The sequence below is a fragment of the Dyella sp. genome (assembly GCF_036384435.1).
GTDB lineage: Bacteria > Pseudomonadota > Gammaproteobacteria > Xanthomonadales > Rhodanobacteraceae > GSA-30.
On sequence record NZ_DASVMI010000090.1, the window covers coordinates 1 to 42531 of the forward strand.

The 42531-nt window shown below is 62.2% G+C and carries 32 protein-coding genes and 1 pseudogene; 15 read left to right on the forward strand and 18 right to left on the reverse strand.

All coding sequences use genetic code 11. From position 1 onward, the window contains the following. On the forward strand, window positions 1-2551 hold a 2551-nt coding region (locus VF436_RS08740; protein WP_330903624.1), incomplete at its 5' end, for a TonB-dependent receptor domain-containing protein. Window positions 2552-2686: 135 nt separating this feature from the next. Here the strand turns inward: VF436_RS08740 and VF436_RS08745 are convergent. Continuing rightward, on the reverse strand, window positions 2687-5002 hold the full coding sequence (locus VF436_RS08745; RefSeq protein WP_330903625.1) for an FdhF/YdeP family oxidoreductase: 2316 nt from the start codon (window positions 5000-5002) through the stop codon (window positions 2687-2689). A 238-nt stretch (window positions 5003-5240) separates the two neighbouring features. Between VF436_RS08745 and VF436_RS08750 the strand changes: the two genes are divergently transcribed. After that, window positions 5241-6989, forward strand: a complete 1749-nt coding sequence (locus tag VF436_RS08750; RefSeq protein ID WP_330903626.1) for an alpha-glucosidase — start codon at window positions 5241-5243, stop codon at window positions 6987-6989. Window positions 6990-7105: 116 nt separating this feature from the next. Here the strand turns inward: VF436_RS08750 and VF436_RS08755 are convergent, their stop codons facing one another. Further along, window positions 7106-7801 carry an HAD family hydrolase gene (locus VF436_RS08755; protein ID WP_330903627.1) on the reverse strand — a complete coding sequence of 232 codons (696 nt, stop codon included), beginning with the start codon at window positions 7799-7801 and terminating at the stop codon, window positions 7106-7108. 114 nt (window positions 7802-7915) lie between these two features. Here VF436_RS08755 and VF436_RS08760 point away from each other — a divergent pair, with 114 nt between their 5' ends. Further along, the gene (locus VF436_RS08760) at window positions 7916-9250 is read left to right on the forward strand and encodes a GGDEF domain-containing protein (protein ID WP_330903628.1); all 1335 of its coding nucleotides are present in this window, start codon (window positions 7916-7918) and stop codon (window positions 9248-9250) included. A 30-nt stretch (window positions 9251-9280) separates the two neighbouring features. Here the strand turns inward: VF436_RS08760 and VF436_RS08765 are convergent, their stop codons facing one another. The 5 genes from VF436_RS08765 to VF436_RS08785 form a co-directional block, all read right to left on the reverse strand. Continuing rightward, window positions 9281-9913, reverse strand: coding sequence for a hypothetical protein (locus tag VF436_RS08765; RefSeq protein WP_330903629.1), 633 nt, complete (start codon window positions 9911-9913; stop codon window positions 9281-9283). Between the two features lie 221 nt (window positions 9914-10134). Then, on the reverse strand, window positions 10135-10689 hold the full coding sequence (locus tag VF436_RS08770; protein WP_330903630.1) for a GTP-binding protein: 555 nt from the start codon (window positions 10687-10689) through the stop codon (window positions 10135-10137). Continuing rightward, entirely contained in the window at window positions 10682-11653 is a 972-nt protein-coding gene (locus VF436_RS08775) for a hypothetical protein (protein ID WP_330903631.1), read from the reverse strand. The genes VF436_RS08770 and VF436_RS08775 overlap by 8 nt, the downstream gene beginning before the upstream one ends. Before the next feature lie 97 nt (window positions 11654-11750). Continuing rightward, window positions 11751-12110 (reverse strand): roadblock/LC7 domain-containing protein, encoded by a 360-nt coding sequence (locus tag VF436_RS08780; protein ID WP_330903632.1) that lies wholly within the window; start codon window positions 12108-12110, stop codon window positions 11751-11753. Between the two features lie 79 nt (window positions 12111-12189). Further along, entirely contained in the window at window positions 12190-12642 is a 453-nt protein-coding gene (locus tag VF436_RS08785) for a roadblock/LC7 domain-containing protein (protein WP_330903633.1), read from the reverse strand. Window positions 12643-13087: 445 nt separating this feature from the next. On the opposite strand from VF436_RS08785, the gene VF436_RS08790 reads away from it, so the two are divergent. The 3 genes from VF436_RS08790 (at window position 13088) to tadA (ending at window position 15335) form a co-directional block, all read left to right on the forward strand. Continuing rightward, window positions 13088-13738, forward strand: a complete 651-nt coding sequence (locus VF436_RS08790) for a plastocyanin/azurin family copper-binding protein (protein ID WP_330903634.1) — start codon at window positions 13088-13090, stop codon at window positions 13736-13738. After that, entirely contained in the window at window positions 13735-14781 is a 1047-nt protein-coding gene (locus tag VF436_RS08795) for a hypothetical protein (RefSeq protein ID WP_330903635.1), read from the forward strand. Before VF436_RS08790 ends, VF436_RS08795 begins: the two co-directional genes overlap by 4 nt. Before the next feature lie 65 nt (window positions 14782-14846). Beyond that, on the forward strand, window positions 14847-15335 hold the full coding sequence (tadA, locus tag VF436_RS08800; RefSeq protein ID WP_330903636.1) for a tRNA adenosine(34) deaminase TadA: 489 nt from the start codon (window positions 14847-14849) through the stop codon (window positions 15333-15335). Window positions 15336-15481: 146 nt separating this feature from the next. On the opposite strand, the gene VF436_RS08805 is transcribed toward tadA, so the two are convergent. From VF436_RS08805 to VF436_RS08830, 6 genes are all read right to left on the reverse strand, one after another. Further along, a complete protein-coding gene (locus VF436_RS08805) occupies window positions 15482-16513 on the reverse strand; it encodes an aldo/keto reductase (protein ID WP_330903637.1) in 1032 nt (343 codons plus the stop codon). A 160-nt stretch (window positions 16514-16673) separates the two neighbouring features. Continuing rightward, window positions 16674-19094 carry a membrane-bound PQQ-dependent dehydrogenase, glucose/quinate/shikimate family gene (locus VF436_RS08810; protein ID WP_330903638.1) on the reverse strand — a complete coding sequence of 807 codons (2421 nt, stop codon included), beginning with the start codon at window positions 19092-19094 and terminating at the stop codon, window positions 16674-16676. A gap of 247 nt (window positions 19095-19341) precedes the next feature. Further along, window positions 19342-20202: an NAD-dependent protein deacetylase gene (locus tag VF436_RS08815; RefSeq protein WP_330903639.1), complete on the reverse strand. Its 861-nt coding sequence runs from the start codon at window positions 20200-20202 to the stop codon at window positions 19342-19344. Then, a complete protein-coding gene (locus tag VF436_RS08820; protein ID WP_330903640.1) occupies window positions 20199-20915 on the reverse strand; it encodes an HAD family hydrolase in 717 nt (238 codons plus the stop codon). Before VF436_RS08820 ends, VF436_RS08815 begins: the two co-directional genes overlap by 4 nt. A gap of 117 nt (window positions 20916-21032) precedes the next feature. Beyond that, window positions 21033-21752, reverse strand: a complete 720-nt coding sequence (locus VF436_RS08825) for a pirin family protein (protein WP_330903641.1) — start codon at window positions 21750-21752, stop codon at window positions 21033-21035. Window positions 21753-21781: 29 nt separating this feature from the next. Then, entirely contained in the window at window positions 21782-22192 is a 411-nt protein-coding gene (locus VF436_RS08830; RefSeq protein ID WP_330903642.1) for a DoxX family protein, read from the reverse strand. A 120-nt stretch (window positions 22193-22312) separates the two neighbouring features. On the opposite strand from VF436_RS08830, the gene VF436_RS08835 reads away from it, so the two are divergent. Next, window positions 22313-23206 carry a LysR family transcriptional regulator gene (locus tag VF436_RS08835; RefSeq protein WP_330903643.1) on the forward strand — a complete coding sequence of 298 codons (894 nt, stop codon included), beginning with the start codon at window positions 22313-22315 and terminating at the stop codon, window positions 23204-23206. A 203-nt stretch (window positions 23207-23409) separates the two neighbouring features. Here the strand turns inward: VF436_RS08835 and VF436_RS08840 are convergent, their stop codons facing one another. After that, the gene (locus tag VF436_RS08840; RefSeq protein WP_330903644.1) at window positions 23410-23580 is read right to left on the reverse strand and encodes a hypothetical protein; all 171 of its coding nucleotides are present in this window, start codon (window positions 23578-23580) and stop codon (window positions 23410-23412) included. Window positions 23581-23632: 52 nt separating this feature from the next. Here VF436_RS08840 and VF436_RS08845 point away from each other — a divergent pair, with 52 nt between their 5' ends. The 3 genes from VF436_RS08845 (at window position 23633) to VF436_RS08855 (ending at window position 32536) form a co-directional block, all read left to right on the forward strand. Beyond that, entirely contained in the window at window positions 23633-26029 is a 2397-nt protein-coding gene (locus tag VF436_RS08845; RefSeq protein WP_330903645.1) for a GH92 family glycosyl hydrolase, read from the forward strand. An 89-nt stretch (window positions 26030-26118) separates the two neighbouring features. Then, window positions 26119-29529 carry a GH92 family glycosyl hydrolase gene (locus tag VF436_RS08850; RefSeq protein ID WP_330903646.1) on the forward strand — a complete coding sequence of 1137 codons (3411 nt, stop codon included), beginning with the start codon at window positions 26119-26121 and terminating at the stop codon, window positions 29527-29529. A 178-nt stretch (window positions 29530-29707) separates the two neighbouring features. Then, entirely contained in the window at window positions 29708-32536 is a 2829-nt protein-coding gene (locus VF436_RS08855) for a TonB-dependent receptor plug domain-containing protein (RefSeq protein WP_330903647.1), read from the forward strand. Window positions 32537-32589: 53 nt separating this feature from the next. Here VF436_RS08855 and VF436_RS08860 read toward each other — a convergent pair whose 3' ends face one another. Next, on the reverse strand, window positions 32590-33384 hold the full coding sequence (locus VF436_RS08860) for a hypothetical protein (protein ID WP_330903648.1): 795 nt from the start codon (window positions 33382-33384) through the stop codon (window positions 32590-32592). Window positions 33385-33540: 156 nt separating this feature from the next. Between VF436_RS08860 and VF436_RS08865 the strand changes: the two genes are divergently transcribed. Next, window positions 33541-35142 carry a choline dehydrogenase gene (locus VF436_RS08865; RefSeq protein ID WP_330903649.1) on the forward strand — a complete coding sequence of 534 codons (1602 nt, stop codon included), beginning with the start codon at window positions 33541-33543 and terminating at the stop codon, window positions 35140-35142. A 179-nt stretch (window positions 35143-35321) separates the two neighbouring features. On the opposite strand, the gene VF436_RS08870 is transcribed toward VF436_RS08865, so the two are convergent. Then, complete coding sequence (locus tag VF436_RS08870; RefSeq protein ID WP_330903650.1) at window positions 35322-35747, reverse strand: organic hydroperoxide resistance protein; 426 nt, start codon at window positions 35745-35747, stop codon at window positions 35322-35324. 62 nt (window positions 35748-35809) lie between these two features. Further along, window positions 35810-36274, reverse strand: coding sequence for a MarR family transcriptional regulator (locus VF436_RS08875; RefSeq protein ID WP_330903651.1), 465 nt, complete (start codon window positions 36272-36274; stop codon window positions 35810-35812). Between the two features lie 260 nt (window positions 36275-36534). Here VF436_RS08875 and VF436_RS08880 point away from each other — a divergent pair, with 260 nt between their 5' ends. Beyond that, entirely contained in the window at window positions 36535-36930 is a 396-nt protein-coding gene (locus VF436_RS08880) for a hypothetical protein (RefSeq protein WP_330903652.1), read from the forward strand. On the opposite strand, the gene VF436_RS08885 is transcribed toward VF436_RS08880, so the two are convergent. After that, window positions 36927-38105 carry a citrate/2-methylcitrate synthase gene (locus tag VF436_RS08885; RefSeq protein ID WP_330903653.1) on the reverse strand — a complete coding sequence of 393 codons (1179 nt, stop codon included), beginning with the start codon at window positions 38103-38105 and terminating at the stop codon, window positions 36927-36929. The genes VF436_RS08880 and VF436_RS08885 overlap by 4 nt on opposite strands. A gap of 46 nt (window positions 38106-38151) precedes the next feature. Here VF436_RS08885 and VF436_RS08890 point away from each other — a divergent pair, with 46 nt between their 5' ends. The 3 genes and pseudogenes from VF436_RS08890 to VF436_RS08900 all read left to right on the forward strand — a co-directional run. After that, on the forward strand, window positions 38152-39546 hold the full coding sequence (locus VF436_RS08890; protein WP_330903654.1) for a CoA transferase: 1395 nt from the start codon (window positions 38152-38154) through the stop codon (window positions 39544-39546). 71 nt (window positions 39547-39617) lie between these two features. Then, on the forward strand, window positions 39618-41759 hold the full coding sequence (fusA, locus tag VF436_RS08895) for an elongation factor G (protein WP_330903655.1): 2142 nt from the start codon (window positions 39618-39620) through the stop codon (window positions 41757-41759). Window positions 41760-41892: 133 nt separating this feature from the next. Then, window positions 41893-42531: pseudogene (locus VF436_RS08900) on the forward strand (glucose-6-phosphate dehydrogenase); the annotation flags it as partial.

The window sequence follows — 42531 nt, forward strand, 5'->3', positions numbered from 1 at the left end:
CCCGATCAACCTGCGCAACCTCGGGCCCGATCACAGCCTGCTGCTGATCGACGGTCATCGCGTCGCTGATTACCCGCAGCCCAGTGCCGGCCAGAGCACGTTCCAGAACTACAACAATATCCCTGTCGGCATGGTCGACCACATCGAGGTGCTGGCTACAGGTGCTTCGTCGATCTACGGCTCCGACGCGGTTGCCGGCGTGGTCAACGTGATCCTCAAGAAGGAATACCAGGGCGACCACCTGCAAGTGACTGGCGGCGGTGCCACGCGCGGCGGACGTCGCTATGGTGATTTCAACTTCACTGGTGGCCGCTCGGGCGACAACTGGCATCTGTTGTATACCTACGAGCACACCAATCGCTCGCCGCTGTGGGGACGCAACCGCCCGTATAGCGATTCGGAGGCCGATGCCGGCTACGGCGCCTGGAATGCCAGCGATCGCATGTTCGGATACCCGACATCCGACGGCCTGGCGCTGAAGAACGCCGATGGCAATTACGTGGCGCCGCCTGCGGGCGCGTGCGGCCAGTTCGGCAATAATTTCCAATCCTACGATCACAAGACCGTGGGCACCAACGGGCATGCGGTCGATCCGACCAATATCACCGATACGGGCACCTCGTGCACGCAGCGTGCGCTGTTCAGCAACTGGGTCCTGTCGCCTGGCCTGCAAAGCGACAACGCATACGTGGCCGGCGAGTATTCCTTCAGCAACAAACTGCAAGCGTACGGTTCGGTGGGTCTGTGGACCAGCACGGGTACCACCAATACGCAGTTGCCGTTCTTGTACACGATGGGTGGCCTGCCCACGCATTTCTACGATCGCACCACCGGCCAGGTGATCGACTCGTACATGCGCCAGTTGACGCCGGCGGAAATGGGTACCTACGGCAACACGCATGACTATGAAAAGAACTGGGATGTGCATGTCGGCCTGAAGGGCACGATCTTCGACGATCGCTTCAACTGGGACCTCAATCTCGGTACCAACAAGTACATCGTGCACGAACATTTCACCGGCTTGAACGAGCAGGGCATGTTCGATTACTTCTTCGGGCCGCAGCAGGGCACGACGACGGTTGGCGGTGAAACGCTGCCGGTGTATGCGCTCAACAGCAATCGCTTCTGGAACCCGATCTCGCCGGCCGATTATCAGTCGTTCGCGGTGGGCGGCACCAACAGCGCCTATACCTGGATGGATCAGGCCGAGTTCAACCTCAACGGCGACCTGTTCAATACCTGGGCCGGTCCGGTCGGCTTTGCCGGTGTGATCGAGGCCAATCACCAGGGCTTCCGCCTCGCGCCCGATCCGCGTGGCAACACCACCACGTTCGGCGATCCCTTCCAGAATTACCTGACCGGTGGCGGTACGCGTAATCGTGTGTCGGCCGCGACAGAGTTCCGGGTTCCCCTGGCCAGCACGCTGACCTGGACCATCTCCGGCCGCATCGACAAATACCGTGACGCCAGCATCGCCGATATCGCGCGTACGTGGGGCACGGGCATCGAGTGGCGCCCGGTCGATGGCTTGTTGGTGCGCGGTACATACGGCACCAACTTCCATGCTCCGGACATGCAGGCGATCTACCTGGCTGCCTCGCAGCAGCAGGTGGGCGATTACAACGATCCGTTCAACTGCATCAAGATCGGTGATCGTGCCTGTACGCCTTACCAGCACAGCACCTATTTCACGCAGTTCTCCGGCGGCAGCCCGAACCTGCTGCCCGAGCGTGGTCACTCGTGGACCTATGGTTTCGTGTGGGACATCCCTGGTGTGGATGGCCTGGCGGTCTCGGCTGACTACTGGCACATGGGTATCAGCAACTCGATCAAGTGGATCGATTCGGCCACGTTGCTGACCGATGAAGCCGGTTGCCGTACGGGACTGCTGGTGACCGGCGCGCCGTACATCGCGCATGCGCTGGGTTCGGAGTATTGCCAGGAAGCGATCGCTAACGTACATCGCGATGCCAGCGGCAACATCACCAGCATCAACGTGGGCCCCATCAACGAGACTTCGCTGTACGTCAGCGGTATTGATGCCAATGCCACGTACAAGTTCACCACGGCGCGCTACGGAAGCTTTAACTTCGACCTGAGCTACACCAACAACCTGTCGTTCAAGGAGCGAGACCTGCCGACCGATCCGCTGCTCAACACGCGTTACCAGTATCCGGCCACCAAGGTGGTGGGTAACGCGCGCTGGCATTACGGTAACCTCGATCTGACCTTGCATGGCGAGCGTACTGGCGAGATCCGCGCCAACAACTACGGCGGTTGCGAAGTGTTGTCCAACGGCATCCAGCCTGGTCTGGGCGACGCCGATTGCACGGTCTACAAGGCCCATGTCTCGCCGTGGATCATCTGGAGCACGTCGGCGTCCTACAACCTGACGAAAGATCTCAAGCTGGGCGTGAATGTCTCCAACATTTTCGACAAGGTCGGGCCGATCCCGTACTACGCAGGCGGCTTCGAGTTCATTCCCACCCAACAAGGCGACGACTACACGGGACGCGAAGTGTTCGTGTCGCTGGACTGGAAGATCGACTAAGCGAAAAAGGGCCCGCAAGGGCCCTTTTTTGAACTCGGCGCTGGACGCGTCTGTGAGGTCGCTCGCTTTGCCGCTGCAATGGGTAAAGAGCAAAGCCTGGCGCTGCTCCCGTAGGGCTGCTTGCGCGCGACATGGTCAACCGCGTCGAGCATCTCCGGAGGCGCGCAAGGCCACCGGAACCGACTTGTACGAAGGCGTACCTGATGCCGGATCGTGGCTATCCAGACCAACCAGGCAGTTGCCTTCCGGGTAGTACATGGCCACCGTGCCCTGGGCGATGGGATAGGACACCGCGACGAAACCGCGTACGGCGCGCAGGTTGCCCTCGCTGTCGTTGGCGTGCGCACCCTGGACTTCCACGTCGATGCGATCGCCATGGCCCAGGCCTGCGGCGGCCAGATCGTCGGGATGGACGAAAATCACGTCGCGGCGGCCGTTGATGCCGCGGTAGCGGTCGTTGAGGCTGTAGATGGTGGTGTTGTACTGGTCGTGCGAGCGCACGGTGGTGAGCTTGAGGTGCGGCACTTCGGTCAGGGGGTCTTCGTCCAGGCCGCGTGCCACCAGGAACTGCGCCTTGCCGTCCGGGGTATTCCATTTACGCTGGGACGCCGCCACGGGAAGCCTGAAACCACCCGGTTCGCTCACGCGCTTGTTGTAATCGCGAAACGCCGGATAGACCTCTTCGATCTTGTCGCGAATGCGGTTGTAGTCGGCCACTAGCCAGTCCCAGGCCACTTTGGTCTGTGGCAGGGTGGCCTTGGCGATGCCGGCGATGATCCAGGGCTCGGAGCGCAAATGTTCGGATGCCGGCTGCAAACTGCCTTGCGAGGCATGCACCATCGACATGGAGTCTTCGACGGTGATGGATTGCACGCCTTCGGCCTGTTCGTCGAGCTCGGTGCGGCCCAGGCAGGGCAGGATGATCGAATCCTTGCCGATCAGCAGGTGCGAGCGATTGAGCTTGGTCGTGATGTGCACGGCCATATCCAGCTTGCGCATGGCGTCGAACGTAGCCACCGGATCGGGCATGGCGACTGCCAGATTGCCACCCAGGCTGATCATCACCCGCGACTGGCCATCGCGAATGGCGCGGATGGCACCCACTGCGTCGTGGCCGTGTTCCTTGGAAAAACGAAAGCCAAATGCGCGTTCGATGCCAGCAACCAGGGCATCGTCGGGTTTCTCGGTGATGCCCACCGTACGATTGCCCTGCACGTTCGAATGACCGCGCAGCGGGCAGATGCCGGCGCCTTCGCGACCGATGTTTCCGCGCAGCATGAGCAGGTTGGCGATCTGCTGCACGTTCTCCGTGCCGTGGGCATGCTGGGTGACACCCATGCCATAGCACACGATGACTTTCCTGGCGCGGGCGTAGATCTGCGCGGCGTTCTCGATGTCTTCACGCGACAGGCCCGAGCGCAGCTCGATGTCATCCCACGAGGTGTTTGCGATATCCTGCCGCAGCGCCTCGATGCCTGCGGTGTGTTCGGCGATGAAGGCGTGATCGATGATTGCCGGGTCGCCCTGGGCCTGTGCCCTGGTATCGGCATCGAACAGCCATTTCATCATGCCCTTGAGCATGGCCAAGTCACCGCCGCACTTGACCTGGTAGTACGTGGTAGCCAACTGCGTGGAGGCGTTGGTGATCATCTCGGCGGCATGCTGCGGCGAGGTGAATCGCTCCAGCCCGCGCTCGGGCAGCGGATTGATCGCCACGATCGGCACGTTGCGCTTAGCTACCTCGCGCAATGTGGCTAGCATGCGCGGATGATTGGTGCCAGGATTGTGACCGATACAGAACACCGCATCGCAGTGGTCGAAATCTTCCAACAGCACCGTTCCCTTGCCGACGCCGATGGATTGCGGCAACCCGACGCTGGTCGCCTCATGGCACATGTTCGAGCAATCGGGGAAGTTGTTCGCCCCGAACTCGCGCACGAATACCTGGTAGAGGAACGCCACTTCGTTGGACGCGCGCCCGGAGGTATAGAACTCGGCCATCTGCGGGCGGGGCAGGGCGCGCAGGCTCTCGCCGATGCGGCGGAATGCTTCTTCCCACGCCACGACGCGATACGTATCGGTAGCCGCATCGTAGGCCATCGGATGGGTGATGCGCCCGAGGTTTTCCAATGCGTAGTCGCTCAGGTTCCACAGCGACTTGACCGGGTTGGCCGCGAAGAACTCCGGCGTGACGCGCTTGGCGGTAGCCTCCCACGACACGGCCTTGGCGCCATTTTCGCAAAATTCGAAAGAGCTGGTGTCCTTCGGATCGGGCCAGGCGCAGCCGGGGCAGTCGAACCCGTGTGGCTGGTTCACCCGGCGCAGCGCCGAGGTTTCCCGACCGATCGCCATCTGGCCGGCCAGTGCCTTGGCGACGGCGCGCAACGCGCCCCAGCCGCCGGCCGCGCCGTCGTACGGGGCGATACCCTGGATTTTCGTCTCGTTGCTCATGGGAGGGAATATGAGGATGGATGGCACCATCTTAAGCCAAGGCGGAGACCATGTGCCCGGCCCGGACATGAACTGGTGTCGCAGGTGCCTTCGCGGCGGGGCTCAGGGGCGGTGGCGTGAATCGGGGATCATTCTTGTGTCTTTGCATCACAGCTTGCGCACCCCGGGGTGTCTCATGCGTCCACGTAGCGGCTACGCCGAGCTAACATCACCCGATCCCTGTGCCGGAGAATGTCCGATGCCCTTGCTGCGCCGCCTGGCTTCGCGCCTGGCCCTGGCTTGCCTGCTGCTCACGCCCATGGCCCTCAATGCCGCCCAGACTCCCACCGATCCGTGGTGGAAGCACGCCCTGATCTATGAAATCTATCCACGCAGCTTCGGCGACAGCAACGGCGATGGCATCGGTGACCTCAACGGCATCACTGCACACCTGGATCATTTGCAGGAGCTCGGCGTGGATGCGATCTGGATTGCGCCGATGTATCCCTCGCCGCAGATCGATTTCGGCTACGACATTGCTGACTACGAGTCGGTCGATCCCAAGTACGGCAACCTCGCCGATTTCGACCGGTTGCTGAAAAGCGCCAGGCAGCGTCACATTCGGGTGATTCTGGACATGGTGCTCAACCATACGTCGGACAAGCATGCCTGGTTTGTCGAATCGGCCAGTTCGCGCAGCAATCCCAAGGCCGACTGGTATGTCTGGAATGATGGCATCGATGCCAGCACACCGGGCATCACCCCGTTGCAGAAGCGCTTCGCGCATGACGGCAAGGTGCCCCCGAATAATTGGGAGTCGGTGTTTGGAGGTTCGGCGTGGGAATGGGTGCCTGCACGCAAGCAATTCTATTACCACCGTTTCTATGTTCAGCAGCCGGATCTCAACTGGCGCAATCCGGCGGTGGAAAAGGCCATGTTCGACACCATGCGTTTCTGGCTCGATCGTGGCGTAGCCGGTTTCCGGCTGGATGCCATTTCCACGTTGTTCGAAGACCCGCAATTGCGCAACGACCCCGAGCGTCCGGGCACCAACGACCAGGGCGATCCCAACCTGCACTCGCTTTACAGCGACAACCTGCCGGAAGTCCATGATGTGATTCGCCGCCTGCGCGCGATGGTCGATACCTATCCGGACGATCGTGTGCTGATCGGTGAAACCTACACGCCTGATGTGGCCGAACTGGACAAGTGGTATGGCGGGGAGCGTCGCGACGAACTGCAGTTGCCGATGAACATGCTGGTGGGATTTGGTTGGCAGGCCAGGTTCGATGCCAACTGGTTCCGCACCACGCTGGAGTCATCGCAGCAGGTACACGGCCAGCCGCTGTTGGTGTTCGACAATCATGACAATCCGCGTTCCATCGACCGTTTCGGCGATGGCAGTCATGACGTACAGCGGGCCAAGGTGATCGCCACGGTGCTGCTGACTTCGCGCGCCGCCGCGCTGACGTATTACGGAGCGCCTATTGGCATGGCCACCGCCACACCCAAGCGCCGCGAGGATGTACAGGATCCGATCGGTATCACGGGCTGGCCTCGTGAGAAGGGACGTGACGGCGAGCGCACACCCATGCAATGGACACCCGGGCCACAAGCGGGCTTTTCCAGCAACACGCATACCTGGCTGCCGGTGACGCCTGATTACACGACGGTGAACGTGCAGACCGAGGATGCCGATCCCGAATCGCTGCTGCACTGGTATCGCCAACTGGTGGCGTTGCGGCGGGACAATCCAGCGCTACGTGACGGTGCGATGCAGTTCCTGGCCAGGGACAACGCCCAGGTGCTGGTCTATCGCCGTGAGGGCGCCAAGCCTGTCCTGGTCATGATGAATTTCAGCGGCTCGGCGCAAGCGATCGATGGAAAGTGGCAGGAAGGGGCGGTCACCACGCTGGCGGCCAGCGATGCCTCGCTGCGCAAGCTGACATCGCTGCAAGGTGTGCAGCTTCCCCCCTATGCCGCCTGGGTGGTGACACCCGCGCACTGAATTTTCGCGACACCATCCCGTCGGAGCGATTTCAGTCGCGATGCAAGTGGCGACTTGTATCGCGGCTTGGAGGTTTAGAGCCCCAATCTGCGACTGAAGTCGCTCCTACGTCGTTCCTACAGGGTACCGTGCGAGCCTTGAGGGTTCCGGGCCACCACCCGCATGCCCTGCGCGTCATGGTCCACGATGATCTCCTCGTAGCTGGCGATGCATGCGTGCGATGTCGCCATCGGGTGTTCATGGGTGGCGGTAATCACCACCACGGCGCGGCCGGCACGCTCCCCGGCTTCGATGCCGGCGGGCGCATCCTCGAAGATCAGGCAGTCGGCCGCATTCACGCCCAGCCGCGAGGCGGCAACGTGGTAACAGGTGGGATCGGGTTTGCCGCGCTGCACGTCTTCAGCGGTGACCAGCACTGCGGGCATCGGGATGCCCGCAGCCTCCATGCGTCGGCGCGCGAGGGCGATGGGGGCCGAGGTGACGATCGCCCAGCGGTCGGGTGGCAGCGATTGCAGGAAATCCAGGGCGCCCGGAATGGCGACGACGCCCTCGACGTCCTCGATTTCATCCTGGGTGATCCCGGCTGCCTCGGCTTGCGGGTCGATACCGGGAAGGCCCAGTTGCGCGACCGTGTCCACGGCCCGCTTGCCATGGATCGTGGGCAGCAGCGCCTGTGGGTCGAGCCCGTGGCGCCGTGCCCAGCGCGACCAGATACGCTCGGCGGCAGGGATGGAGTTGAGCAAGGTGCCGTCCATGTCGAATAACAGGGCGGCATAGCCAGGCGCGACGTCATGGTGAGGTTTTAAAGGCAAGGCAAATCCATGGATGTTCCAGCGTTCTCTTTCAGGTGGGGGGACGGCGGGACTTCCTCAAGCTCGCGCGTTAAGCTCCGATAACAGAACAATGACGTGGTCGGAGCAGGGCGCGTGGACCAGGAGCACTGGGGGCAGCGGTACCAGCAGGCATTGCAGAGCCTGGATGAGCAGGAGCGCGTATCGGCCGAGCGCGAGGCCGCCCTGCGCCGGCTTGTCGCTCGCGTAGCCATGTTCGGCGTGGGGCGCCACGGAGTGAGCGACGCCCTGCTTGGCCGCATCCGGCTGGCCATGCGTGCCACCGTGTCGCATGAAGAAATCGAGGCCTTCCTGGGCGACAGCGTCGATGCCATCGCGCATATCGACGAGGTGCAACCATCGGTTGTCGTCGAGGCTGCATCTGCCGTGCCTGCGTCCAGCCCCAATGGACACGAAGCACTGGCCGGAGCCTTGCAGGATATCGAGCTTTCTCCCGCGCTGGGCGATATGGCGCGGCTGCTGCGTGAGAGCCTTGCCGACTGGCAATCGGATGTGATGCAAAACGCCCGCGAGTTGGCGGGGCTGGTCAATCGGCAGGGGCGTTTGCTGCGAGATGACATCGAGGGACTGCAAGGCGTGCTGCAATCGGTGGGCAGTCGCCTAGAGGATATTCGCAGCTATATCGATACCGAGGTGACCGAGCAGCAGGCCTGCGCGAACGAAAGTCACGTCTGGGACAAGCTGGTGCGCGATGAGATGCGCGACCTTGGCGAGCGCAGCGCGCAAGCCGTGGACCTGGCCGGATTGCGCGCCCTGGTGACCACGCGGGTGGAAAGCATCGACAAGCACCTGCGCAGTTATCGCGAACGCGAGGTGCAGCGTTATGCCGGCTACATGCAGCGCGCCGACGAAATGCGCCGACGCGTGGAGGAACTGGAATTCCAGGCCAGTTCGCTGAAGGATTCCCTGGAACGCGAACACGAGCGTGCCTCGACCGATCCGCTCACGGGCATTCCCAATCGCCTGGCTTATGAGATGCGCGTCGAGGAAGCCTGGCGGCAATGGGTGCTCGATGGTCGTCCGCTGTGCGTGGCGGCCCTGGACATCGACCATTTCAAGCGCATCAACGACACGCTCGGCCATGCCGCGGGTGATGCGGTGCTGAAGGTGGTGGGACAGACCTTGCAGCAGCAGGCCGACGAACGCCTGTTCGTGTGCCGCTATGGCGGTGAGGAATTCGTGCTGGTGTTTATCGACACATCGCTGGACGAAGCCATGCGGCGCGGTGAAGCGTTGCGCGTCATGATCGAAAAGCTTTCGTTTCGGGCGAGTGGCAAACCGGTACCTGTGACGCTGTCGGGTGGATTTGCATCATTCACGCCGGGCGACACGCCCGCGCAAGCGTTGGCGCGGGCCGACCGTGCCCTTTATGCGGCCAAGGATGCCGGGCGAAACCGCCTGATGGCTTGAAGTGGTTTGCGTGGACGTGCAGCTAGACGTCTAGAACGCCAGGTTGAGTCCCACGGTCATCCAGTGATCGGCACCGGACAACCCGGCGATCAGATCGAAACTATCGTTGCCGAACACGTAGCGGCATCCCAACTGTTCCTCGTCCTTGCCGGCAAGTGGACGCAGGTGCTCGCCGATCAGCGTGATGTGCGTATTGACGGTGAATTCTGCTTCCTCGCCGGTCAGCAGTCGCATGGCATGCCCGGGAGTGCGTGTCAGGCCGACGTTGAAATTGACGGTCCAGCGCTGGTCGCGTGGCAGGACGCGCGAAAAAGCTGCATACGCGGTCGCGTTGTCCCAGTGTCCCTGCTGGCGTGTGGCGCCGGTAGCCAGCGCGATGCCCCAGCGATCACCGGCATCGCCATTGCGAAGTTGCCACTTGATGCCGGGGCTGGCTGCGTTCACGTGGGGCACGCGCTGGATGGCCAGCGTCGCTGACCACTCTACTGGGCCGGTACTGCATGCCGGTGCGGTGTCCAGCACGCTGCGTCCCGAGGAGAAAGCTTGCAGCCAGCTTTCGAGCTGGCAACGTCCCGGCGTGGTGATGGAGGCATCGTCAACCAGATAGCTGCCGCCGGCCGCGAACGCCTGACCATGACAGGCGGCTAGCCCCATGATGGCCATGGGCGCGAGGCGCCGCGATGTTCGATATGGCCAATCCCGCACGCCGTCTCCATGGAAAAGCCGTTTCCGGGAGAGACTTTGCTGGATTTACATGACAAACGATGTGGGGACGAGAAGCGGGCAGCCAGTGACGAGGGTGCCAGTGTGTCGGCGCGCGATCAGGCGTGGCGACGCGAGACGCGCTTGCCGGTCGACGATTGCCGGCACGCTCACGTGTGTTTTCAGGAGGCAGCCTGGGTGGCGGTGTAGCTGTAGGAGAGCAGGGTCTTGATCAGGAATTCCACCTGCGCGGGTACGCGCGCATCGAGCTTCATGATGGGCAGCTTGTGGCCGCGTGCGAGAAGATCCGAGCGGAAATCGATCAGGTGGAAATCCTGCGCCAGGTCGCTGCGCGTGATACCTATGGCGAAGCTGGCCTCCGGCGCCATGCGCGAGAAGGCGGTGAGCAGGTGTTCGGTGGTGGCCAGCTTGTCGGGGTTGGCGGCATCGACCAGCACGATGATACCCAGCGCGCCATCGCAGACCATGGGCCACATGAAGTCGAGATATTTCTGCCCGGGCACGCCGTAGATGTGCAGCAGTTCGCCATCGCCCAGCTCCACGGTGCTGTAATCCAGTGCCACGGTGGTGGTCGACTTATCGCCCGAGCGTTCATGGGCGGCCAGCGGCATTTCCGTGCTGACAGGCTCGCCATCGGAGATGGCGCGGATAGCCGTGGTCTTGCCGGCACCCATGTCGCCCACGAAAACGAGTTTGTTCTGGTAATGCTCAGGCATGACGCAATCCGCGCAGTTGAAGTCCGAATCGCTTGGCGATCTTGAGGATGGCGCCCTTGATGCCGGGAGAGGCACCCGAAGCGGGTTTGACAGTCTGGATCATCGTGACCTGATCGGCCAGGCCGCTGGCTTGTGCGATCGCGAGTATGCGGCCAGCGCGTGCGCCGTCGATACCGGTCGCTTCAACCAGTGCCTGAGCCTGCCAGGAGCCATGCATGAGATGCGTGAGCGCCTGTATGGTCGAGGGGTCCACGGCCAGCGTATCGAGGTCGGGCCAGGCATTGAGTTGCACGGCGTTGCCGAGCCACTCGATCGGCAACTGGATATGGGGCATTGCCAGCAATTGCCACCATACCGATTCGATGGAGAAGCTGGCATGCACGTCCATGCGGTGTTGCGCCAGCCAGTGGGCGTCCAGCGGGGTGCTGTGCCAGTAAGCGTTGTCGAGGTCGCGCAGCAGATGATCGAAGGCAACCCGGCGCAGCATGTGCAGGTAGCGGCGCTCGTAGTCCACGACCATGCGGATCAGGCCGAGCTCGTAGAGGTACAGGCCGCCGTCGTTGGGCCGATCCAGCCGCAGCGCTTCCAGCAAGGGAGGCAGATTTACTTCCGGCATCGCACTGGTATCGGCACCTAGGCGCTGGATCAACTGCTTGAGTGCCTCGGCGATATCCTTGACGGTGGCCGATGGCGAGAGCGTCATCAGGGAAGCGACGCGTGTGCGCCCCAGGGCCAGCGTGGGCAGCTTGAGGCGGTGAGCGCTTTCGATCGCCTGATTGCCTTCGGCCGAATGATGGTCGGCCACCAGGATATGAGCCTGGGCGGCACCCCAGTTGACCACGTCCACGCGCATGCGCTCGGCCATCAGCAACGAGCAGGCTACTCGCAGGCGGGTTTCGGACAGCATGCCGAGGCCGGCAATGGCCACGGTAATGAGCGAATGCTGGGGCAGTCGTGAGGACACGGAGGCTGGGGACTCTTCGAAGCGTGCCGAGGCGGAAGCGTGACGGGGCAACCCACGTGCCCGGACCGTCGTCCAGGCACGTGGGTGCGGCAAGGCATCAGGAGAAATCGAGCGTGCTTTCGAACGCCTTCAGTTCATGGCGCGCCATGGCCAGGTTCGACTTCGCGCGATCGAGCATGACGTAAAGAAACAGTGCCGCGTTGCTTTGCAGCGGACGAATCAGGTGGTACTGCTTGCCCAGCGTGATCAGGATGTCTTCGATGGTGTCATTGAGGTTCAGGCGCTCGGCGACCAGGCGCTTGGCGCGCACCACTTCGGTATTGCCTGCGGCAGCGACTTCCAGATCGATGGTGCCACCACCGACCGTGGCGAGCGCCATGCCGCTGTCGGTATCGACAAGGGCGGCCCCGATGAAACCGGCGAGGTTGTTGAGTGCTTCAAGCTGTAGCTTGGCCATGGCCTTGGATTCCCTGTATGGCGTTATTTATGACGGGTGATGTGCTGCTGCGTGTTGTGCTGCTGCTTTGTGTTGCGTGCTATTGCGGTACTGCCGGAATCAATGCGCGAATGCGATTGGCGCACTCGCGCGTTGCAAAAAGAAGCGTGGCCAGCGTGGTGTCCGGGCGCGCGACGGCGGCCAGGGTGAGTGGGCGCTGGCCTTCGATGCGAACCAGTACCACGTTGCCGTCGTTGGTGCGCACGGTGGCGTGGTCGGCGCAGGCCATGCCCAGTTCCTTGGCCATGGTTTCACCCAAGGTCAGGAATGAATTGCTCATCGCGGCAAGCCGGCGCGGATCGACCGCGAGGGCGGCGCTGTAGCTGGCCAGGGCGCGACCGTCGGAGGTGGAAAGCAGGAATACCGTAATGCCGGGAGTCGTTCCCAGCGTGCGGTCGAATTCCAGCTTTACCGCTGCCTCGTCAGGCAGTGAGGGGTCGCCATGGGCTTTGCCCATCGAGTCGACCACCATGGCCATGGTGTTGGCTTGCATGCGGATTCTCAGTTGGGTTGGCGGACCGCTTGTTGCTTAAGGCCCGTGAATAAGGTTGCAGTTTTTATGCCAGCAGGTCAGGCGGCCCCGGAGTTCGCCATGGCAATGACTAGCTGCTCAAGCGTGATACCGCTCAAGCATAAAATGTGCTGGTTCTCACAAATTTGTCAGGAAGTGACACGTTTTGCAACAGAAATGTCCGCGGTTGGGGGTTGTCTGATAGGCGCGGTACAGCTTGGAATGGCTGGTGATGTCGAGCCCGTCCACTCCTCGATTGAGTTCATGAGTGAATGACTACGTATGCAACCTCGCGTAACGGATTTGCCATAGGCCAAACGGATTGAATTGATCCTTTCAATCAATTAGATGCATGTGCGTCGCCCCGTTAATCTCCCGCGCTGTCATGCGCTGTCGTTGTGAATGGCGCGAACACCAAGGGGGCTTCATGCAATGGATCCAACGTCTGTGCCTGGTCGCGGCACTTGGCGTCTTCGCCGTTGCCGCGCATGCGGGTGGCGTGGACATCGCAGGTCACGTTGAACTGGTGGCCAATCCCGGCCAAACCATCGAATCGGGTGAACTGGTCGATACGCTGGTGTACTTCGTGCCCAAGGCGGGAGTGCCCAAAGCGCATCCGGGAACCTATACCGTGTATTCGGTAAGCATGGATTTTCGCCCCGGTGCCATGGCGGTGCCGGCCGGAAGCACGGTGAAGTTCGCCAACCTCGACCAGGTGCTGCATAACGTGTATTCGTCCACGCCGGGTGCGGTGTTCAATCACCAGTTCCAGAAAGTCGGCGACGTGGTCGAGCATCGCTTCACCGAGCCGGGTACGGTGCTGGTCAGTTGCAACGTGCATCACTTCATGGAGTTCGATCTGCTGGTGGTGCCCACACCCTATATGGCCGCGGTGGCCGCCGATGGCAGCTTCGTGCTGCACGGCGTGCCGGCAGGCCCGGGCACGCTGTATGCGTGGAACGCACGGGCAGCGCTCAAGAGCCAGCCTGTGATGGCACCCGGCAAGGGCATCGAGCAGCGGCTGGTGGCGATCAAGGCACGCGTCAAGACCGAGCTCAATCAGGGAGGTCACTCGTGAAGCCGGCGATTGCGGCGCTGTTGAAGGGATGGGCCATCGTCATGGCCTGCATGGCGCTGGCCGGCGCCGGGGTGCTTTGGAATGCAGAGCTGGCGGCGCAGAAACGCGCGGTCGAACACTTGAAGGACTCCAGCGACGTCGTGCGCGAGCTCCAGGCGCAGGCGCTTGAAGTGCTGCAATTGCGCGCGCAGGCGATGGCCGATGATCCGGCCTTTGTCGACTACGTGACGCAATCCCAGGTGCCTGATCCGAAGCTTGGTGGTGCCGTCGATACGCTTTCGATCAGCAACCTGTTGAAGGAGCGCAGGCATGGCGACGATATCGTCGTGTTGCTCGATGCCGAGGGCATGCCGATCACCTCGATCGGTACGGTGGGTCGCGACCATGCGGCCATCCAGCACGATGCACTGGTGGTGCAGTCGATCAGCCAGTTCAAGCCTGTGCAAGGTGTGTGGCTGGATGATGGGGACCTGCTATGGGTGGCGATCAGTCCGCTGATGCGCGGTCGCACGCCGCAGGGTTACCTGGTGGTCGCCGCGCGTGTCAAGGATGCCTTCTTTGCGCGGACAGGGCGTCTGGCCCGCAGCCAGGTGGCCCTGGTCGTCGATCCGTCGCCGCACACCCCGGTGGTGCACACCGGCGATATGGACGTGCGCTTCATCGACCAGTTCGCGGCTCGGCGTACCGAGGCATTCGGTTTGTCCGATCCGCAAGGCGCCGCCCTGATGCTGCATGGTGGCACGCCAGCCTGGATAACGCCGATTGCGACCAGTGCCGGGCATGCGGCGGTCGCGGCCGTGGATCAGCAGGCGGGGCAGGATCGACTGGGTCAGGCAACACTGCGCCTGTTGCTGGGCGTGGCGGTGTTGGGCGTGTTCGGCCTGGCCTGTGTCTGGTTCCAATGGCGATGCACATGGCGGCCGCTGGGCGAGTTGGCGTATGCGTTCGATCATGACCGCAGCGCGGTGGTGCGGGTGCGCGGAGGCGCCATGGTCCGGGACGTTCGCGATCGTTTGCAGTTGTTGCTGAAGGCGTCGCGCTAGGCCGAGACGCGACGGCGGCGGGCTTATCGAGTATGCTCGCCGCCGTTTCCTGGTTCCCTTGGCAGATGACCGACGAAAGCATCGGACAGCCGTCGCTTTTCTCCAGCGATGATGAGCAATACATGCGGCGCGCGCTGCAATTGGCTGCGCACGCACGTGATGCCGAAAACGAAGTGCCGGTCGGTGCGGTGCTGGTGCTCGATGGCCAGATCATCGGCCTGGGCTGGAACCGTAACATCACCTTGCACGATCCGACGGCGCATGCCGAGATCCAGGCCTTGCGCGCGGCGGGCGAGCGACTGGCCAATTACCGCATGATCGGTGCGACGCTCTATGTGACCTTGGAGCCGTGCGCGATGTGCTCGATGGCGTTGGTACATGCGCGTATTGCGCGCGTGGTTTATGCGGCAACTGATCCGAAGACCGGCGCGGCGGGCAGTGTGTTCGATACCCTCATCTCCGAACGCCACAACCATCGCGTGCAAGTGCATGGCGGCCTGCTGGCTGACGAGGCATCGACCATGCTACGCGAATTCTTCCGCTCCCGCCGGTAGGATCGACCTCAGTCGCGATGCAATTGTGCGATTCAGTCGCAGATTGGGGTTTCAAAACCTCCAAGCCGCGACCCAAGTCGCGACTTACATCGCGAATGAATTGGCTCCTACGCGACTTGTGATTCGGTCGCGGCTGGGGGCTTTCGTTACAGTTTCACCGGGAACGGGTTGCGCTCGGCGAAACCTTTCTGGTGCCAGTACGGGTAGGCCGGCACCACGGCGCTGGCTTCATCGAGCTTGGCAACCTGTTCGGTCGTCAGGCTCCAGCCCACCGCGCCGAGGTTCTGTCGCAACTGTTCTTCATTGCGTGCACCGATGACGACGGTGGAGACGGTCGGACGCTGCAACAGCCAGTTGAGCGCGACCTGCGGAATCGTCTTGCCGGTTTCCTTGGCCACGTCATCGAGCGCATCGACGACACGATACAGGTACTCGTTGTCGACCTGCGGACCCATGTCGGCGGTCTTGTGCAGGCGGCTGACCTCGGGCAGCGGCTGACCACGGCGGATCTTGCCGGTGAGTCGGCCCCAGCCCAAGGGACTCCATACGACGGCGCCCAGGCCCTGGTCGATACCCAGGGGCATCTGCTCCCATTCGTAGTCTCGGCCCACCAGCGAGTAATAAGCCTGGTTGGCGACGTAGCGCGTGAAGCCGTAGCGATCGGCGGTGGCGAGCGACTTCATCAGGTGCCAGCCGGAGAAGTTGGAAACACCCAGGTAGCGGATCTTGCCTTGGCGTACCAGGTTATCCAGCGTGGACAACGTCTCTTCGACCGGTGTCTGCGCATCGAAGCCGTGCAACTGGAACAGGTCGATATAGTCGGTCCCCAGGCGCTTGAGCGCCGACTCCACCGCCTTGATGAGGTGGTAGCGCGAGGAACCGACGTCATTGGGTTCGTCGCTGTAGCGGAACGTGGCCTTGGTCGAGATCAATACCTTGTCGCGGCGTCCCTTGATGGCTTCGCCGAGCACCGATTCGGCGGCGCCACCGGAATAGATGTCCGCGCTGTCGAACATGTTCAGGCCAGCATCCAGGCAGATATCCACCAGGCGGCGCGCTTCGTCGACGTCGGTCTGTCCCCAGGCCTGGAAGAATTCGCCCTTGCCGCCGAACGTGCCGGTGCCGAAGCTCAGGACGGGCACCTTGAAGCCCGATGCGCCTAGCCGTCTGAATTCCATGGAAGTCTCCTCGCGAGTGGAAAGTTGTTTTCTGTGGAGTTGTTCGAGGCGATTGCAAGGCCAGTTTGCGCGCGCCCAGATGACAAAATATTTAAAAAGGAAAATGCCCGGGCCGCGTCGCGGCACCGGGCATGCAGATGTCCCATGTCTGATAAAGGGCTTAGGGTTTGCTGTCCTTGCCGGCCGTGTCGCCATCGGGCAAGGCATAAGCCATCACATAGTCGCCCGAGCGGGTACCAAGACCGGCATGGCCACCTGCGGCAATCACGACGTACTGCTTGCCGTTGATGGCGTAGGACATCGGGTTGGCCTGGCCACCCGCAGGCAGACGGGCCTGCCACACCACCGTGCCATCGCGCTCGTCGATGGCACGCAGGTAGTCATCGGCCGTGGCGCCGATGAACACCAGTCCGCCCTTGGTGACCATGTTGCCGCCGATGTTGAAGATGCCGGTCGGGAAGGGCAGGTTCGTGTGGGTACCGAATGGACCGGTGTCACGCGTGGTGCCGATGGGGTGCTGCCAGACGATCTTGCGCGTGGTCAGGTCGATCGCGGTCAGCGTGCCCCACGGCGGCGGATTGCACGGTACGCCCAGCGGGTTGAGCCACGGATGCACCTTGCCCACATAGGGCGTGCCGTATTGGGGCGACAGGCCGCCTCCCACTTTCGGCTCGTTGCCGTCGCCACTCCACGGTTGCACGTCGCCATTCTTCACATAGGGCTCGCGTGGCGCGAGGCTGATCATGAAGGGGATGTAGTTGGCGTTGGCGATCAGGATCTTGTGCGTTGGATCGATCGATGCGCCATGCCAGTCGATCACGCCGTCGAACGCCGGATACACGATGGTGTTCTTCAATTGCGGCGGCGTGAACTGGCCCTTGTAATAGGCCCGGCGGAATTGAATGCGGCACACCATCTGGTCGATCGGCGTGGCGCCCCACATGGCCGCTTCGGTCAGGTCCTTGGGCGCCAGCGACGGCATGCCGGTGGAGAATGGCTGGGTTGGTGACGTGTGATCGCCAGGCACGGCACCTTGCGGCACGGGCTTCTCTTCCACGTTCGCCACGGGCTGGCCGGTTTCCCGGTTGAGCAGGAAAAGCTCGCCGCGTTTGGTGGTCTGCACCAGGGCGGGAATTGTGCCGCCCTTGGGGTCGGGCAGGTCTACAAGCGACGGGCCGGTGGGTACGTCGAAGTCCCACAAGTCGTGATGCACGTTCTGGAACACCCAGCGTGGCGCGCCGGTTTCGATATCCAGTGCCACCGTGGAACTGGAATATTTTTCGTCGAAGGGACGGCGGTGACCACCGAAGTAATCCGGCGTGGCGTTGCCCTCCGGCAGGTAAACCATGCCGCGATCCACATCGGCCGTATAAACCCCCCAGGCGTTGGGTGTGCCGCGCGTGAGCGTGTCATGGGGGCCGGGCGTCCAGTTCTGCGGATCGTGTCCGACGTCCCAGGCCCAGACGAGTTTGCCATCCAACGGATCGAACGCGCGCACCGCGCCGGAAGGCTCGAACGTCGCCTGGTTATCGAAGATCCAGCCGCCCAGGATGACGCGATCCTTGACCACCAGCGGTGGCGACGTGATGAAATGGAAACCAGCCGGTACGTGGCCGAGGTATTCCTTCATGGATACGAAGCCGTGATCGCCAAAATCCTGGCATAGCTGACCGGTCTTGGCATTGAGCGCCATGATGCGTGCATCGAGCACTGGGGCGATGATGCGTTCCGGACAGTCGGTCTGCGTGCCTTCCGGTGCCTTGTAGTAAGCCACGCCACGGCAAGCAAGGTAGACATCTGCCGATGTATCGGCCTTGGGATCAAAGCTCCATTTTTTCTGGCCGGTGGCGGCATCGAAGGCCACTACCCAACTGTGGCCGGTGCAAACATAGAGCGTATCGCCGACCTTGATCGGCGTGTCCTCGAAATTGAATTCGTGGCCGGCATCGGTGCCGCCGACATCTTCACCGGGGCGCATGGTGTCGCCTGTGCGCGCAGTCCATGCGAGCTTCAGCGACTTCACGTTGCCGGTGTTGATCTGGTCCAGCGGCGAGTAGCGATCGCCTTTGGGCGTGCGTCCGTAGAACAGCCAGTCGTCGTTGGGTACGGATGTGTCCTGGTCAGGCTGCGCGTTGGCGTCCAGCGTGACGCTGCCATGGATGCCGCGTGGCTGCATGGCCGCGACTGCACCCACCACGATCACCGCCAGGGCGATCAATCCCAGTGCCGGCCCGGCGGCGCGTGCACCGGTCAGCGGTACGCGTAATTTACGGCTCACCAGCAGCAACCAGATGGCCAGCACCAGTGGCATGACCAGTCGAACTTCCAGTTGCCAGATGTCCAGACCAACCTCGGCCACTGACCACATCAGGGTGCCTAGCAACGTCAGGGCATAAAGCCACAGCGCGGCCCGGCGCCCAGTGAATGCAAGGCCGCCCGTCAGCAAGGTCAGCACGCCGGCAGCCAGGTAGTACCAGGTGCCGCCAAGAGCCAGCAGCCAGGCGCCGCCCACGATCAGGGCGAGCCCGATAAGGATGAATACCCCGCCAGTCAGGCGTGGTGGACGAGGATAGGGGGCCACGTCGAGTGCTCCGAAAGGTTGCCGCGGGAAGCCGTGAGCGTAGGCTCGATAAGAACAAGCCGACGTGAAGCTTGTTCATAAATGAAGCGATTCGCCGCTCCTTGCGAGGGCGGGTAGCACCGATTTCAGTCGCGATGCAATCTGCGATCCAGTCGCAGACAGATTGGGGCTCTGAGTCTCCACGCTGCGGCCAGGTTGCCACTTGCATCGCGACCCATGTCGCCCATGCGGAAACAAATTCGTACCGTCAGCGCAACAGAAATCGCAACGCAGCTGCGCAGGGTTGATCGATCTTCATGCTGAGCAGGGGATCGGCCCGTGTGCGGCCAAGGTTGAGCGCGGCGATCGGTTTACCCGCACGTGATGCCGCGTACGCGAAGCGGTAGCCGGAATACACCATCAGCGACGAGCCGACGACCAGCATGGCATCGGCTTCCTGCACGGCCTGCATGCCGGCATCGACGCGTTCGCGCGGCACGTTTTCGCCGAAGAACACGACGTCCGGCTTCAGCACGCCACCGCAATGCGGACAAGGCGGTATCTGGAAGGTGGAAAAATCCAGGCCGTCCAGGTCCGCATCGCCATCGGGCGCATCCGTGGCATCGACCTCGATCCATGCGGGATTGTCGCGTTCCAGGGCCTCCTGGAAAAGTGTGCGTGTGCTACGTGTTTCGCACTGCATGCAGCGCACCAGATCCAGGCGCCCGTGCAAGTCCACGACGTGTTCGCTGCCGGCGGCTTGATGAAGGCGATCCACGTTCTGCGTCACCAGCAGTTGCAAGCGGCCTTGTTGCTCCAGGACGGCAAGCGCGCGATGGGTATCGTTGGGCGCGGCGCGACCGAAGCGCCGCCAGCCGACCAGGCTGCGCGCCCAATAACGCTGGCGTGTGGCTGCTTCGCCCATGAAGGCTTGATAGGTGACTGGGGGCGGTCGTTTCCAGCCGCCGTCGGTGTCGCGGTAATCGGGGATGCCCGAATCGGTGCTGCACCCGGCGCCCGTGAGTACGAACAGCCGCCGATGTCGGTCGATGAATTCGGCCAGTCGCGCGCGATCCCGTTCCAGGTCGCCTGCCAGGATGCCGCTGGCGGTAGCCAGTGCATCGGTCATGCGATGGTCCGGCGATCGAGTTCGTCCAGTGCCGCACGGATGCCGTCGGCGCCGTCCACGCGCATCATGCGCGGCGATTCACCGGAAAAATCGGTGTCGACCTCGTGTGCCCAGGTGACGTGGTAAGGCATGTAGATGCCCCAGCCGCCCAGCGTGACCACCGGTGCGATATCCGAGCGCAGCGAATTGCCCACCATGGCGAAGCGCTCCATCGGCACGCCACACTCGTCGAGCACGCGGCGATAGGCGCGCTCGTCTTTCTCTGAAACGATCTCGATGCGCTGGAACAGGTCAGCCAGTCCGCAACTGGACACCTTCTGTTCCTGATGGAACAGGTCGCCCTTGGTGATCAGTACCACCCGGTATTTTTCCGCCACCGACATGACCGCCTCGCGGATACCTGGCAGCAGGTCGACCGGATGGGCCAGTACGTCCTTGCCGATGGCAATGATGCGATGCAGGTCGGTGGCGCTGATGCGTGAGTCGGTGGCATCGATGGCCGCTTCGAGCATCGACAAGGTCATGCCCTTGGCGCCGTAGCCGAACAACCTGATGTTGCGCCGTTCGGTTTCCAGCAGCCGTTCGTGCAGGCGCAGATTATCCAGATCGATGTATTGCCCGACGATGCGTTCGAATTGGGCGTGTGCATCCTGGTAATAGCCTTCGCTATGCCAGAGCGTATCGTCGCCATCGAAACCGACCAGTTCGATCATGGGAGAAGTCTTTGGGAGGGATGGGGGCCCAGTATAAAAGGGGATGGCGCCGGGAGTTTTCAAGCTCCACGGCGCCAGGGCGCGTCTCGGGTCAGGCACGGGACGGTTGGCCGGATGTCACAGCTGCGGCCATTCATTAGGTCGCAGGTCGAACACCAGCACTTCGGCGTGATCGCCATCGCTCAGGCGTAGCGTGTCCGCCTGGCGAATGCGCGCACCATCGCCCTCATGCAGCCGTTCACCGTTGACGCTCACGCTGCCGCGGGCCACTTGCACGTAGGCATGCCGTTGCTTGGGCAGGGCCAGTTCGGCTGTTTCACCCTGGTCGAACAATCCCGCATACACGCGGGCATCCTGGCGAATTTCCAGCGAATCATCCGCGCCATCCGGCGATATGATCAGGCGAAGGCGTCCGCGCTTCTCCGCGTCGCTGAAATGGCGCTGCTGGTAGCGTGGCTTGGCGTTCTGTTCGGCTGGCAACAACCAGATTTGCAGGAAGTGCACGCTCTCGTTCGGTGAATGGTTGAACTCGCTGTGCGTGACGCCGCTGCCAGCGCTCATCAACTGCACATCACCGGGGCGGATGACCGAGCCTGTGCCCATGCTGTCCTTGTGCTCAAGTGCGCCTTCGAGCACGTAGGAGAAGATTTCCATGTCGCGATGCGGATGTTGACCAAAACCCTGTCCAGCAGCGACACGGTCGTCATTGATGACGCGCAGGTCCGAGAAGCCGATTTGTTCGGGGTTGTAGTAATGGCCGAACGAAAAGCTGTGATGGGAATGGAGCCAGCCATGATTGGCCAGGCCGCGAGCGTTTGCCTTGAGGATGTCGAGCATGATGTTCTCCGGATCTGAAAGGGTTTGAATCAGGCAATGGCGGAGCGGCGGCTGCGCAACGCATCCAGGCTCCAGGCGCCGGCACCCCATGCGGTGATTTCCAGCAGGCCGCCGGTGATGGCGAAGTTCTTCAGAAAGTGCACCTGCTGGTTGGCGTCGCCCAGATGGGCGTGGAAGGCAAAGGCCGTAGCAAGCGTGAACAGGGCCATCAAGCCGGCTACCAGCCGGGTGCGATAGCCGACCAGGAGTAGCGCGCCCAATCCCACCTCGACGGCAACCGCCACCAGGTAGGCAAGATCGGGCAACGGCAGCCCGGCAGACACGATGTATGCCTTGGTGGCGGCCGGGGCGGCGAGCTTGCTCAGGCCACTGATCAGGAACAGGGCGGAAAGCAGAGCGCGGCCAAGAATGGGGAGGGCGGGGTGGCGTTCGATATTCATGGTCATTCCTTCAGTAGCGCACCGGCTTGGTCGGCGTATCGTTGAAGTGAATGCTAATGTCGCCAATGTGGCAGATAAATCGCTTAGTATGCGCCTTACTGTCGCTTTGAGGTTGACAATGTGAGCCAACTGGAAGACATGCGCTTGTTCGTGGATGTGATCGATGCAGGCAGTTTCACCGGGGCAGCGGAGAAGGTCGGACTCTCCAAGCAATACCTGAGTAAACGCATCATGGCGTTGGAGAGCCGCTTGGGTGTACGCCTATTGACGCGCAGCACGCGTCACCTGCGCTTGACCGACCTGGGACGGGCCTATGAAGAGCAGGCGCGCGGCATTTTGCAGGATGTCGACGGGCTGGAGCAGCGGATTTCCGGAAGCAATCGCACGCCACGTGGGCGCCTGCGTGTCACCGCGCCGATGTCATTCGGCACGATGCACCTCAGTCCGGTGTTGCCCAAGTTCCTGCTCGCTTATCCGCAAGTGTCGCTGGAACTGGATCTCAACGACCGCACCGTAGACCTGATCGGCGAAGGCTATGACCTGGCGATACGTATCGGCAGCCTGCCTGATTCATCCCTGGTTGCCCGGGTGATCGCGCCATCGGAGATCGTGACGTGTTGCAGTCCAGATTATCTGGCGCGGCGGGGCGCTCCGCAGACACCCGCGCAGCTTGGCGATCATGCCTGCCTGCTGTATGGCCATGGCCGCCACGTGGAGTGGCAATTCGGTGGCGTGGCACCTTGCCGTGTCCCGGTCATTGGATGCCTGCGCGCCAACAATGGCGAACTGGTGCGGGATGCGGCGATCGGTGGCCTGGGTATCGCCTACCTGCCGATGTTCATTGCTGGCGAGGCGATCGAGGCGGGGAAGCTCGTGACCATCCTGGATGACTACCGCCCGGTGGGAGCGGCCATCCATGCGGTTTACCCGCAACATCGGCAGGCGTCGCTGCTGTTGCAGATCTTCGTGGACTTCCTGCGCGGCGTCTTCGCGGCACCGAACCGGGCGCTTTGAAACGAACGCTTGCCATGCCGCATTGCAGCAGCGTTTGGGGGCATAGCAGTCTAAATTAAATCGATGTAGAGTCGGCGTTACAAACCCGCTGACAATCTTGGGTCAGCCGGCTTTTCCAGCTCCACCACACGCTCCCCGGGGAATCCAACGCTCGAAAAATTGCCTTGCCCTATCAGTCTGTATGAAATTTAGATCGATCTAAATCACTTGCGGGATGATGTCGTCCAGTCGATAGCGGCTCCGGCGATCATCAGGCAAGTGAAGGCTCCTTGGAGCTGGTTGGTGATTTCCACGTCCACCTTGTCGAGGACATGCGGATGGCAGCAGAGATGGTTTGCAGTTTCGAGACGCTCCCGATGGCGGCGCTTTGCCATGCCAGCGGCCTGTCATGTCTTCACTCCCCCTTGTGTTGAGCGACCTACACCTATGTCCGGTTCTACTTCGTTGAAGTCCCTGTTCCTGTTTGCAAGCGTTTCGTTAGCGATGGCTGGCAGTGCCTGGGCGCAAGACGCCGCCTCGCCGGCCGATGCGGTCAATCCGCTCATCGGCAGTACCAATGGCGGCGATACGTTCCCCGGTGCGGTCCTGCCGTTGGGCATGCTGCAATGGAGCCCGGAGAACACGCGCGGCAAGCACACCCATGCCGCCTCGCCGAGCGGCTATGAATACAAGTTCACGCGCATTCGCGGCTTCAGCCTGACTCATCTTTCAGGCGCCGGTTGCGCGGGTGCGAGTGGTGATGTGCCCTTCATGCCGGTCACGCAGGCCGTGACGTCGTCACCGTCGATCGATGCCAAGGACGCCACGTACGCCACCGATTTCACGCATCAGAACGAGACGGCCAAGGCCGGTGACTATCGCGTCACGCTTGCCGACGGCGTACAGGTGGAACTGGGCGCGGCCTTGCGCAGCGGCATGGCCCGCTTCACGTATCCGGCCGGCAAACCGGCCAACCTGCTGATTCGCAATTCCGATTCGGAAGTGGGATCGAGCGATGCGGATGTGCAGGTGGACAAGGCCAGCCATACCATCACCGGCTCGGTGACCAGCGGCAATTTCTGCGGTTACCTTGCCAAGGCCGACCAGCGCAGCTATTACACGCTGTACTACGTGGCGCAGTTCGACCAGCCCTTCACCGAGACCGGTGCCTGGGAAAACGATCAGGTGAAAAAGGGTGCCAGCACGGCCAAGGGCGGTACCGGCTACGGCGACAAGGGTTTTCCGGAACCGGGGAAGGGGTCGGGCGTGTGGGTCGGCTTCGATCCGACGAAGGGACCGGTTACGGTCCGCGTTGGCATTTCCTACGTGAGCCTGGATAACGCCAAGGCCAATCTTGCTGCGGAAATTCCGCAGGGTACGACCTTGGCGCAGGTGCACGAGTCGGCGCGCAAGGCCTGGAACGATGCGCTGGGACGCATCTCCATCGATGGCGGCACCGCCGACCAGCGCAGCACCTTCTATACCGCGCTCTATCACGTGCTGATGCATCCGAACGTCTACAGCGACGTCAATGGCCAGTATCGCGGTTTCGACCAGCAGACCCACCAGGTGGATGGCTCGCAGAAGATCCAGTACGCGAACTTCTCCGGCTGGGACATCTATCGTTCGCACCTGCAACTGTTGACCTGGTTGTTTCCCAAGGAGGGCAGTGACATTGCCCAGTCGCTGTACAACCAGGCCAAACAGAATGATGGCGAGTGGGATCGCTGGACGCATAACAGCGGTGGCACGCATGTCATGAGCGGCGATCCGGCCGTGCCCGCGCTGGCTGATATCTGGGCATTTGGCGGACGCGATTTTGACCTGAAGGGTTCATACGCCTCGTTGGTGAAGGCGGCCACGGTACCCACGGCACATGACAGCTCCGACGATGGCTGCAATGTCGAGTGCGTGGGCCAGCGTCCCTCCCTGGATCAGTGGTTGAAGCTGCACTACATCGCCACGCAGTCGCATGCCTGGGGTGGTGCCGCCGAGACACTCGAAGACGTCACGGCCGATTTCGCGCTGTCCCAACTGGCGGTCTACAGCGGCGACAAGGCCGGTGAAAAGCAGTTCCTGGCGCGTGCCGGTTACTGGCGCAACATCTTCAATCCCAAGGCTGCGCCCGAAGGCGGCTATATCCAGAATCGCAACGCCGATGGCAGTTGGCCGGCCTTCAAGCCGGAAACCGACGATGGTTTCGTCGAAGCCAGCGCGGCGGTGTATCTGTGGATGATTCCGTTCGACGTCCACGGCTTGTTCCAGCAGTTGGGCGGTTATCCCAAGGCCTCGGCACGCCTGGATCGCTTCTTCCATGACGACAACGGCAAATGGGCCTTGACCAAGGCCGGTCCACTGCATTCGGAGCTCGATAACGAGCCGTCGGTTGCCGCGCCGTGGCTCTACGATTTTGCCGGCCAGCCGTACAAGACGCAGGAGTCGGTGCGCATCGTGGTGAACACGCTGTGGAAGAACACGCCCGATGGCATTCCCGGCAATGACGACCTGGGCGAAATGTCTTCCTGGTACGTGTGGTCGGCCCTGGGCTTCTATCCGGAAATTCCCGGGCGCGCGGAGCTGGTGCTGGGCAGTCCCTTGTTTACGCGCGCGGTGGTGCACCACCCGGGCGGTGACCTGACCATCGATGCGCCCAAGGCCGGTGCCGATACGCCGTTCGTGCATACGCTCACGCTTGATGGCAAGCCGCACCACAAGCCCTGGCTGCCGACCAGCGTAGTCGATCACGGTGGTCATCTGGAATTCGGTTTGCAGGACAAGGCCGATACGGCCTGGGGCAGCAGCCTGAAGGATGTGCCGCCGTCGTTCTCGCCGCCGCATGCCTGATGCGGCGACGAGACATTATTTTGCGAAAAATTTGAATCGATTGAAGACCCGCCGCCCATAGCGGCGGGGTATCTGGAGAGTAAAGACGCATGGGCAAGCATGGTTCGTTTCGCCGCGCAGTAACGGCAAGGATGCAGGTACGCGGAAAGGCACTTTGCGCGGGTATCGCGCTGGCGTTATCGGCAGCCATGCCGGTGCTTGCGCACGAGGCCAATCATGCAGGTGTGGCGTTCTTCAGTTCCCTGGAGGCGCATCAGCCGAGCCTTGCCGGTGAAGCGGCCGAAGGTCTTCGCGTATCGGTTGTCGATGGCCCGTCAAAGGAGGAAGTCCTCACCTCCAAGCCCGGCGCCGGATTCACCGGCACGCATGCGTTGCGCTATGACGGTGATGCCGTGACCACGCAGGGTGCAAGACGCGTGGTCGTGTTCAAGCCTTCCTCGGTGAAGATCGATGCGGGCATGCATCTTTCCTACATGCTGCTGCCGGTCATGCAGAAGGACGACAGCACCGCTCCCGCCCAGCATGTGGCCATCGATCTGCTGTTCAACGATGGCTCGCGACTGTCGTCGCTGGCGGCTACCGACCAGTACCGCACGGCGGCGACGGCAACGGCGCAGGGTGAGGCGCGCCTGTGGCATGGCAATCAATGGAACCGGGTCGATATCGATGTCGGTCGCGTCGCCAATGGCCGGAAACTGGCCGCGATTGAACTTGTGACCGATGCGCCTGCCGGTAGCGAGGCTTTCCATGGTTATATCGATGACATCCGCCTGGGCGCATCGATAGCGCCGGGCGATGCGCTTGCACCGCACGAATACGTCGATACGCGACGTGGCTCGTTCGCGAACGGGCATTTTTCGCGCGGCAACAATTTTCCAGCCGTGACCGTACCGCACGGCTTCAATTTCTGGACCGTCACCACGGCCGCCGGATCGGACTGGATCTACCAGTATCAGGAACGCAACGACCAGGATAATCGCCCGCGTATTCAGGCGTTCTCGCTCAGCCACGAGCCGAGCCCTTGGATGGGCGATCGCCAGACCTTTCAGGTGATGCCCGCGATGGCTGGCAGCGGGGCGCCCGAACTGGATCGCGCCAAGCGCGCCATGAGCTTCTCGCACGATAACGAAATTGCCCGTGCCGATCTCTACCAGGTGAAATTCGACAATGGCCTGGTAGCCCGCATGACGCCGACCGATCACGCGGCGATGATGCAGTTCACCTTCACGGGCAAGCGTTCGCAACTGGTTTTCGACAACCGCAACGACAAGGGCGGCATCGAGCTTGATCCGCAGCGTGGCGTGATCAGCGGCTACTCGGACGTGGCCAGCCAGTTGTCCACCGGTGCGACGCGGCTGTTCTTCTATGCGGTGTTCGATCAGCCGGTGACCGAGAGCGGGCGTATCACCGGACAGGGGCGCGACCATGTCGCCGCGTGGTATGGCTTCGATACGCACAAGTCACGCACGGTGACTATGCGCATGGCTACCTCGCTGATCAGCGTCGATCAGGCGCGGCATAACCTTGAGCTGGAATTGCCGCAAGGCGTGACGTTCGAGAGCGTGCAGACTGCCGCCGCCGCCAACTGGGATGGCCTGCTGCGCACGGTGGAGATTCCGGGCGCCGATGGTCGCGACAAGACCGTGCTGTATTCCAATCTCTATCGCCTGTTCATGTATCCAAACGAGGCGTTTGAGAATGTCGGTAGTCCGGCGACGCCCGACTATCGTTACGCCAGCCCGTTCTCCTCGCATGAGGGCGATGACACGCCCACGCACACCGGTGCTCGCGTGCTTTCGGGCAAGCCCTATGTCAACAACGGCCTGTGGGACACCTATCGCACGGCGTGGCCGGCCTATACCTTGCTCACGCCGCACGACGCCGGCGAGATGATCGATGGCTTCGTGCAGCAGTATCGCGACGGCGGCTGGATCGCGCGCTGGTCTTCGCCCGGTTACGCGGACCTGATGGTGGGTACCAGCGCGGACGTGGCGTTCGCCGATGCCTGGAGCAAGGGCATCAGCAACTTCGATGTCCTGTCGTTCTACAAGGCCGCGCTCAAGGACGCGACGGTGGTGAGCGACGTTCGTGGCGCCGGACGCAAGGGCGTGGAACGTTCGATCTTCAACGGCTATACCGACAACGGTACCGACGAGGGCCTGTCGTGGTCGATGGCCGGCTATCTCAACGATTTTGGTATTGCCGAACTGGCGCAGAACCTGGCCGATCATCCGGTTCCGGGCGATACCTATGCCTCCTACGCCGACGATGCGCGCTACCTGCGCAATCGCGCACGCAACTATGTGCGCCTGTTCAACAAGGAAGCCGGATTCTTCATCGGCCGCAAGCCGGATGGGCAGTGGCGTATCGATGCGAAGGACTTCGATCCCTATGCCTGGGGCGGTGACTACACCGAGACCAACGCCTGGAACATGGCCTTCGATGGCGGCGTGCAGGATGGCCAGGGCTTGGCCAACCTCTATGGCGGCCTGGATGGCCTGGCCAGCAAGCTCGATGCCTTCTTCGGTGCGCCAACGTATTTCCATGTAGGCGAATACGGTGGTGTGATCCACGAGATGCTTGAGGCGCGCGATGTGCGCATGGGTCAATACGGCCATAGCAACCAGCCTTCGCACCATATCCTGTACATGTACGACGTGGCGGGCCAGCCATGGAAGACCCAGGACAAGGTACGTGATGCGCTGACCCGGCTTTATATCGGCAGCGACATCGGCCAGGGCTATCCCGGTGATGAAGACAATGGCGAGATGTCGGGCTGGTGGCTGTTCAGCGCGGCGGGCTTCTATCCGTTGCGCGCCGGCACGTCTACCTACGCGATTGGCGCGCCTTATTTTCCGCATATGGTGATTCGCTCCACGTCCGGCAGCATCATTACCATCGATGCGCCCGCCGTGTCGGACAAGAACCGTTACATCCAGGGTGTCACGCTCAACGGCAAGCCGTACGACAAGACCTGGATCGCCCAGCAGGATCTGGACAACGCGCACCTGGTGTTCGACATGGGGCCGTCGCCATCGCATTGGGGGACAGGTCCGGATGCGCGCCTGCCATCGCTGACGCAAGGTAACGACACGCCGTCGCCCATGAGCGACCTGGCTGACCAGGCGGGCGCGCAGGTTTCCATCGATGGGGATGCAACAGCCGCCAAGGCTATCAGCGACAACACCTCCGACACCGAGGCAACGCTGGGCGAGATTCCGGTGCGGCTACGCCTGCCTTCGGCGCAGGCGGTGCAGATGTACACCCTCACGTCATCGGCCAAGTCGGGCAACGATCCGGCGAGCTGGGAGGTGCTTGGTTCCAATGATGGCAAGCGCTGGACACTGCTCGATCGACGTCACGACGAACAGTTTGCCTGGCGTCGCCAGACGCGTGCGTTCGGCATCGCGCATCCGGGCAAATATCGCTACTACCGTTGGCGCGCCCTGGGGACGGGCGACGTGACGGTGGCGGAAATGGAATGGCTGGGTAACCCGTAAAGGGGCCGGCAAGGGGAACTTCAAGGAGCAATAGGCCGCAGGGGAGCGCGGGATGGCAAGGCCGCAGGGGCTTGATGTTGCCATCCCGGCTTGTGGCCGCAGAGGGAGGTAGGTGGTTCGTGACAGAGCCGTCGCTATGACGGCCATTTAGACACGTTATTGGGGAGCACCGCGCTTTATGAAACCGAAGATCGCTTACGCGTTTGCAACGACGCTGCTGGCCATGTCCATTGGCCAAGCGTTGGCGGCCGATACACCGCCGACACAACCAGGCAGCAATCCGTCACAAGCTACCACACAGGACAGCACGCAGGACGCTGCGCAGGACAAGGCTGCCAAGACCGATGAAAAGGACGTCAAGAAACTCGATGCCGTTCAGGTGACCGGCTCACTGATTCCGCGAGCTCAGATCGAAGGCCCTTCGCCGCAGACCACCATCACGGCCAAGGACATCGATCGCCAGGGTTTTGCCGACACGTTCGAAGCCCTGCGTGCCTTGCCCGTGGCCAATGGCTCGGTGCAGGACCCGCAGTTCACCGGAGGCTTCACCCCCGGCGCCAAGACCATCAGCCTGTTCGGCCTGAGTCCGAACTTCACGCTGACCTTGCTGAACGGGCGCCCGATGGCCAGCTACCCGCTGGCGTACAACGGCAACAACAACATTACCGATATCGCCAACATTCCTGTCGGCCTGATCGATCACATCGACGTGCTGACCGGCGGCCAATCGTCGATCTATGGCTCCTCGGCGATCGCCGGCGTGGTCAATATCGTGATGAAGGATCACGTCGATGGCACGCATGTCGCATTGCGCGTAGGCGACTACACCAGCGGTGGCGGCCTGAGCAAGCGATTGCAGGTGAGCTCCGGGCATACCTGGGGTGATTTCGACATCAGCGGCGGTATCCAGGTCTCCAAGGAAGATCCGGTCTGGGCCTACCAGCGCAGCTATATCGATTCGTACAACGATGACCCGACCAAGCCGGGCGTGCCGTCACGTACCTTCCTGCGCATGGCTGCCGGCGACAACGCCCATTACATCGATCCGGGCGCCGCAACCTGTGCCCCGTTGAGCTATTTGTATCGCGACAGCACGGCGTATTCCTATCGTGCCGGCTCCACCCTGGGTTACTACTGCGGTAGCCCCAACAACGTCGCGCAGGCCAGCCTCAGCAACCAGAGCACGGAAGTCAACGGCCTGCTCAACATGCACTACCACGTCAATGACAGCATGGAGCTGTATTCGGAATTGCTGTACAGCTTCAGCAATCCGACGTATTCCGGTGGCAGCCCGTTCTGGAACAATACGTTCTACAACCAGACCAGTGGCCAGTACGAAGAATGGCAGCGCATCTATGCTCCGGAAGAAGTGGGGACCGATGCGACCTTCCAGCACGTCTACACGCGTACGTACAACGCAACCTTTGGCGTGAAGGGACAGATCGGTTCATCGAGCTGGAATTACGACGGTTACTACAACCGCTCGCAATCCAACGTGATCCGCAACTCCAAGGACTTCCTGGCCAACAACGGCATCGACCAGTATTACCTCGGTCCGCAGCTGGGCACCGATGCGAATGGTTATGCCATCTACGCGCCGAATCTTGATCGCCTGTATCAACCGATCACGCGTGGCCTGTATGACCAGTTCACCGCGACCGATCGTGCCACGTCGGTATCATGGACCCAGAACGAGACCATTACCGCCAACACGCCCAGCCTGTTCACGCTGCCGGCTGGCGACGTGGGCTTCGCCGTGATCGCGCAGACGGGTAACGAGCGCATCGACAATCACTCGGCCAGTCCGCTGGCTGCGGAGGGTTATTTCCGTGGTGTCGGTGGTTCCACGGTGGCAGCGGGCAAGCGCAGTTCCTATGCGGTCGGCGCGGAAATGCGCGTGCCGGTGCTGGACAAGCTGACGGTGGATCTGTCCAGTCGTTTCGATCGCTACAAGTACGGCGGCCAGACGCCGGGCAAGGGCACGTACAAGCTGGGTATCGAATATCGTCCCTTCGACACGCTGCTGTTGCGTGGCAGCTATGCGACGGCGTTCCGTGCTCCGGACATGTTCTACCTGTTCTCCTCGCATTCGAGCGGTTACACCACCAACACCGACTACTACCTTTGCCGCAAGGCGGGTTACAACTCGTCCACGTACGACAACTGTCCGCAGTCCGGCCTGAGCACGCTGGGCGTGTCCGAGGGCAACACGGGCCTGAAGGACATCACGGCCAAGTCGCTGACCTATGGTTTTGTCTGGTCCACGCCGGACAACTCACTGAGCTGGTCGGTGGACTACAACGCCATTCGTATCTCCAACGAAGTGGTGACTCTGGGTTCGGATGAAATCCTCAACCAGGAAGCCAACTGCCGCCTGGGTACGTCCGAGAACGGCCAGACGCCGTACGACATCAATTCACCGACCTGTCAGCAGGTCATCGGTGAGGTCAAGCGCAATTCCGAGACGGCGCCGATCAACCCGGGTGCGATCAACGAGGTCGATACCTATCCGATCAACGTCGCCAACGAATACCAGTCTGGTATCCAGTCGTCACTGAACTACCACTTCAAGGCAGGTGCGGCTGGCGACTTCCTGTTTGGCCTGGACTACTACGACGAGCTCAAGCACACCTACACCGAGAAGGCAGGCGATCAGTCGATCAACTACCTGTGCTGCGCGAACTCCGATGAGTTCAAGAGCCGCGTGACCGGGACGGTGACCTGGAACGTCGCGGACTGGAGCACGACCATCTTCGGTATTCGCAATGGCCGGTCCTGGAACTCGATCGGCACGGCCAAGAACATCGGGCCGTGGATCACCTTCAACGGCAGCGTGAACTACAAGATCACGCCGAAGGCATCGATCTCGCTGGTGATCAACAACATTGCCAACAAGAAGCCGCCGCGCGACAACACCAACGGCAACTGGCCCTACTTCGACGAGGGCGATTACAGCGCGCTGGGTCGTGCTGTGTACCTGGAGGTGGGTTACAACTTCGGCAACTGATCGCCAAAGGTTCGCGACAAACCAGACGTGCCGCCCTTGAGCGGCACGTTTTTTTATGGGTGTGAAGGTTCGAAGCGCAAACTCATCAGGCTTTGTTGGGCGTCTTCATCCAGGTCGCCCACGCCTGGTGTATCGGCGACTACGGCGTGGGTGCCATCGCCGATCACGGCCCAGTAGCACTCGCCGCCAGCGTGATAACCGGCCTCATCGGAAACGCCGCAGGTGACGGTTGCATCCATGCCCTTCCAGGCCGGTCCGTCGAACTGCCGCACAGGCTGTGGTACGCCAGGGCCATAGGAAGTCACCCACTGGCCTTCGTCGTTTCGTTGGAATCCGGCCTGCTTTTCGGCGACATTTTCGAGCGTGCCTCGCTGGATCTCGAAGGCGATGAAATAGCTGTCGCCCCGCATGCCATGGCCGACGATCTTGACGCACCGCTCCCGGCCTTCGCCGCAAGGCCGTACCTGACGATTGGCCAGGTACTGAAAGCGAATACCCAGTGCCGGATCGCGATAGGTTTTCCAACCAGCCTTGGGAACCTGCGCCAGTGTCTGCATGCGCGCGTCATAGCTCGCCGCCAGGCAGGGACTGTTCTGGCACAAGTTGCGTTGCTTGAGCCAGGTTCGCTGGGAACGGATCAGCCCGGCCTGGTCGGCCGTCCTATTCATGGCCTGCGCATAGGAAGCCGCCATCTGGGCATCCAGCGCCGTGAGCTGGTGGTCGTTGCAGACAAGATGCTCGACCGGGCTTGCGGCTTTTTCGCAATCGATGCTGCCAGCGTGGGCAGCCAGGGGGGCGCAGGCCAATGCCAGCGCAGCCCACCCATGGAGATAACGCGCGCGCTTCATGAAGGGTTTCCTGTCCTTGAGTTCGTAAGAGTCAAGGTAGCGGCAGGACATGGCCCTGATATGGCGCCGGAAGGGCATTTCGTTGCGCTGCAAATTTCCAAGGGAGGTCGTCGCGCGCATCATCGGTGTCGAGGGCGTTGATGTTAAGGAAGGGGCATGGTCTACGACTACGTGATCGTGGGAGGCGGCTCGGCGGGCTGTGTACTGGCCGCCCGTCTGAGCGAATCGGGTACTCGTCGGGTGTTGTTGCTGGAGGCCGGTCCACGCGACTGGCACCCGCTGATCCATATGCCGATCGGGCTGGCCAAGCTGGTCGGTCATCCCAGTGGCTTGCGCAAGCTGTATGGCGGCCAATGGTTTGGCTGGAACTATTTTACCGAGCCGCAGGCTCAGTTGGGAGGTCGGCGCCTGTGGTGGCCGCGTGGACGGACCTTGGGCGGTTCGAGCGCCATCAACGCCATGTGCTACATCCGTGGCGTGCCGACCGACTATGACGGCTGGGCCGATGCGACCGGTGACGCGCGCTGGTCGTGGGACCAGGTGCTGCCATGGTTTCGCCATTCGGAAAGCAATACCCGTGGCGCCTGTCCATGGCACGGTGCCGATGGCCCTCTGGGCGTGGACGATCTGCGCTACCACCATCGGTTATCCGATCTGTTTGTCGAGGCCGGCGTGCAGGCAGGCTTTCCGCGCAATGTGGATTTCAACGGCGCCCGGCAGGAAGGGTTCGGGTTGTATCAGGTGACCCAGCGCGATGCGCGGCGATGTTCGGCGGCCGTGGCTTACCTGCGGCCAGCGATACGGCGAGCCAATCTCACGGTACGCACGGGCGCGCACATCGCCCGCGTGTTGATCGATGGCGTACGCGCGACGGGTGTCGAACTCCTCGATGGGCAGAAGATCCAGGCGCACCAGGTCATCCTCAGTGCCGGTGCCCTCAACAGCCCGCAGTTGTTGATGCTTTCCGGTATCGGCGATGCCGGTGCACTGAAGACCCATGGCATCGCCGTGCGGGCGCATCTACCGGGCGTGGGCAAAAACCTGCAAGACCACCTGGACGTCTGCACCGTGACCGGAACCACTTGGCCGAAGACCTACGACCATCTCAATCAGCCCGCCGTCGCCTTGCGCTACCTGTTGCGTCGCGATGGGCCAGGAACCAGTAACGCGGCCGAGGGTGGTGGCTTCGTGCGCAGCCGGTACGCCGAGGATGATCGCTGCGACGTGCAGTTCCATTTCATTCCCGCGCAACTGGAGGACCATGGCAACCGCGAATTGCCAGGCAGGGGCTATACGCTGCACGCCTGCTATCTGCATCCACGCAGTCGTGGACGCGTCGCGCTGGCATCGCCTGATCCACGCCAACCAGTTCGCATCGAGGCCAATTACCTGGGCGATGAGGAAGGGCACGATCTCAAGCTGATGATCGAGGTGGCGCGATTGTCGAAGGACATCCTGGGGCAGGCGGCGCTGGCGCCGTACCGAGGCGCGCCCAAGCAGCCGGATCGCCCGTTGCACACAGATGCCGAATACGAGGCGTTCGTCCGTGCTCGCGCCGAAACCATCTATCACCCGGTCGGCACATGCCGCATGGGCAATGACGAGGCTGCTGTGGTGGATAGCGAGCTGCGTGTCCATGGCATCGAGGGCCTGCGCGTGGTCGACGCTTCCGTCATGCCGCGCCTGATCAGCGGCAATACCAACGCGCCGACGATCATGATTGCCGAGCGGGCTGCCGCGTTGTTGCTTGAACAGTAGGGAGGGGGAGGGATGAGGGGCGAGTAGCAAGGGCGTGAACATCACTGCCCGCCCACAGCATCACACATACGGCGCGCAGCATCACAGGTAATCACCAGCATAAGAGCCCGCGTCTCGCTACTCATCCCTCGTTCCTCGCTGTGCCCCTGGTCGATCGGGCGACCAGGGGCACAGGTCTATCAGACGATCGTCAGCTTGACGTCGATGTTGCCGCGCGTGGCGTTGGAGTAAGGGCACACCACGTGAGCCTTCTCCACCAGCGCTTCGGCTTCTTCGCGGGGCATGCCCGGGATCGAGATGACCAGTTCCACTTCGATGCCGAAGCCGGTCGGAATCGGGCCGATGCCGACGTTGCCGGTGATGCTGGTGTCAGCAGGCAGCACCTTCTTTTGCTGGCCGGCGACGAAGCGCATGGCGCCGATGAAGCATGCCGAGTAACCGGCGGCGAACAACTGCTCGGGGTTGGTACCCGTCGCACCGTTGCCACCCAGCTCCTTGGGCGTGGTCAGCTGGATATCCAGCACGCCATCGGAAGAAACGGCGCGGCCATCGCGACCACCGGTGGCCTTGGCCTGGGCGCGGTACAGAACGTTCTGGATGCTCATGGTGTGTCTCCTTGGTTTTATAGCTTGCTATTTTATAGCGCGCTATTTAGTTGGTCGAAAAATCAGTCGGTCTGGGACAGCGTGTTGCGAAGGTTCTGGAGGTCGGCCTTGAGTCGCAACGCCTCCTCGGGGGAGCACTGCATCGCGCAGACCACCCCGTATTGCACATCGGCCGCCTGGGCACGTAGCTTGCGACCCGCATCGGTCAGGCTGATGACCACTTGCCGCTCATCTTCCCGGGAGCGCTGGCGCAGCACGAGGCCCGAGGTTTCCAGGCGCTTGAGCAGGGGAGTCAGCGTGGCCGAATCAAGATGGAGACGCTCGCCGATCTCCGACACGCTCATGCCCGGAGTTTCCCACAGGGTAAGCATGACCAGGTACTGCGGGTAGGTCAGGTTCAGCGGTTGCAGCAGCTTGCGATACAGCTTGTTCATGGCCAGCCCTGCCGAGTAAAGCGCAAAGCACAACTGGCTATCGAGCGTAGGCTCGGGCAAGTCGGCTTTGTTGATGGCGGGGTGGGAGTTCATGGGCTGGTAATTTACATCGTGCACTATTGAATTGCGAGCGATTTTTCTTGATGGATTCAGGTTTTGTTTATTTTTGATGAGGCCGCTCGCCTTGCGGTTCGCTGTGAGGCAGGCGACTTCGTCGCCTGTCACGGGTCAGGTGCAAGCGCCTTGAGGCATGTGTACCGCGCACTTCGCGCCCTCACCCCTCGCCCCTCACTCAACCTCTTTCCCATCCTGCCGATAACCCGACCATTAAGGGACTAAGCCACGGGAACGTCATGATCATGCAGGCCAAGATGGAAGATCACTCCACGATGTCGGGTGGTCTTGGGGGAGGGCGTAGCGGAGTTACCGCGTATGCCAGCGCGGGGGCGCGACAACCGGGGTCGTTGGCGTTGGTGTCTACCGTAAGCCAGGGGGGCGCGGTGGTCGATGCGTTGCTCGAATGGGTCGAACGGCTGGAGCGACAGCTGCAGCGTGAGCAGCAGGAGTTGAAGGCCGCTTCGGCGCAACAACGATCCGATATCCCGGCGACCCTGGCCCGCAAGGCGTCTGCTCAAGCGGCGGTTTCGACCACCTTGGGGCAGTTGCAAGAGGTCATGGGCAGGCTTGCCGAAACGCTGAACCAGATAGGCGACAGTGCATCGGGCAGCCTCCTCGACACCTCGGCCTAAGTGACTATGGGCGGACCCGAGTAAGCGGCCCGAGGGCGTATCAAGGCGCCGCTTTCGATCTGCTCCAGGTAGTGGGCGATCCAGCCGACGCTGCGCGCGAGCGTGAAGATGATCATAGGGGCCTGGGCGTCGAGCGCGAAACTTTCCGCCAGCGCGGCCAGGGCGAAATCGATATTGGGTTTCTCGCCGCTGCGTTGCTCCAGCGCCGCTTGGAGTTGCGCGACGTGGGGCGGCACCTGCCATTGGGCCAGCAGGGCACTCGCGCGTGGGTCGCCTTGCGGATAAAGCGGATGGCCAAAGGCGGGGAAGCTGCCGGGCGTCCCGATCGGCATGTCGGCGACCTGGCCAAGGTCCTGGCTGCGGGCGCGACGAATGGCAGCCCAGGCATGAAGGCTGGCAGCGCCATGCGCGGGGCCGCTGAGCGTACTCAGGCCGGCCAGCAAGGCCGCCTGCATCGAAGCGCCGGTGGATGCGGCAATACGCGTGGCGAAGGTGGATGCATTGAGCTCGTGGTCGGTCAGCAGCACCAAGGCCTGGCGAAACAGGTCGGCCGCCTGCGGAGCGTTCCATGCCTCAGCCATGCGCAGATGCAGGGGATATTCGGTGGAGCGGCTCGGGCCGAGCAGGGCATGCGCCAGGCGTGTGACCAGGTGTTGCGCCTGTTCGATCAGCTCGGCGCGCAGGGGCGCATGCGTACCTATCGGGATATCCGAGGCCAGGGCCAGCATGGCGCGGGCCAGTGGCGATGCCGCTTCGGGTGTGCTGGACATGGCGCCGAAGTGAGCCACGGGGGTTTCCCATAGCCACTGCGCGGTGGATTCCAGCGTGGCATTCCGGGCCCATTTCACGGCGTCGATGCCGCGGTAATAAAGGCGTCCTTCAACAACGGCGGAGAGGCTGGAGCGCAGCACGGGAGCGCCCCAGTCGATGGCGTCGGCAGCGATGGTGGCGGCCGAGTGGCGTCCTGCGCGGCGCCTGGCAAGGCGCTCCACGTCAGCGCGGTGATACAGGCTGCGGCGCGGATCATGCGGATCGGCCTGCACCCGGATGCGTCCGCGACTTGCATAGGCGTAGAGCGTCTGCGGCAACACGTGCAGCCGATCCAGCGCTTGCGTGGCTGATAGCCAGTGATGGGTTTCCACGGGTTGATCGATTCGATCAAGATTGACGCGCACTTTAGAGCTCCCAAACTTACACGGCAACGTCATTGGGAGTTCGAACATGCATGCCATCAGTCAAGCCATGAGTGCCCAGGCCTGGGATGCGTTGGGCGGCGAGGTATCGTCACTGGCGGCGCTGTCGTTCCAATCGGAGGGGCAGTTGCCATCGGCATTTCATGTGACCGACATGGCGGCCGCTGCTATCGGTGTTGCCGGGCTGGCGTTGCGCGAATGGGTTTGCCTGCACGGCGAGGATGCGGGTGCGGTTTGTGTGGATCGACGACTGGCTTCCATGTGGTTCCACGCCTCGTTGCGCCCCCTAGGCTGGGTATTGCCCGAGCCCTGGGATGTCATGGCCGGCGATTATCGGGCTCGTGATGGCTGGATTCGCTTGCATACCAATGCGGCGGCGCATCGGGCTGCTGCATTGCGTGTGCTGGGGCCGTGCACGGATCGCGCGACGGTAGAGGCTGCCGTAGCGAGGTGGTATGCCGATACGCTTGAAGAAGCGGTCATCGGGGAGGGCGGTTGTGCGGCCACGATGCGTGGCATCGAGGACTGGCGCGTGCACCCGCAAGGGCAGACCTTGCTTGCCGAGCCTCTGGTCGAACAGGGGCTCACTCCGGCTGGGTCGGACGCGTGGCCGCCATTCGTGCCTGGGCGGCCATTGGCCGGTATTCGCGTGCTGGACTTGACACGCGTATTGGCAGGTCCTGTAGCCACGCGTTACCTGGCTGGCTGGGGCGCCGATGTATTGCGGATCGACCCGCTTGCATGGGAGGAGCCGGCGCTCGTGCCGGAACTGACACCGGGCAAGCGCTGTGCGTATCTGGACTTACGTGATGCCACAGGTCGGGCGCTCTTCGAGTCGTTGTTGCGAACTTGCGACGTACTGGTTCATGGCTACCGGCCAGGAGCGCTCGATCGGCTGGGCTACGATGCGCCGGCACGCCAGCAACTGCGCCCCGGACTGGTGGATGTCTCCCTTGATGCCTACGGCTGGACCGGACCCTGGGCAGGGCGACGCGGGTTCGACAGCCTGGTGCAGATGAGTTCTGGCATCGCTCAGGCGGGAATGGCCCGGGCAGGGGCCTCCAATCCCCGGCCCTTGCCAGTGCAGGCGTTGGACCAGGCGACTGGTTACCTGATGGCGGCTGCCGCACTACGCGGGTTGAGTGCGCGCTATCGGCATGGCACGGGCACGATGGCACGGTTGTCGCTGGCGCGCACGGCGTGGTGGCTGATTGGGGCTGGCAGCCAGAACGATTTCGGCCCGTTAATGCCCGAAGACGAACTCGACTGCGGGCCGAATGCGGAAGAAACGGCCTGGGGCCCGGCTCTACGGCTGCGTTCCCCGCTCGAGGTGGGAGGCCGTGGCCTAGCCTTCGCCTCGCCCGCGGTAGCATTGCGGTCCTCGCCGGCTCATTGGAGCGCTTCATCCGGCGCTGCCCGTTAAATAACTCACCATTGGCAAGAGATTGCGCGTATAATTAGCGGTTTGACATCGTCCATTCGGAGCCGGCCACCATGGCACGCCAGAAACCGCTTAAGCTTTATCGCAACATCGGCATCATCGCGCACATCGACGCCGGCAAGACCACCACCACCGAACGCGTGCTGTACTACACCGGCAAGAAGCACCAGATCGTCGACGTGCACGACACGAAGGACGGCAAGGGCTCCACGACGACCGATTACATGGAGCAGGAGCGTAAGCGCGGTATCACCATTCAATCGGCCGCCGTGTCGACCGAGTGGAAGGGTCACCAGATCAACGTGATCGACACGCCCGGACACGTGGACTTCACCATCGAGGTGAATCGTTCGCTGCGCGTGCTCGACGGCGCGGTCGTAGTGTTCGACGGCGTTGCCGGCGTGGAGCCGCAGACGGAAACCAACTGGCGCCTGGCCGACCAGTACAAGGTGCCGCGCATGTGCTACGTCAACAAGATGGATCGCATCGGCGCCAACTTCAAGCATTGCGTGGACGGCATCAAGAACCGTCTTGGCGCGAAGGTCGTGCTATGCCAGGTTCCGCTGGGCAGCCATGACGAGTTCATCGGCATGGTCGACCTGATCGCCGGTCAGGGCTACATCTGGCTGGGCGACGACAAGGACAGCAAGTGGGAGACCATCCCGCTCGACCAGGTCGCCGATCATGCGAAGGTCAAGGCCTTCCAGGCCGCCGGTGACCGCGAATGGGTCAGCAAGCTGGCCGAGTTGCGCGAGGAGTCCATCGAGACCGCCGTGGAGCAGGATGAGGCTGCGATGGATGCCTATCTTGGCGAAGGCACCGTGCCATCGCTGGAGGACCTGAAGTCGTTCATCCGCAAGGGTTGCGTCAAGGGCGACCTCGTGCCGGTGTTCTGCGGTTCCTCGTATCGCAACAAGGGCGTGCAGCAGTTGCTGGATGGCGTCATCGACTACATGCCGTTCCCGGGTGAGAACGGTGGTATCTCGATGGTGGACGAGGACGGCAACATCACCGGTGAGCAGGAAGTGACCGACGACGCGCCCGTGCGCGCGCTGGCCTTCAAGGTGATCAACGACCAGTTCGGTACGCTGACCTTCACCCGCATCTACTCGGGCGTGATCAAGAAAGGCGACACCCTGCAGAACGTCACGCGCGGCAAGAAGGAGCGCATCGGCCGTATCGTGGAAGTGCAGGCCAATGCCACCAAGGAAATCGACGAAGTGCGCGCTGGCGACATCTGCGCCTTCGTGTCGCTGAAGGAAACCGAGACCGGTGACTCGCTGACTGATCCGGCGCATCCGGTGCTGCTGGAGCGCATGCGCTTCCCCGATCCGGTGATCAGCGTGGCCGTGGAGCCGAAGAGCCGCAACGACGTGGACAAGATGTCCACCGCGCTCTACAAAATGGTCAAGGCCGATCCGTCGTTGCAGATGGAAGTGGACAAGGAAACCGGACAGACCGTGCTTAAGGGCATGGGCGAACTGCATCTGGAAATCACCATCGACCGTATGCGCACCGAGCTGGGCGTCGAAGCCAACATGGGCAAGCCCAAGGTCAGCTTCCGCGAAGCGTTCGGCCAGGCGGTGGAACACGTCTACACCCACAAGAAGCAGTCGGGTGGTTCGGGTCAGTTCGCCGAAGTGAAGATCATCTTCGAGCCGGGTGAGCCGGGTTCGGGCGTGGTGTTCTCCGACGAAGTGGTCGGTGGCCGCGTGCCGCGCGAGTACATCCCGGCTGTCGAACACGCCATCAAGGTGGAGTCGCGCCAGGGTCAGATCGCCGGTTACGAAGTGCTCGACTTCAAGGCTCGCCTGGTTGACGGCAAGTTCCACGACGTGGACTCCTCGGCCCTGGCCTTCGAAATCGCCGCGCGCGCCTGCTTCCGTGAAGCGCAGAAGATGTCCAAGCCCAAGCTGCTCGAGCCGGTGATGAAGCTCGAAGTGGTGACCGAGCCCGATTACCTCGGTGACGTGATCGGTGACATCAACCGTCGCCGTGGTTCGATCAGCGAGCAGGGTCAGCGCGGTCCGTCGGCTTTCGTGCAGGGCAATGTGCCGCTCGCCGAAATGTTTGGCTACATCAACTTCCTGCGTTCGGCCACCAGTGGTCGCGGCAACTTCACCATGGAGTTCGATCGCTACCAGGAAGTGCCGGCCAACATGGTCGCCACGCTGATGGAGAAGGAAGCGAAGTAAGCTTCGGCGTATTTCGTTCCCGAAGAAAAGCCGGCCTCGTGCCGGCTTTTCTTTTGCGCCTACGGTCATTCACGTTCTTCTTCTTTCTGGTCATGCATCCTGCATCGGTTTAAAATCGACAGAGCTTCGATGCATGAATGAGACTTCGAAAAACCCTGCGACGAATGCCTCCGCGTCGGCCGCGCCGCGCAAGGTCGCGCCGTCGGCAGCGATGGTGATCTTCGGCGCCCATGGTGACCTGACCAAGCGACTGGTCGCTCCCGCGCTGTATCACCTGTGTCGCGCTGGCAAGCTGTCGGAGCATTTCGTCCTGGTGGGCGTGGATCGCGGCGATGGTGATGCCAAGGCATGGACCCAGGGGCTCAAGGAATTCCTTGCCTCGACGTTGAGCGACAAGGACAGCATTGACGATGCGATCTGGGATCGCCTCACGGCACATGCCGCCTATATGAAAGGTGACATCACCCAGTCGGATACCTACGAGCAACTGGGCAAGTTGCTGGGCGACCTGGACAAGCAGCACCAGCTCGATGGCAACGTGCTTTTCTACCTGGCGGTCGGCGATCGCTTCTTCGGGCCGGTGATCGATGCACTGGCCGCCGCGGGTTTGACAAAGCATGATGGCCATCACTGGCGCCGCGTGATCGTGGAGAAGCCGTTTGGTCATGACCTGGGCTCGGCGCATGCGTTGAACGAACGCATCCTCAAGGTGCTGGACGAGTCCCAGGTGTTTCGCATGGATCACTTCCTGGGCAAGGAAACCGTGCAGAAC

What these genes read in the sequence shown, in the direction of transcription:
- VF436_RS08805 (WP_330903637.1), bottom strand. Translation starts at nt 16,513, where the DNA reads ATGGAATTCAGACGGCTAGGCGCATCGGGCTTCAAGGTGCCCGTCCTG.
- VF436_RS08790 (WP_330903634.1), top strand. Translation starts at nt 13,088, where the DNA reads ATGCAATGGATCCAACGTCTGTGCCTGGTCGCGGCACTTGGCGTCTTC.
- VF436_RS08870 (WP_330903650.1), bottom strand. Translation starts at nt 35,747, where the DNA reads ATGAGCATCCAGAACGTTCTGTACCGCGCCCAGGCCAAGGCCACCGGT.
- tadA (WP_330903636.1), top strand. Translation starts at nt 14,847, where the DNA reads ATGACCGACGAAAGCATCGGACAGCCGTCGCTTTTCTCCAGCGATGAT.
- VF436_RS08880 (WP_330903652.1), top strand. Translation starts at nt 36,535, where the DNA reads ATGATCATGCAGGCCAAGATGGAAGATCACTCCACGATGTCGGGTGGT.
- VF436_RS08770 (WP_330903630.1), bottom strand. Translation starts at nt 10,689, where the DNA reads ATGCCTGAGCATTACCAGAACAAACTCGTTTTCGTGGGCGACATGGGT.
- VF436_RS08825 (WP_330903641.1), bottom strand. Translation starts at nt 21,752, where the DNA reads ATGCTCGACATCCTCAAGGCAAACGCTCGCGGCCTGGCCAATCATGGC.
- VF436_RS08830 (WP_330903642.1), bottom strand. Translation starts at nt 22,192, where the DNA reads ATGAATATCGAACGCCACCCCGCCCTCCCCATTCTTGGCCGCGCTCTG.
- VF436_RS08815 (WP_330903639.1), bottom strand. Translation starts at nt 20,202, where the DNA reads ATGACCGATGCACTGGCTACCGCCAGCGGCATCCTGGCAGGCGACCTG.
- VF436_RS08745 (WP_330903625.1), bottom strand. Translation starts at nt 5,002, where the DNA reads ATGAGCAACGAGACGAAAATCCAGGGTATCGCCCCGTACGACGGCGCG.
- VF436_RS08845 (WP_330903645.1), top strand. Translation starts at nt 23,633, where the DNA reads ATGTCCGGTTCTACTTCGTTGAAGTCCCTGTTCCTGTTTGCAAGCGTT.
- VF436_RS08780 (WP_330903632.1), bottom strand. Translation starts at nt 12,110, where the DNA reads ATGGCCAAGCTACAGCTTGAAGCACTCAACAACCTCGCCGGTTTCATC.
- VF436_RS08850 (WP_330903646.1), top strand. Translation starts at nt 26,119, where the DNA reads ATGGGCAAGCATGGTTCGTTTCGCCGCGCAGTAACGGCAAGGATGCAG.
- VF436_RS08820 (WP_330903640.1), bottom strand. Translation starts at nt 20,915, where the DNA reads ATGATCGAACTGGTCGGTTTCGATGGCGACGATACGCTCTGGCATAGC.
- VF436_RS08865 (WP_330903649.1), top strand. Translation starts at nt 33,541, where the DNA reads ATGGTCTACGACTACGTGATCGTGGGAGGCGGCTCGGCGGGCTGTGTA.
- VF436_RS08750 (WP_330903626.1), top strand. Translation starts at nt 5,241, where the DNA reads ATGCCCTTGCTGCGCCGCCTGGCTTCGCGCCTGGCCCTGGCTTGCCTG.
- VF436_RS08860 (WP_330903648.1), bottom strand. Translation starts at nt 33,384, where the DNA reads ATGAAGCGCGCGCGTTATCTCCATGGGTGGGCTGCGCTGGCATTGGCC.
- VF436_RS08785 (WP_330903633.1), bottom strand. Translation starts at nt 12,642, where the DNA reads ATGCAAGCCAACACCATGGCCATGGTGGTCGACTCGATGGGCAAAGCC.
- VF436_RS08855 (WP_330903647.1), top strand. Translation starts at nt 29,708, where the DNA reads ATGAAACCGAAGATCGCTTACGCGTTTGCAACGACGCTGCTGGCCATG.
- VF436_RS08765 (WP_330903629.1), bottom strand. Translation starts at nt 9,913, where the DNA reads ATGGCCATCATGGGGCTAGCCGCCTGTCATGGTCAGGCGTTCGCGGCC.
- fusA (WP_330903655.1), top strand. Translation starts at nt 39,618, where the DNA reads ATGGCACGCCAGAAACCGCTTAAGCTTTATCGCAACATCGGCATCATC.
- VF436_RS08840 (WP_330903644.1), bottom strand. Translation starts at nt 23,580, where the DNA reads ATGGCAAAGCGCCGCCATCGGGAGCGTCTCGAAACTGCAAACCATCTC.
- VF436_RS08875 (WP_330903651.1), bottom strand. Translation starts at nt 36,274, where the DNA reads ATGAACTCCCACCCCGCCATCAACAAAGCCGACTTGCCCGAGCCTACG.
- VF436_RS08890 (WP_330903654.1), top strand. Translation starts at nt 38,152, where the DNA reads ATGCATGCCATCAGTCAAGCCATGAGTGCCCAGGCCTGGGATGCGTTG.